This is a genomic window from Thermoplasmata archaeon (genome assembly GCA_038851035.1).
In the GTDB taxonomy this organism is placed as follows: Archaea; Thermoplasmatota; DTKX01; order VGTL01; family VGTL01; genus JAWCLH01.
This window is the reverse complement of record JAWCLH010000013.1, coordinates 1-57671: the sequence shown is the minus strand read 5'-3', so window position 1 is coordinate 57671 and position 57671 is coordinate 1. Positions and strand designations below refer to the sequence as shown.

35 protein-coding genes (1 of these 35 running past the window's edge) are annotated in these 57671 nt (G+C 62.7%); 25 read left to right on the top strand and 10 right to left on the bottom strand.

Going from position 1 to position 57671, the window contains the following annotated elements:
* Positions 1 to 142, bottom strand: partial view of a large conductance mechanosensitive channel protein MscL gene (gene mscL, locus QW379_05655; GenBank protein MEM2869890.1) — the beginning only. 365 nt of this gene lie to the left of the window's left edge; 142 of the gene's 507 nt are visible here — the first part of the coding sequence; the start codon lies at positions 140 to 142; its stop codon lies beyond the left edge, outside the window.
* Positions 143 to 234: 92 nt separating this feature from the next.
* Between mscL and QW379_05650 the strand changes: the two genes are divergently transcribed.
* Complete coding sequence (locus QW379_05650; GenBank protein MEM2869889.1) at positions 235 to 702, top strand: GNAT family N-acetyltransferase; 468 nt, start codon at positions 235 to 237, stop codon at positions 700 to 702.
* On the opposite strand, the gene QW379_05645 is transcribed toward QW379_05650, so the two are convergent.
* From QW379_05645 to QW379_05630, 4 genes are all read right to left on the bottom strand, one after another.
* Positions 674 to 1609, bottom strand: coding sequence for a glycosyltransferase family 2 protein (locus tag QW379_05645; GenBank protein ID MEM2869888.1), 936 nt, complete (start codon positions 1607 to 1609; stop codon positions 674 to 676). The genes QW379_05650 and QW379_05645 overlap by 29 nt on opposite strands.
* Positions 1610 to 1796: 187 nt before the next feature.
* Positions 1797 to 2897: a glycosyltransferase family 4 protein gene (locus QW379_05640; GenBank protein MEM2869887.1), complete on the bottom strand. Its 1101-nt coding sequence runs from the start codon at positions 2895 to 2897 to the stop codon at positions 1797 to 1799.
* A 95-nt stretch (positions 2898 to 2992) separates the two neighbouring features.
* Entirely contained in the window at positions 2993 to 4111 is a 1119-nt protein-coding gene (locus QW379_05635) for a DegT/DnrJ/EryC1/StrS family aminotransferase (protein ID MEM2869886.1), read from the bottom strand.
* Between the two features lie 2 nt (positions 4112 to 4113).
* The gene (locus QW379_05630; protein MEM2869885.1) at positions 4114 to 5124 is read right to left on the bottom strand and encodes a GDP-mannose 4,6-dehydratase; all 1011 of its coding nucleotides are present in this window, start codon (positions 5122 to 5124) and stop codon (positions 4114 to 4116) included.
* A gap of 282 nt (positions 5125 to 5406) precedes the next feature.
* On the opposite strand from QW379_05630, the gene QW379_05625 reads away from it, so the two are divergent.
* On the top strand, positions 5407 to 5982 hold the full coding sequence (locus QW379_05625) for an acyltransferase (protein ID MEM2869884.1): 576 nt from the start codon (positions 5407 to 5409) through the stop codon (positions 5980 to 5982).
* A 291-nt stretch (positions 5983 to 6273) separates the two neighbouring features.
* Here QW379_05625 and QW379_05620 read toward each other — a convergent pair whose 3' ends face one another.
* Positions 6274 to 7962, bottom strand: a complete 1689-nt coding sequence (locus QW379_05620) for a hypothetical protein (GenBank protein ID MEM2869883.1) — start codon at positions 7960 to 7962, stop codon at positions 6274 to 6276.
* Between the two features lie 112 nt (positions 7963 to 8074).
* Here QW379_05620 and QW379_05615 point away from each other — a divergent pair, with 112 nt between their 5' ends.
* Both QW379_05615 and QW379_05610 read left to right on the top strand, forming a co-directional pair.
* Positions 8075 to 9058: a Gfo/Idh/MocA family oxidoreductase gene (locus QW379_05615; GenBank protein ID MEM2869882.1), complete on the top strand. Its 984-nt coding sequence runs from the start codon at positions 8075 to 8077 to the stop codon at positions 9056 to 9058.
* 267 nt (positions 9059 to 9325) lie between these two features.
* Complete coding sequence (locus tag QW379_05610) at positions 9326 to 9814, top strand: hypothetical protein (GenBank protein ID MEM2869881.1); 489 nt, start codon at positions 9326 to 9328, stop codon at positions 9812 to 9814.
* 174 nt (positions 9815 to 9988) lie between these two features.
* Here the strand turns inward: QW379_05610 and QW379_05605 are convergent, their stop codons facing one another.
* Positions 9989 to 11251, bottom strand: a complete 1263-nt coding sequence (locus QW379_05605) for a radical SAM protein (protein MEM2869880.1) — start codon at positions 11249 to 11251, stop codon at positions 9989 to 9991.
* Positions 11252 to 11312: 61 nt separating this feature from the next.
* On the opposite strand from QW379_05605, the gene QW379_05600 reads away from it, so the two are divergent.
* Positions 11313 to 12386 carry a S8 family serine peptidase gene (locus QW379_05600; GenBank protein ID MEM2869879.1) on the top strand — a complete coding sequence of 358 codons (1074 nt, stop codon included), beginning with the start codon at positions 11313 to 11315 and terminating at the stop codon, positions 12384 to 12386.
* A 17-nt stretch (positions 12387 to 12403) separates the two neighbouring features.
* Positions 12404 to 12898 (top strand): secondary thiamine-phosphate synthase enzyme YjbQ, encoded by a 495-nt coding sequence (locus tag QW379_05595; protein ID MEM2869878.1) that lies wholly within the window; start codon positions 12404 to 12406, stop codon positions 12896 to 12898.
* 65 nt (positions 12899 to 12963) lie between these two features.
* Here the strand turns inward: QW379_05595 and QW379_05590 are convergent, their stop codons facing one another.
* A complete protein-coding gene (locus QW379_05590) occupies positions 12964 to 13506 on the bottom strand; it encodes a Rab family GTPase (protein MEM2869877.1) in 543 nt (180 codons plus the stop codon).
* Positions 13475 to 16042 carry an AAA family ATPase gene (locus tag QW379_05585; GenBank protein MEM2869876.1) on the bottom strand — a complete coding sequence of 856 codons (2568 nt, stop codon included), beginning with the start codon at positions 16040 to 16042 and terminating at the stop codon, positions 13475 to 13477. Before QW379_05585 ends, QW379_05590 begins: the two co-directional genes overlap by 32 nt.
* 77 nt (positions 16043 to 16119) lie before the next feature.
* Between QW379_05585 and QW379_05580 the strand changes: the two genes are divergently transcribed.
* From QW379_05580 to QW379_05515, 14 genes are all read left to right on the top strand, one after another.
* Positions 16120 to 22683: a CARDB domain-containing protein gene (locus tag QW379_05580; GenBank protein MEM2869875.1), complete on the top strand. Its 6564-nt coding sequence runs from the start codon at positions 16120 to 16122 to the stop codon at positions 22681 to 22683.
* Complete coding sequence (locus QW379_05575; protein MEM2869874.1) at positions 22680 to 28454, top strand: CARDB domain-containing protein; 5775 nt, start codon at positions 22680 to 22682, stop codon at positions 28452 to 28454. The genes QW379_05580 and QW379_05575 overlap by 4 nt, the downstream gene beginning before the upstream one ends.
* Positions 28451 to 35743 (top strand): CARDB domain-containing protein, encoded by a 7293-nt coding sequence (locus QW379_05570; protein ID MEM2869873.1) that lies wholly within the window; start codon positions 28451 to 28453, stop codon positions 35741 to 35743. Before QW379_05575 ends, QW379_05570 begins: the two co-directional genes overlap by 4 nt.
* Positions 35733 to 36626 (top strand): hypothetical protein, encoded by an 894-nt coding sequence (locus QW379_05565; protein ID MEM2869872.1) that lies wholly within the window; start codon positions 35733 to 35735, stop codon positions 36624 to 36626. Before QW379_05570 ends, QW379_05565 begins: the two co-directional genes overlap by 11 nt.
* Positions 36623 to 37543, top strand: a complete 921-nt coding sequence (locus QW379_05560) for a hypothetical protein (protein MEM2869871.1) — start codon at positions 36623 to 36625, stop codon at positions 37541 to 37543. Before QW379_05565 ends, QW379_05560 begins: the two co-directional genes overlap by 4 nt.
* Positions 37540 to 37716: a hypothetical protein gene (locus QW379_05555; GenBank protein MEM2869870.1), complete on the top strand. Its 177-nt coding sequence runs from the start codon at positions 37540 to 37542 to the stop codon at positions 37714 to 37716. The genes QW379_05560 and QW379_05555 overlap by 4 nt, the downstream gene beginning before the upstream one ends.
* 20 nt (positions 37717 to 37736) lie before the next feature.
* Positions 37737 to 38579, top strand: a complete 843-nt coding sequence (locus tag QW379_05550) for a hypothetical protein (protein MEM2869869.1) — start codon at positions 37737 to 37739, stop codon at positions 38577 to 38579.
* A 413-nt stretch (positions 38580 to 38992) separates the two neighbouring features.
* Entirely contained in the window at positions 38993 to 39505 is a 513-nt protein-coding gene (locus QW379_05545) for an Lrp/AsnC family transcriptional regulator (protein MEM2869868.1), read from the top strand.
* A gap of 4 nt (positions 39506 to 39509) precedes the next feature.
* Complete coding sequence (locus tag QW379_05540) at positions 39510 to 40931, top strand: NAD-binding protein (protein ID MEM2869867.1); 1422 nt, start codon at positions 39510 to 39512, stop codon at positions 40929 to 40931.
* Complete coding sequence (locus QW379_05535) at positions 40928 to 42268, top strand: TraB/GumN family protein (protein ID MEM2869866.1); 1341 nt, start codon at positions 40928 to 40930, stop codon at positions 42266 to 42268. Before QW379_05540 ends, QW379_05535 begins: the two co-directional genes overlap by 4 nt.
* Before the next feature lie 2 nt (positions 42269 to 42270).
* Positions 42271 to 42993 carry a M50 family metallopeptidase gene (locus QW379_05530; protein ID MEM2869865.1) on the top strand — a complete coding sequence of 241 codons (723 nt, stop codon included), beginning with the start codon at positions 42271 to 42273 and terminating at the stop codon, positions 42991 to 42993.
* Between the two features lie 380 nt (positions 42994 to 43373).
* Complete coding sequence (locus QW379_05525; GenBank protein MEM2869864.1) at positions 43374 to 44336, top strand: hypothetical protein; 963 nt, start codon at positions 43374 to 43376, stop codon at positions 44334 to 44336.
* 73 nt (positions 44337 to 44409) lie between these two features.
* A complete protein-coding gene (gene ftcD, locus QW379_05520; protein MEM2869863.1) occupies positions 44410 to 45306 on the top strand; it encodes a glutamate formimidoyltransferase in 897 nt (298 codons plus the stop codon).
* Between the two features lie 149 nt (positions 45307 to 45455).
* Complete coding sequence (locus QW379_05515; GenBank protein MEM2869862.1) at positions 45456 to 46184, top strand: hypothetical protein; 729 nt, start codon at positions 45456 to 45458, stop codon at positions 46182 to 46184.
* A gap of 146 nt (positions 46185 to 46330) precedes the next feature.
* Here the strand turns inward: QW379_05515 and QW379_05510 are convergent, their stop codons facing one another.
* Positions 46331 to 49477, bottom strand: coding sequence for a CARDB domain-containing protein (locus QW379_05510; GenBank protein MEM2869861.1), 3147 nt, complete (start codon positions 49475 to 49477; stop codon positions 46331 to 46333).
* A 319-nt stretch (positions 49478 to 49796) separates the two neighbouring features.
* On the opposite strand from QW379_05510, the gene QW379_05505 reads away from it, so the two are divergent.
* From QW379_05505 to QW379_05485, 5 genes are all read left to right on the top strand, one after another.
* Positions 49797 to 49973, top strand: coding sequence for a hypothetical protein (locus QW379_05505; GenBank protein ID MEM2869860.1), 177 nt, complete (start codon positions 49797 to 49799; stop codon positions 49971 to 49973).
* A 67-nt stretch (positions 49974 to 50040) separates the two neighbouring features.
* Entirely contained in the window at positions 50041 to 53772 is a 3732-nt protein-coding gene (locus QW379_05500) for a PKD domain-containing protein (GenBank protein ID MEM2869859.1), read from the top strand.
* Between the two features lie 153 nt (positions 53773 to 53925).
* Positions 53926 to 54648, top strand: coding sequence for an ABC transporter ATP-binding protein (locus QW379_05495; protein ID MEM2869858.1), 723 nt, complete (start codon positions 53926 to 53928; stop codon positions 54646 to 54648).
* A complete protein-coding gene (locus QW379_05490; GenBank protein ID MEM2869857.1) occupies positions 54645 to 55832 on the top strand; it encodes an ABC-2 transporter permease in 1188 nt (395 codons plus the stop codon). Before QW379_05495 ends, QW379_05490 begins: the two co-directional genes overlap by 4 nt.
* A gap of 431 nt (positions 55833 to 56263) precedes the next feature.
* On the top strand, positions 56264 to 57671 hold a 1408-nt coding region (locus tag QW379_05485), incomplete at its 3' end, for a DUF2341 domain-containing protein (GenBank protein ID MEM2869856.1).

The window sequence follows — 57671 nt, the reverse complement described above, 5'->3', positions numbered from 1 at the left end:
GCACGTCGTTAACCAACGAATTCACGACGGCGCCGAAAGCGATGCCGATTATGATGCCCACGGCCATTCCGAGCACGTTCCCCTTCGCTATGAACTCCTTGAATTCCTTCACAAACCCCTTGGCTTTATCTTGTGCGGTCATGGCTATCCCCAGCGCTGGAGCGAGGCAATATTATTTAAATTAAATCGGGAAGACAGATATATATCATATCCAGGTCCACAGATGCGGTCCCAATGGTGCTCAGGGTCAGGGGGTTGAGGATAAGGGAGCTAGAGCCGGGGGACTACGAGGAGCTCGTGGCGCTCTGGAGAAGAGCGGGCCTTCCTTTCAGGCCGCGGGGCAGGGACAGCAGGAGAGAGATCCTGCGCCAGCTCTCCCTGCCGACGAGCGTCTATCTAAAGGCGGTGGTGGGGCGGGGGGTTGGGAAAAGGGAGGTCATCGCGGGCGTGGTTCTGGGCACCCACGACGGCCGCAAGGGCTGGGTTAACAGGCTTGCGGTCCTGCCTGAGTACCGGAGGCGCGGCGTGGCGCGGGCGCTTGTGCGGGAGCTCGAGAGGCGCTTCAGGAGAATGGGGATAGGAGTCTTTTGCGCTCTAGTGGAGGACTGGAACAGGGTCTCCCTGAAGGCCTTTAGGGCGATGGGCTACGAGCTCCACAGGGACATTTTTTACTTCAGCAAAAGGAGGAGCCGCGGGGCATGAGGCCCCTGCGCAGGGCCTCGCCCTCGTGCCTCTTCCTCCTCATTTCGCGCAGGAGCTCGAGCTTCCGGGGCTGCTTCATGAAGAAGTAGAGCCTCTGGGGCAAGCTCCTGAGGAGCTCGGTGCGGGTGGCGTTTTTTGCGAATGAGAGTAGCGAGTTCCTGTGGTCCAGGAGGTTTATCTCGCGAGGGTCGAAACGCTTCCTCACGGTCGCCCCGCCGATGTGGCGGACGATGGCGCCCGGAACTGCCGCGGGCCGGAGACCCGTGGCGTTGACCATCATCCAGCCAAGGTCTGCGTCCTCCCAGTACCATCCGAAGTCCTCGTCGAATTTTATTAGGTTGAAGACCTCCCTGCGCACGATGCTCCCGCCCCCCCAGATGTACCTCATGTATTGGGGTGGCGAGTTCTTCGACCCGAACCTGACCCGCGTCCCAAGGTCCAGACCGAAGCGGGGCTTGACTATGTAGTCCCTTTCGTAGGGGAACTTGATCTCCTCGCCAATTTCAAAGACGATGAAAACGGCCGCCCCCGCGGTGGGGGTTGCGTCGAGGAACGCCAGTGCGTTCTCGATGCAGTCGGGCTCGAGCACTATGTCGTTGTTTAGGATGCCGATGTACCTCTCCCCGCGGGGCAGAATCGCCCTGTTGTAGGCGGTCCCGAAGTCCAGGTTCTTCTCGTTCTCGAGCAGCTCCACCGCCGGGAACTCTCTCCTCACGAGCTCCCTAGAGCCGTCGGTGCTGGCGTTGTCAATAACAACGACGCGCGGGACGACGGTCTGGCGCAAGAGCGACTCAAGACAGGGCCTCAGGAACTCCTCTCCGTTGTGGTTCAGCACGAGCACGGCGCAGTCTTCCCTTTTTCTCTGCTGGACCACGCCCCCCACCGGGGCCGCCGCCGGACCGCTCATCGGCCCCACCCAACCTCCCCGCGGGCTCCGCGTCCGCCCGTGCCCTCCGGGAGGCGCTGGAGGGGGTTGCGGGTGGTGCGTGCCGCAGGCCCGCTATATCCGCGCTCGCCCTTGGACCGGGCGGGACAACCCATCTCCTCGATGCCTGGCAGTCGACCGCATCGCGGCGCTGGAACCGCAATATCGCTCACCGCCCCCCTCCCCCCTTTGTCACTTGCCCCTCCCCAGAGCCGGGCTCGCCGATCAGCTCCCTGAATGCCTCCCTGAACTCCCCGATGCTCCTCTCCCTACTCCAGCAACTCGCGGCCTCGCGGCACATCAACGACAGCTCCCGGATACGCTTGGAATTCTCCATCAGGGCCACAATTACCCGGGCGGCCGCGGCCGGGTCGGGGGCGACGAGGTGCCGGTCGATGGACTCGAGCAGCTCTTTCGTCCCAGTCATCTCCGAGACCACCGGCACCAGACCCACGGCCATCGCCTCGAGAACGGAGACGGGGTAGGGGTCGAAGCGCGCGAGATGAATATAGAGAGAGCACTTCCTGAGGTGCTCCACCGGCTCCTCAACGAAGCCCGCGAGCTCGACGCCGGGCTCGTCCCTGAACACCTCCGCGAGCGGCCCTTTCCCGATGAGGACAAGCTGGGCCTCAGGGACCCTCGCCCTGACCTCCCTAAAGGCGCGGACCGAAAGGTCGACGCCCTTCCTCTCGTCCATCGCTCCTAGGTATGCTATCTTCTTGGAGGCCGGGTCGGGGGTCGGGCCGGAGTACCTGCTCTCGAAGGAGGGATGGACCACCCGGGCCTTCTCACGGGCCCCTGGGGGCAGGAGCTCAAGCATCATCCTTGAGACCGCGACAATGCCATCGTAGCCCTCCAGAATTCTCTCGAAGGTCCTCCTCCAGCGCGGCGGGAACCCCCGGACCTCCCAGACGAATGGGTCCGCGCATATCAGCAGCGTCCTTCCCCCCCTGAGCTTCTTGAAGACATGGCCCGGAACAACGCCCATCCTGCCCTCGACGATGAGGGCATCGGCCTCGAGCTCGCTCATGTCCGCGACGGCCTGGACAAGTCCCTGAAACAGGGAGGAGGCCGGGAGCCCGAGGGTTCGGAGGGAGATTCCCTTCAGGAGCTCCAGCCCCCTCGCCCTCCCCCGCCCTGCTTCCGAGAGCTCCAGCGCCGCGGCGTCCGTGCGGGTATTGAACCTGTTGGCCACTGGTAGGGCTCCCACGCTCTGCGCCCACGCGAGGTGCATGGGGTGGGGGCCATCGTAGAGGAAAGCGACCCTCATTCCCGTCCAATGCAAATCGTGGACCGGCTCTATAAATTGTTCCATCGGGAGCGCGGCCCTCGGAAAGCCGGCCCGGGGGCCGGGAGAGCAGCTCCCTAGCTCTCCGCCCGGAGCGCCTTCTTCAGCTCGCCGACAACCCGCACAACCCCGTCATCAGTCAGCTCGTGGAACATCGGAAGAGCGAGGGTTGTCCTGAAAGCCCTGCGGCCCTCAGGGCACCTGCCCTTGAAGAGCGGCAGGAGCCCGAGCGAGTAGGTTCCGATTGTGCAGCCGATTCCTGCGGCGAGCAGCCTTCGGAGCACCCGGTCCCTCTTGCCCTTCAGCAGGCGCACGCAGTAGGTCTGGTAGTTGTGCTTGCAGCCCTCGGCCTCGGAGGGCGTGGCGACGGGAAGGCCCGAGTCTCTAATGAGCTCGTTATAGACTGCAGCTAGCGCCCTCCGTTTATTTATGAAGTCCTCTACTCTCGCCAGCTGCGAGAGGCCGAGGGCTGCGGTCACGTCGCTCATCCTCATGTTATAGCCGAGAATTTTGAATGAAGGCAGAGAAAAGCGCTGCTCCCGCCTCCAGGCGCTCTGGAACATTCCGTGGGACCGGAGGGCACCGATATGCTCTGCCACTTTTTTTCTATCTGTGAGAACCATCCCCCCCTCGCCTGTGGAGATAACCTTGCGCGCGTGGAACGAGAATGCTGCCAGGTCTCCCAGCGAGCCCGCCATCCTCCCCTTGTACATGGTTCCATGGGCGCAGGCAGCGTCCTCTAGTACCGCGAGCCCCTTCGCCTCCGCGAGGGAGGAGACCGCGTCCATATCGGCGGGATGGCCGAATATGTGGACCGGGATTATGGCCCTAGTCCTCTCCGTGACCTTCTTGGCGGCATCGCTCACATCGATGCAGTAGGTCGTCGGGTCGATGTCGGCTAGGACCGCCCTCGCTCCCAGTGCGAGCACGACGTTCCCCGTCGCTGGGAATGTGAAGTCGGGCACGATGACCTCGTCGCCCCTTTTAATACCGAGTGCGATCAGGGCGAGATAGAGGGCGGAGGTTGCGGAGTTGACCGCCACGCCATATTTAGTCCCGCAGTAGGCCGCGAATCTCCTCTCGAACTCCTCCACAACCGGGCCCTGCGCCACCCAGCGCGAGTCGAGGACCCTGCGGACGGCCTCTATGTCCAGGCGGTCATAAAAAGGACGGGCGAGCGGTAGCTTGCCTGGCATACTCAGCCGCCCCCCTTCTTCCGGTCCGCGCCCCATGCCGCGTAGTTCTTGATGTACCACTCAACCGTCTTTTCGAGGCCTTCCCTGAGCCCCACACGGGGGCTGAAGCCGATGAGGTTCCGGGCCATGCTGATATCGGCCCAGTGCTGCCGGACGTCGCCCGGCCTCGGCGAGGTATGGACGATTTCCCCGTCGTACTTCAGAATTCTCGCAATCGTGTCCACAAGACGGTTTATCGAGACCTCGACACCGCTTGCGATGTTCAAGACCCTGCCCCGCGTCCGCGCGCACTTGTATATATCTACGGCGGCAGCGGCGGCATCAGTGACGTAGATATAATCGCGCGTCTGCTCGCCATCGCCGAATATCGTCACCGGGCCTCCTGAGAGCATGCTCTTTATCACCACAGGTATCACGCCCGCGTAGGTTCCCTCGTTCTGCCGGGGGCCGTAGTTGTTAAACGGCCTGATGATGGCAGCGTCAATTTTGAAGGTGGAGACGTAGGAGAGCACGAGGTGGTCGCAGGCGGCCTTGCTCGCCGCGTAGGGCGTCCTGGGGAGGAGGGGGTGTGTTTCGGTCATCGGGGTGTCAACTGCGCTGCCGTAGACCTCGGAAGAGGAGCAGTGAATCAGGGTTTTATAGAGCCCAAGGCGCGCGAGCTCGCACATCGCCTCTGTTATCCTCACATTCTCACGCCATGTCCAGAGGGGTTTCTCGAGCGAGGCTGGGAGGGGGACGATGGCCAGATTAAAGACCACCTCGACCTTTTCATAGGCCATTATCTCTCTCATGCGCTGGAGATCGCCGGCGTCCTCTCTGTAGAATTTGAGGTCTGGGAACGCCGCGCGCGCCTCGCTCAGGTTGCTCTCCTTCCCCAAGAATAGATTGTCCACAACGACAAGGCGTCCGACGCCCTCCGCGACCAGTGCGTCCACTAGATGGCTGCCGATGAATCCCGCTCCGCCGGTCACGAGAACGGATTTCCCCCGCAGGCTCAGGTCGCCCGGGGCCATGAGACGAAAATACTGATATGCTGTTATAAGACTTGTGACTGGCACATCGCCGGCAGGGTAGATATCCGATTACCATTAGGGCAAGCAGGTGTGTCGTGCCGATTCAAAAGGTTTTAATAATTCATTATACATCGTTATCGAGTTATCTATGAAGAATTCCCGATTGTCGGGGCACGGGTCTGTGCTTTCATCGCTGACCATCCGCGCTCCGGAAATCGGTCTAGGAGAGCTGGACTTGCAGTTGTCCCGGGGGGCAAAACCCGGGGGCGGGTGGTGAGGCGGATGAATAAAAGGGAGATGGAGCGCCTGCGCCGCAGATTATCTAGGGAGATGCGGCGGAAGTGGGACCGGGTTCTGCCCTGGGACGAGATGCTCCTTGACAGATGGAAGAAAGCGAAGAGCCTCGGTTTTGGAGCAGAGGCAAGCTGCTATGAGCATGTGTTCATTTACGGAAAACCAAAAATAGGACGCGGGGTCTGGATAGGTTTCTTTGTGGTGCTGGACGCAACCGGGGGTCTGGAGATAGGCGACGGCTGCGACATCAGCGCCGGTGTCCAGATATACTCGCACAGCACGCATGCCCGGTGCGTTTCCGCTCGAAAGCTCGAGACCATCAGAAAGCCCACGAGAATCGGAAAGCATGTGCATATCGGCCCCGGTTCCGTCATTCTGCCGGGCGTGACGATAGGCGACCATGTGGTGATAGGGGCCGGCTCGGTCGTGAACAAGAACATCCCGTCCTACTCCATTGCGGCGGGGGTTCCGGTGAGAATAATCAGAAGAATTAAAAAGGACTTTTCAAACGTTCTTAAAGTGGGGAGGAGCAGCCGGGGGAGGCGCTCGAGCAGGGCTCGATAACGGTTCTCATCGATTCGTGGAGAGGGTGAGCAAATGTCGCGGCATGGCAATTTGATGCCGATGGGCGTGGGTCTTACTCTGCATTTTGGGCTGCCGGGCCGCTCCTGCTCTCCATCCCCGCGGCCAAGGGCACTGCCTCGACCCGGTGAACCAGATTCGCTACCAGAATAATTCGTGATTACAATTTAATTGTCTAGGGTTTAAGGGGCACCGGCGAGACGGCAATGGGCTATAATGGAGGCCATTACCGACGAGCTCGCCACTACCTTCTTCGAGTGCGCGAGCGCCGGATTAAGTCAGGGCGCTCCTGAATCGGCTGAGCGCTAGGAACCCTAGCCTGCCTCCGAGCGCAATCCCGAGATAGGCGGCTCTGTCCAGAGCCCCTGCAAATTCTCCTTTTTTCAAAGCCATCGAGTAGAAGCGCGCCCTGTCCCGAAGCGAGAAATCTCCCCTCTTCGTCACCGCCTGTAGAAGGAGGAACCTCCAGGGCCAGAGGTCCCTGTAGCGCCAGTCATGGGCATACTCCACGTCATATGCCGCTTCGCTCCCGTCTTGCAAACGGGCGTCGGGCGATCCGCTGGGGCTCGACACGGCTGATTCTGGCTGCTCTTCCCGGGCGAGGAGAGCGTCCAGAAATGCCCTCAGCCCGGGCAGCAGGACCTCCGGCGCGAATTTCTTCTCGAAATACTCGCGAAGCTGTCTCCCAACCCGCTCCCTCAGCATCGGATCCTGAATGAGCCTTGACGAGAGTTCCTCGACCTCGCTTCCACTGGAGGCGATGAGGGGGTAGTCCGGCGGGAAATTGTCAGTCTCTGAGAGAAGTGGGAACCTCTTGTTCTTGAAGCCCAGAATTGGGAGGCCGACGGCCATCGCCTCCACCCTGACCATCCCCCCGACGCAGGGGAATGTCTCAATGAGGAAGTCGGCCGAGCTGTAGACCTTTAGGGGCTCGGGCTCGGGTCCGTAGACTATCAGGCGCCGCTTGACTTCGGGCCGGAAAGGGAGGGCGGCGACGCGCTTATCTATGTCTGGAGGAGGCGGGCCAGTCAGGAACATGTGGTAGTGGTTCGGGAACCTTTCCAGCACGCGCCCCACCGCCCGGAAGTAGTCGAGCCCCGGGTCACCCATTGTTTTATAGAAGCTGCCTAGGCTCACTGATAGTGTGGCATCCTCCGGGATACCAATGGCGCCCCTGTTCCGGGGCCCCTTTCTGAAGTCGGAGGTAACAGGGAGAATGAAGGAGCTCTCGATTCCCCTGTGGACGCGGGAGTACCTCGCGCCCACGGTCCTCGCGTCTATGAGGCGGTCCGTGACCATCTTCCCCAACCAGAAATCCATGTCGTTATGGTTGAAGTAGAGGGTGGGGGGCCTCTTTTCCAGACCCGCGAGAGCGGAAAATGCGATCACGTCATCTCCAGATACGAATAAAATCGCGAGCTCGTAGCCCTCTTGTTCAATGTGTTCTTGGAGGGCCCCAACTCTCGAGTAGTAGGTCTCGTCGGGAAGCAGCTCGATGATGTCGACCGCGCGGCCGCTGAGGCCTCGCTCGAAGTGGGGATGGGGGACTGGCTCGCTGGATAGATTGGTCACGAATATGGTCTGCCTGACGCCTAGCTCCTCGAGCAGGAGGACCATCTGGCGGATGGTCCTGGAGTGGCCCCCCATGTCGCTCAGGAAGCTCGTGATGTGAGCCACCCTCTTCCTTCCATCAGCGGTCGGGGCCCCTGGGGGCGACCCCGCAGTCGCCCCAACGGCGGCGCTTACCCGGGCGCGGGTCCCGGCGACCCTCCTCCCCACGCTCCGGAGAATCTCTTCAAGCCCTGTGTCGTACCAGATTCCGATGTGCACCCGGGAGGCGAGGGCAGCTGCCGCTCGACAGAGGTCGAGGCACCGCTCATCCTCGCCCGCCTCCAGCGCGGCCAGAGCTAGCTCCTTCAGCTCGTTATAGCTCCTGCGGTCAGCCTCAAGCGACCCTCCCATCACGCCTCGGCAACGGCAAGCGGATAAAAGGTTGTTTCGGAGGGCTCTAGGGACAATGGGGTGGAAGGAGCGAAGCCTAAAATAGCCGGGCAGCGGTTATGTGCCGGAGAAAATGCTTAAGGTTGGTGTCATCGGCTGCGGCGCGATGGGCCAGAACCACGCGCGAGTCCTCTCGGAGCTCGGCGCACTGGGAGGAGTCTGTGACGTGTCCAAAGAGGCGGCCGAGACCGTCGGGAGGCGGTTCGGGGTCCCATCCTTCACCGACCACACGGAGCTGCTCGGGCAGGGGCTGGATGCAGTGGTCGTTGCGACGCCCACTCTCACCCATCATGCGCTTGCGCTCGACGCGATATCGGCTGGGAAACACATTCTCATCGAGAAGCCCATCTGTGCCACAGAGGCTGAGGCGCTGGAGGTCATCCGCGCGGCTCAGGGAGCCGGCCTCACCCTCGCAGTCGGACATATAGAGCGGCACAACCCAGTGGTCGATTTCCTGAAAAGGGCCGTGGAAGCGAGGCAGCTTGGCGATGTGATATCCATGGCGGCGCGGAGAGTCAGCCCGAGCGCGCCGAGAATAGCTGACGTGGGCGTTGTTCTCGACCTCGCAACGCACGACGTCGACGTCATGAGGTATCTCTCGGGGAGCGAGGTGGAGAGCGTCTACGCCCTCGGCGGCAGGTCGGGCAGGACGAGACACGAGGACCACGCGAACATCCTCCTCTACTTCAGGAGCGGGGTGACGGGCTTTGTGGAGGTGAACTGGCTCACGCCCACGAAGGTCAGGAGGCTCTCGCTCACCTGCTCCGGGGGTGTCGTGGAGGCCGATTATATAGGCCAGTCTGTCCAGCTCTCGACCTCCGTCCCCACCGAGGTCGACCTATCCAACCTCTTCCAGATTCCACAGGAGTTCGATATCAAGCACATTTTTCTTAAAAAGCAGGAGCCGCTGAAGAACGAGCTGCGCGATTTTCTCGACGCAATAGCGCGGAGGCGCACCCCGCTTGTCACTGGCGAGGACGGCCTGAGGGCGCTGGAGCTGGCGCGGGCGGCGCTGGCCTCGATGAAGGAGAGGAGAAAAATAGAGCTCGGCTCATGAGGGCATTCGCGGAATCTCGCTGGTGGCCAGCGCGCCCCGACGGCCGCGCGCTTCCGGGGCGGGTGGCGTAAGACATCCCGGACACGCTGGAAACGCGCACGGGCTGTGGGGACATTGGGTAGACCGGAGTTGGTGGGGGAATAGAGGCCGGGCAGATGACCATTCGCCGCAGGGCCCGGGAGGGCGGGCGGGGTATAGTCCGCTCCGGAGGGGGCGGCAATGCTTTAAAGTGCCGATGCCCTTCCAGAGGCGGAGCGGTGAGCGCGCATGACCGTGAAAAAAGCGTTGATGGAGCTGATGTGGAGGCTGCAGCAGAGCCAGTCGATCATCGGCTTGCTGATGTGGAGCCTGATGCTGACGGGCATTTTTTACCCGTACATCAGGGACAAATTCAAAATCGACCCGGCCAACGTGCTCGTTCCGATGCTCCTTCTTTTTCTGGTGATAGTGGTCGTCATTCTGCTCGTGGGAATAGCCTTCGACAAGATGCGCTTCTGGAAGGAGCAGAACATTGTTATCGCTGAGAGGAACCCCTATACAACCTACAAGCTCTACCCGAAGGAGATACATCTGGCCCGGCTGTGGCTCTCGCTGGCGAGGGCCCAGCCCTCCCCCACGCCCGAGCTGAAGAGGGCGATTCAGTTCTTCGAGAGCTGGATGGAGAAGCTCATGGCTGAGGACCCGACCTATAAAAAGGAGGTGGCGGAAATCGAGGCCTTCGTGTGGGGGGAGAAAGGGAGAGGGGAGAGCGGCTGAGTGGGCAGAGCTCCATGGGACCGCGCCGACCGGAGTATAGCGGCTGGTTGATGACACGCCGGGGCTCCCCCGTGCCCGCGGGTCCAGAGACATATATGCGGCGTTGCTCCGGGGGTCTGTGGGGGAAATTTTGGGTCGCCTTCCCGGCGGTGCTCGCGGTTCCGGCTCGGGCGCTCAGAGCGGCGTCCTCTCGACCTCAAGTCCATCGGCGGTCGGATACTCCTCCACGATGAATAGCTTTGGTCCCCCGACCCTGGCCCTCCCCTTCCCGCCCCTCATCAAGAGCGTTTGGCGCAGCCGCGGCGCAAGCTCTTCGAGCAGCCAAGGCGCCGCCTCGACCCTCCGCATTCTCCGGTTATATGCGGAGAGCTCTGTGGGAACGCCGGCCCTCCTGACCCAAGCCAGAATGGATGGCGGGCCCTCGATTATCCCAGTCAGCAAGGTTCCTTCGGAGGTGATGAGCTGGTAGGGCCGGGCGACATTCCTAGCCCTTCGCAGAATTCTCCTCCTGAGCTGGACCCCGTCCTTGAACGATGAGGAGCAATAGTGGAGTGCCATCTCCACATCCGCCCTCTCAACCACCCTCCTCGCGGTCTCCTCGCTCCCGAGCACCGCGCTGGACACGTCGCTCCTGACCGTCCAGCCCCTCCTGTTCAGCTGACGGAAGTTTGTCTCGCTGTACTCGAGTTCGTTAAGGTTGAGGAAGCGAGCCCCGAGCGCGTCGAGGGACCTTGCGAGGGCGAGGAGCTCTTCCTCCATCCCGGGTATTGCCGGCACCTCCGCGCCGGCTTGAATTCCCTCGCGAATTGCTGTCCCGAGCAGGAGGGCCTGATGACTCCTCCCAAACCTCCTCCAGAGGGGGGTAGGAGGGTGGATGCGGAGCTCGTCGAGGCCCGCGAGGGCGAGGGAGCGAATCAGGCGGGGGCTGAAGCGACCGGCGGTGTAGAGGTGGATGTGATGCTCCCTTCCAAAGCGCTTCTTTAAAAGGCGTATGAACGAGAGCGTCCTCCGGGGTGCTAGCATCGGGTCGCCGCCGGTGATGCCAGTTCCCTCTGCATCGATCATACTAGCCTCGCGGAGTACATCAGCGGGGCGCCTGACGCGCATCTCGTCCGCGAATACGACGTCCCTGCCCCTCTTTTCGGCCGAGAGTGGGCAGTACCAGCAGTGCGCCCCACACTTCCCGGTCACAAGGAGCACCATCTTGGCCCCTTTCTGGCAGAGGACGCAGCCCCTCGGCAGTGGACCTCTCCTCAGACTCCCTCGCGGCAGGCCGCGAATTTGAGCGCGCATCCCGGCGACCGGAATTGGACTGGAGCCGCCACCGACAACGAGGGAGCTGGAATGCCCGGGCGAGAATTCTGTCCCGGTACTCCCGTCCCCCACGACATCTCCGCTCCTCTGCCCCACTCCCCGGGATTGCCTCTCACCGGCCACGGCCCGCCATGAGAATTCCCGCAGATAAATTTTAAGAGAAGGGGGATTGATGGGGATTCATATGGTCGCTATGCTCGCCGGCAGAAGGTCAGGAGCGCTCATCCTTTGCCTCATCCTACTCGCGGCCGCGAGCTATCCACCGCTCTCGGGTTGCGTGAAGAAAAGGCCGGCCGAGACACCACCTCCCGGCCCCTCGCTCTGGGCGCTCGAGGCCGTTCAGATTGACGAGCTTCAGGCAATGGGCTACAGCGGCAGGGGCGTCGTCATAGCGCTCGTGGACACAGGCGTGGACCTATCCCACCCGGACCTCCGGAACCTTTCCATATTGGGCTGGCTTGACCTCGTCAACGGCGAGCCCGTGCCCTATGACGACGGCGGCCATGGGACGATGATGGCGGGCATCATCGCCGGTGTCTGGGGGGGCGCGCCGAACGCGAGCCTTTACATTGTGAAAGCCATCCGCTCCGACGGCACGAGCACAGACGCAAGGGTGGCTGAAGCCGTGCGCCGCGCCCTAGACCCGGACGGCGATGGCGACAGGAGGGACGCTGCAGACATAATATCGCTGTCACTGGGCGGGGGAAGAATTCCGCTACTCGGGACCGAAACGGAAAGGGCTGTGAAGGAAGCACTGTCTTGGGGGACGCTGGTCGTCGCCGCGGCCGACAACGATGGGGAGTCAGACGATGGCGAAGTTGCGAGTCCAGCCAGTGTGGCTCTTGTGATCGCAGTCGGGGCCGTGGACAGGCACGGAAAAATCGCGCCCTTCAGCTCTGCGGGAGCGAACAGGGGCTCCCTTTTCCCTCCCATCCTCCCCCGGCAGGATCCGAATAAGAAGCCCGAGGTTGTGGCGCCCGGTGTCGACATCTGGTGCGCGGTCCCGGGCGGGGGCCATCAATTCGCCAGCGGGACTTCGCACGCCACGGCATTCGTGTCTGCCGCCCTCGCGCTGGTTCTGGAGGCCAGACCAGAATACCAGCAGGAGAGGAATGGGGGAGAGACCACAATAATTAAATTCAAGGAGGCACTCATGGAAACCGCGCTGGCGGCGGAGGGCCAGTCCGTTCCCCACGACGACCACTACGGGTACGGGCTCCTGCAGGCGCGTGCGCTCTGCGAGGTCCTCCTGGCCTGAGAGGCTCCGGTGGTCCGATGTCCGGAAAGCGCAAAATGGACGAGGGGGGCGAGGCGATTTCCCGGAATGGTCCCGAGGACCAGAGGGCTTTTCGGGTCCACTCGGGCGAGATACGAATTCAGACAGAGGGCGAGGGTGACATCGTCAACATCACGGAAGAGCTCCACAGGTTGGTGAGGGACTCGGGAATTCACGAAGGAATCGCCACGGTATTCGTTCCGGGTGCCACAGGCGCGTTAACGACGATGGAGTTCGAGCCCGGCGCGTTAGAAGACCTTCGGGAGGCCCTCCAGAGAATCGCCCCGAAGGGCATCGAGTATAGGCACCACTTGAAGTGGGGGGATGGTAACGGGCACTCCCACGTGCGGGCCGCCCTGATAGGCCCAAGCGTCTCGCTCCCCGTGCGCGAGGGGTCTCTTCCCCTCGGGACGTGGCAGAGCGTGGTCTTCATAGAGCTGGACACTAGGCCCCGCAAGAGGAGCATGCTGGTCCAGATCGTGGGCAATGGGTAGGAGGGCGCGGGAAGCCCTTTCACGACCCCGCGATGGTGCCCGAGCGACCGCGGAGTGGACGTCGGTCAAGGGCCTCGGTGTCGCGCGAGGTTCCTCGCGAGCTCCGTGAATGCCTCCTCGACGTTCTCTCCCGTTCTGGCGCTGGTGAAGAGATGGGGGCAGCTCAGCCTTCCGGCGACCGCCTCCGCCTCCTCCCTCGAGACCTCCCACTCCGCACTCAGATCGCTCTTATTGAAAAGAACGAGTACCGCTCGGGGCGAGGCGGTCCGGCGCAACCTGTGGTCCCACTGGAACAGGTTGCGTAGGGTCTCCCTCCGGGTCAGGTCGCAGACCAGCAGCGCGCCCTCGGCGCCCCTGTAAAAGCCGGGTGTGACACTGGTGAACTGGCACTGTCCCGCGATGTCCCAAAGAACCAGCCTCACCACCGGCGTCGCAGGACCATCCCCAACCCTCACACTCTTCTCGCAGACTGAGGCCCCAATCGTCGATACGTACTCCTCGCCGAACTGCCTTGTGACGAATCTGGAGACGAGGCTGGTCTTCCCAACCGCGGGGTCCCCTAGGACGCAGACCTTCTTAACGAGGGCACTCTCCCTTACCGCTCCCATCACATTCACCCTCTCCAGTCACCCGCGCCACTCCCCCGACCCCCGCACCCCGGTTCGCGAGGCCGATAAGTTTTACAGCGCACTCGCGGACTCCTGGGAGGCGGGCGGAGGGGGCGTCCTGTAGCGCCGCCGAGGCCCATTCCCGAGCAACAGCCGTTTCTCCAGCGTCGAGCGCACGTAGAGCGAGCGCTAGCTCCGCATACACAACCCCGTGAGTGTCCCCGATTCCGCGGAACTCGGCCAGCGCCGATTCAAGAAGGCGGCCCGCCTCAGCCCTCTCCCCCCTGAGCAGCCTGAGCCTCCCGAGATGGAGGAGGGTGTAGGCCCTCTCGCGCCGGTGTCCTCCGGCGCCGCAGAGGGCCAGCGCCCTCTCTAGTAGTGCAACAGCTCTCTTGAGCCCCCTCTCATCCCTCGGCTCCGCCAGACAGGCGAGGTGGTTCAGGCAGGCGACCCGCAACCCGGCGTTCTTCCGGCCCGCCATTGCCCTCAGAGCGGCCCTGTAGCTTGCGTCAGCCTCGCTCCTCTTGTGTGTGAGCCACGCGATGTGCCCCAGCCCGATTCTAGCCTTCAGGGCGGCCTCCTTGCAATGGGTCCTTCGGGCCATGCTCAGGACGGTCCTGTAGGCCTCCTCCGCGCGCTCGAGCTCAGCCCTCATCATCCTTATCCATCCGAGGCTTAGCAGGAGCTCGCACTGGCCGTCCTTGTCCCCAGCCCTCCGGAGGACCCCGAGACCGCGCTCGTGGTCCTCGAGCGCCGCAGCCCACTCCCTCTCGCTCCTCACCAGCCTCCCCGGCGCCTGAATTCCACAGCCCGCCGCCCGCGAGAGAATGGACATCTGGAAGAGATACTCGTGGCCCGCGTCCCACTCCCCGTACTCGTCGAGCAGGCTCTCCCTCAGCCGGCTCAGGCCCTCCTGCTGGCCGTGCTCGCCGGCATCAACCATGTCCAAAAGGGCCCGGCACTCCTCCAGCCGGCCCTCGGATATCAGCTCACCTCCAAGCGAGAGAAGGAGGAGGGCGGCGCGCTCGTGGTCGCCCGCTCTGCAATAGTGGTAGACGGCCTCTGGCCCGGCCTCGGCCCCACCGTTTCCGGAGTAGTAAGCCGCCGCCCTCCTATGCAGCTCCTTGCGGGTCTGGAGGGGAATTCTCTCGTATGCCATCTCCCTGACCATCTCGTGGACGGAGTACATGCCGCTGGAGAGCGAGACTAGCCCTCTGGAGACCAAGGAGCTGAGAGCATCGAACGCGAGCGGGTCGTCGCTCAGGGCGAGCACCGTGTCAATACCCTCGGGCCGCCTGAGTATGGAGAGCGTTTGCAGGAGAATTCTCTCACCCGCCGGTAGCCTACCTATCACTTCCTCCTGGATGAAGCGACGGGCGTCGGTTCTCCTGAGGGGGACCGGCCCCGCTCCTCCAAGTAACTTTATCGAGAGCGGGTGGCCCCTCGTCAGCCTGTAGACCCCGTCCAGCTCACTCTCCGGCACTCCCGATGAACTCGCGAGCCTCCTAGAGCTCTCCTCGTCCAGACCGTTGAGCCTGAGCTCCCTCAGGGGCTTCTCGGCGCCGTCCCTCGGCATGAGGGAGAGGCCGGGCGAGATTTGTGAGAGGAGCAGGAGCTTCGACGGCGTGGCCAGGCTGCTGAGTAGGCGGGGGAGCTCCTGCGCGAGGGTCCAGAGCTCCGGCTGCCCCGTCGCCTCCTGAAAATCGTCGAGAATGATTAGGGCGCCCAAGCCCTCCAGGTCCCGTGAGAGCGCCCCGAGGACCTCATCCGGAGAGGGCGAGCGGGAGCGCTGGAGGAGCTGCGCCAGCCTCCTCCTCCCTGAGGAGACGAGGAAGTCCCGGAGGGCTGTTAGGAACTGGCCGTAGGATGGATAGGGACGGACCTGAAAATAAAAGGCCCTTTGGGCGCCGAGCTCGGCGGCGAGCCTCAGGGCCAGTGCGGTCTTTCCCATCCCCGGGATGCCGATAACGGCCATCGCCGTCTCACCCGCGGAGCCGAGCCACTCGCGCAGGGCCCTCAGCTCCTCCTCCCTGCCGAAGAAGTGGGGCTCCGGGGCCGATGGCTGGGATGGGGGCGCGCGAGCGGCCGGGGGACTCAGGATGAGGGTTCCGTCAGGCGAGACCATGTCCGCTAGCCTCAGCAGGGAGTGGCCCGTGCCTAGAAGGGCATTCACTTCCCCCAGCCTGACGGACTTGCCCTCAGCCTCACCGGGCCGTGGGGGAATTCTCACCTCCATTGAGGCCAGCCGCGCGCTCAGTTCCTTCGAGGTGTGCCTTCCCCGCTCGGTGAGGAGATAGGCCTTGAGCCTCTGCTTCCGGCCCCTCCGTGAAGGCCCAACCAGTGCGCTCCTCTCCTCCACCTGTCCATCTTGCTTCATCCTTGCAAGAGCGCGCGAGACGTCGCTCTGCCTGACTGCCAGAGCCTCCGCAATGCCCTGCTGCGTGAGCTCGACGGGCAATTCGTATCCCTCACCACGCGCTTCGTGGGCTGATAGGTGGAGCAGAATTCGCATCCAAAGCGCAAGCCCCGCGCTCACGGGGCTCTAATCGCTTCCTCGCTATTTAACCATTTATTCAGAATAAATTCGGCCAATGTAGTTATACTCCCCCAAAGATGACTGATAGCGCTATGGTTGGAGGGGATGACTTGCGCGCGGTACGTTCGGCAAGACCGGCGCTCAACCGAGAAGCGGCGGGTGTGTCTGAGATAGTGGGCGATATCCTCCTCGTCAGCATCGCAGTGGTCATGATATCCGCCCTCGCCCTCCAGATGGGCACTGTGGAGCAGCCGCCGGAAAAGACGATGGCCTCGCTCGAGGCAACCTACGACGGCGCTGAGATCCTCGTCAAGCACCTCGGAGGCGACCCTCTCGACAACTCCAGCACCCGGTTCAATATTTTCCTCAATGACACCCTCTCGAGCTCCCTGAGCGTCAGCGACGGCCACCCATCCGACGGCAGATTGGAGACGGGCGAGAGCTGGTCCCACCCATTCACCGCAGATCCTGACGACACCCTCCGGCTCCAGATAGTTGATATAAAAGCCCCGGCCATCATATTCGACAGAATTCTCCAAGGAGGGGCCATATCTGCCCTACTGCCAGACGTAGGACTCGGTCCTGGGGACATAGAGATTTTGAGGCACGGGGCCCCAGTGGACGAGAACCTGAACACCCCCCTGACCAACGAGACGCTCGTCATCAACGCCACAATCCACAACTACGGCGGCTCTGGAGTCCCGGGCGTGCGGGTGAGGATGAGCGACTACTCAAGCCTAGACCGCCTCTCTATCGACTTCGCCAACATCACAATCCCCTGGCTCGGAGCCGGGAACTCAACCCGCGTTTCCGCCAGCTACCGAATTCAGAACGGAAGCTGGGGCATGCACTCCCTCACCGTCAAAATCATCCCGTTCCACAACGAGTCCCGTTTCTCGAACAACAACGCCGTCGTTCAATACCGCGTGGGCTACCCGGTCATCGCCACCAGCCCCACCAGGCCCTATCTCGTGGTCAAGTCGATCGAGTTCTCTGACGAGCACCCCGTCCACGGCTCAACGGTTATTATCAGCTCGAAGATTGTGAACCAGGGCGGCGTGCCCGCCTACGCCACGGTGCGCTTCTACGACGGCAGCTACTCCCGCCTGATAGGTGAGCTCACCGGCGTCGGCATTCCCGTCGGCGGCGAGACGATATCAACTGCGTTCTGGAAGACCGGCTCCGGGGGCCTCCACACGATAATCGTCAACGCCACCGAGCCCAACGGGACGGGCGGGGAGGCGTCTAGGGAGCTGGAGGTAATGCCGACGATTCTACTCGTCGACGACGACCGCGCCGCGGAGGGGAGCGTGAGGGACGTGGTGACGCCCATGAGCGCCGCTCTGGAGAGCGTGGGTGCGACCTACACGACCCACGTCGTAGCCGGTGGCGATGGACCGAGATACGATTCCGGGGAGCACCCGATGCGGGATTTCGACCTAGTGATATGGATGACGGGCTTCGAAGACACCACGACCCTCACGCCCAATGACCAGATGGAGCTGATAAAGTATCTCATCAACGGCCACGGGAAGCTCTGGCTAATCGGTCAGGGAATTCTGAGCGACCTCGGCCTATCCAACGCGTTTTTGGTCAGCATCCTGAACGTAGACCCCATCGCAACCCTCCCATCCTACCTAGACGCCGGCACTCCAGACCCGGTGGTTGGGACCGGAATTCTACCAGGCGCCTCCTTCAACATCTCCACCCCCTACCCGCCGGGCCTCCTGAATAAGGGCGACTTCGTCGAGCCAAGGCCGTTCGCAGCCTCTGCTCTAGTTGAAGCGGTGGCGCCCAACCGCCCCGTCGGAATTCTCTTCAACGCAACCACGAACATGACCCCCGGGGTCGAGACCTACACCTCCGCTTTCTTCTCATTCGAGCTGACTCGTATGAAGCGCCCCAGCGAGCGCTCCATCCTGACCTACACGATGCTCGAGTGGTTCAACTGCTCCGCGCGCTGGGGCCGTGACCTCTCGATATCAGAGCAGGAGTTCAACATCACCACGCCCACATTCATGGACCAGGTCAACATCACGGTCCTCGTCCGCAACAACGGCCTGAGCGACGAGCCGCCCTCATTCCTCAACCCCATTCTCCAACTCGGATTCTATATCGACGGAAAGGCCTTCGACCCCGCGCGCGTCACGGTTGAAAATAGCACCCAGCTCTGGGAGTTCGACCTCGCAACTTCGGAGCTCTGGATTCCTCAGAACACACCCCACCCCTCGCTCGTGGTCCCGGGCAGGGGCGGCTACCTGAAGGTGTCGATGGTCTGGGTGGCCGACCAGGTGGGGCTCCACACGGTTACGGTCAAGGTCGACCCCTACGACTATATCGAAGAGATAAACGAGCTCAATAATAAGGTCGCTAGCGCCGTTGCAAATGAGGTGATTTTCGTCAGGTACGGAACGCTCCTAGTGGACGACGATGGTAGCGCCAACAACGGTGGAACGCTATACAACGCCACACAAAATGTCAGCCGTGCGGTCAATGCGCTGGGCTACGATTTCGATGTTTGCGTCGTCCCAACTGGCGCGGACGGCCCAGACCTGAACAAGATGAGCCAGTACAATGCGATTATCTGGTGCGCCGGTGAGAGCCCGGACGCCCTGACGGCGAATGACCGGAGCAATTTGCAGGATTTCCTGAAGAAGGGGGACGGCCGGGGCCTTTGGCTCATCGGCCAGAAGGCGGTTCTGCCCGGGGACTACAGTAGCGGCTCCGACCCGTTCTGTAGGGACTTCTTGAGGGTGGCGTTGGTCTCCGACCCGGCCAGCCACACGCCCTCCACGATTGAGGGGGTCTATATGGACCCAGTGACCCATGGAATCTCCTACCCCGCCCAGCCCACATTCACGGACAAGGGCGGGCTCCTGGTGCCGTACATCGACGGCCACGGAATTCTCTTCCAGTCACCCCTCGCATCGGCATCGAGCGAGAGAAACCTCTGCGACGCGGAGGACGGGTCCACGGCGCGCTGGTTCGCTAGGGTGGTTCCGCCGGGCACGACCGCTAGCATCTATAACGTTCAGGACACCTCGAGGGGCTCTAGGGTCATCCTGCTCAATAGGACCGGTGCGTCTGTCCAAAGCACCGTCTTCATTATCGGCGACTTCAGCGCCACGAACAACCAGAACCCGAACGACCTTTTCTGGGACGAGCGCAGCCGACTAACAGCGCGCTGGAGCTTCTCCTTCCAAGTTGAGGCGAGCTTTGGATGGCACGTGACAGACACCACCAACGCTCATCGGACGCTGTTCTACTCCACCTCGGACGCCAACATCCCCGGCCCCAACCCGGTCTTCGGACTCGGAAGCTGGACGATGGACGGTTCCTGGCACTCCGTCACCAGAGACCTGACGGAGGACCTGAGGCACGGTACCGGCAACATGGGGCTCGGAATCAAGAGCGTGGACGGGTTCGAGGTATGGATTGGCGAGGGCGAGGGGAGGGTGGACGGAATCTCGCTCTGCCGGCCATTCAACTCGGTTAGGCATGACAATGCAACCCACAACTTCAGGAGCGTCTGGACCGCCTGGGACGCCTCATTCATATCGTACGATGGAAACGACAACTATCTCTCAGAGCTGACCTACCTAGTGATGCGCTGGTTCCACTTCTACGAGAGCCGGACGGAGCTCAGGGTCACGTCCATGGACCTCTACTACTCGGGCATGGTCCCGCTGAGGGAGATGAAGCCGATGCTAGGCGAATCCTACGTCCTCAAGGCGATGGTCTGGAACCTAGGGGGAACGAGGGGCGATGCAGTCGTTCGCTTCACCGACGGGACCACAGTCATCGACTCGGTCACGGTGTCGGTCGAGGCCAACGGGAGGGCGATGGCCGAGATCGTCTGGAGGCCTCTCTTCGCAGGCAGCAGGGTCATAGGCGCAACCGTTGACCCAGACAACGCGGTGAGCGAGACGATGAAGTTCAACAATGTGGCGGGAGTCGGCCTCGACTGCTACTTCTTCTACGACGACCTGGAGAGCGGGACGAAGAACTGGAGGCACGAAGCGACGGTTCTGCGGATAAACGGCGAGTCGGCTCTCGAATACCTCGACCCGGGCGTGGCGAACACGAATATAATACAGGGCTGGCAGGAGATGGACGGCTGGTACAATACCACGGACAACGCGAGCCTGCCCAACATAACCTCTGTGTATAGGAGCTGGCCGAGGGCCTTCTACATGCACGAGTCGAGGCAGGACATCAGGAGGCCTGTGGACTGCACCATCATCATCGACCGCTCGGGCTCGATGGGCGGCCAGAAGATTCAGGACGCCAAGAACGCCGCGATGTTCTTCATAACGCAGCTTGAGTCAATAGACAGAATATCGGTATGGTCCTTCTCGAGCGGGGTGACGATGGACCTGGGCTTCACCTTCAACAAGAGCGCCTGCATCAACACCATCAAGGAGCTGTCGGCGGGCGGATGGACCGCGGGCTGGACCGCGATGTCCCAGGGCACCAACTACACCATCCAGAACTCGAGGCCGGGGGCGATGAGGGCCGTGGTATTTCTCACAGACGGGCAGTTCAATTACGACAACCCGCCGTACACTAGGGACTACACCCTTGCGCTCATCGCCACGATGCACGGGCCCCTCTTCACAATCGGCCTTGGCGGGGACGTCAACACCGCCAATCTGCAGGACGCCGCCGATGCGTCAGAGGGCGGGAGCTACTACTACGCCCCAACGAGCGACCAGCTTCTCCAGATATACTCTCAAATAGCACAAGTGATTCAGCAGCTCGCCCAGACCCTCGGCCGCTCCACGCCCGAGGGGGGCGCCTTGGAGAGGGGGCAGGTCACGGTCTTCTACGACAGTTTCGAGAACGCCACTCCGGTATGGACCACGGTCAACGGAGGAGCTGCGGGCTCGCAGTGGGTCCGCCACAGCGGCATCAAGCACAACGGCTCCTTCGCCTACCGCTCATTCAACACCGGCACGGGCAACTACGACAACAACGACAACAACAGCCTCATATCGCCCGTCTTCGACCTCTCGGGCCGCCAGAACCCGCGGCTGGCGTTCTGGTCTTGTCCTGACCTTGGGAACAATGGCGACTGGTGCAGGGTATACGTGAGCAACAACGGAGGGACGAGTTGGACGCAGGTCTGGAGCACGAACAAAGACTCCAACAACTGGCAGTACGAGTGCTACATCGACCTGACCGCGGGCGGCGCGGTGACACCGACGTCGTCGATGGTGCTAAGGTTCCAGTTCACTTCGGACGGCTCCAGCGTGGCCACCGGCTGGGTCGTGGACGAGGTCCTGGTCACCTCCGACGTCCCTCTGGCTGGCGAGGGAATTCGATACTGGATGAACGGGGACGAGACCCCGCGCGACAGGAACCTGACCACCAAGACGTTCAGCCTAGCGGGCGTCTCCTCGGCCAAACTGACCTTCTGGCACAAGTACGATCTGAAAGCTGGGGCGAACGGGGGGGTCCTGATGGTCGGTACCGCTGCCTCGGAGAGCGGCCCATATACCTACCGCTACATCACGCCCACCCAGCCCTACACCGGTAACCTCCAGATTGCGCAGTGGGGCACACCGCACCTAAAAGACGGGTTCGGAAACGACATCCGCTGGTGCTGGAATGGCGTGAGCGGCTCGGGCAGATTCACGTGGGATTACGTCGAGGCTGACCTCACGCCTTTCATAGGAAACCAGTTTGTACGAATTCGCTTCGCTTATTTTTACTGCACTGGAGGGACGGGAATGGGGTGGGCGATAGACGATATCGAGGTCAGGGTGGAGCGCGCCAATGCCGTGCCAGTTTCCGCGTCGGTACCGGACCAGTGGGAGCTGGTGCGCAAGGGCGATGCTCTTGGCGGGGGTGGGGACATCGCCGATGCCTACAGCGGCGAGCGCGCCTGGCTCTGCCACAGCCCTTCACCCGGCATTGACTATCTCGCGGCTGGCATAGACAACAGCCTGACTACAATTCCCATCGACCTGACGAACGCCCTCGACGCCCGGCTAGACGCGAGGCTGAAGTTCAACATCAACTCACTTGACGGCAGGCCACCCGACGGCCTGAGGGTTGAGGTCTCGAGCGACAATGGGATCACCTGGCGCGCCCTGAACCGCGGCGTCCGCTCGGGCTGGAAGGTCTCCGGGACAGAAGCCGCGGGTCCGGACGGGACGAGCGCGACGGGCGTGGACCTCGGCGGTAACTGGGTCGCCAGCGGCACGATGTCGAGGCTGAACTGCGACCTCTCAGGCTGGGCAGGTTCGGTCATACTTCTGCGCTTCAGGGTGGTCACAAGGACCGACATCGCCGACCATTACCATAGCGCGCTCGCGGGCTTCGGAGGAGTCTATATTGACGATATCAAGGTTGTTGGCAACACGACCACGGGCGGGAGGGCCGCCGGACCCGTGGAGAGGTCAGTCACGAGCGCTTGCCATTCCGGCGCGGAGGCTGAGGAGGAGGTTGGGGCGGGGGGGAAGGTCTGTTATGGAGACGAGGGGGCCGATAGCCGCCCGGTCGAGAGCTCCGGCCCTGACCCGGCATCGGGAGAGGAGGGCGCGGGCCTGCGGGGCATGATGCTCGGGCCCTTGGGGCTGGTCGCTGTGCCCGCGACCCCGGCTCTGGTCCGCCCTAGGGGAGGTGAGATGGAATGAGGCAGCGAGATTTTAAAAAGACCCGGGACCGGCCCTTCGCCCGGGACGAGCGGGGCGTCTCGGAGGTGCTCGGGGACATTCTGCTGGTTATCATGAGCGTCGTGATGCTCTCGGCAATGGCGGTCGAGCTCCTCTCGGTCACTCCACCCTCGGGCGCCCTGAGCGTCGAAATTGCGTCGAGCTTCGACGGCACCAATCTCACCATAGAGCATATCGGCGGCAGCGAACTCAGGGATCCGGGCATAGAGATTCAAGTGGGCCCCGTGGGGGCGCTTCCTGCGATCTACGACATCGCCTCGGGCCACCCGGACGGTATACTCAGAGTTGGCGAGGTGTGGAGAAGAGACATCAGCGGCGTGGCGGCGCCAGAGGACAGGGTGCGCGTGGCTCTCGTGGACCGCGTGAATAGTAGACTGCTCTGCGAGCAGGAGGTCGAGAGGGCGCAGGACTACACCCTCCTCCCAGACATCGGCCTTACCTCCGCGGACATATCCTTCTATCGCTCGGGAGCGCCGATAGATGAGGGCGCCAACGCTCCCATGCAGGGCGATATCATAAGAATCGACGTTCTCGTGCACAATTACGGCAAGGTCCCCGTGAATGGCGTGCAGGTGGTCGCTTCGGTCCACATGTACAGCGCCACAGCCCTCCCCCAGCAGACCGTTCCATTCCTTAACTCTACCGGCCAGCCGGGCGACGTAGCGGTGGCGAGCTTCAACTGGACGGTGAGGGACTGGGGCCCGCACACGATTTATGTGAGGGTGATTCCGCTGCGCAACGAGAGTCTCTTCACCAATAACTACGCTAGCAAGCAAATAAGAATCGGCCCCGGTATCATCACTCCGGACGCCCCGGACCTGAACATCACCGCCATCTATCTCTCTAACAACCACCCGCAGCACGGCGACGCCGTCAGGTTTTTCGTCAGAATCGCCAACCAGGGCGGGGTGCCTTGCGGCGTGAGTCTGACCTACTGGGACGGCGCGAGAAAGCTGTTCACCGACCACAACATCTCCGTATCCGCGGGACAGCTACTGGAGGTTTACACCATCTGGATTCCGGACGTGGGCGGGATGCACCAGCTCAGAGCGAATGTTTCCGTGACCACCGCCCCGCCCGACGACGCAAACCCCTGGAACAACGAGAGGACGGAGACGGTCGAGGTCCTGCCCACCATCATGCTCGTGGACGACGACAGGGCTGGGGACGGGAGCCTGAAGGACGTCACATCGCCTTTCAGGGCCGCCCTGAGCGCAGTAGGGGCCCAGTATACCTACTACAGCGTCGCCGGCGGAGACGGTCCGAAGTACGACGCAGGGCCCGTGAAGAGAAGGCTGATCGACTTCGACCTAGTCATTTGGCTCACCGGTTTCGAAACCGCCTCGACCCTGACGCCGGGCGACATCGAGAGCCTGACCAAATTCCTGGACGCTGGCGGCAAGCTCTGGCTCATCGGCCAGGACATCGTGGACGAGCTCAGAATTCTGAACGGCAGCTTCCTCTCGAACTATCTCCATGTTCAGGGCTACAACCTGAACACGGGCACCGCCGGGACCCTCGAGGGGGTTCCCGGGAACAGCGCGACAGAGAATATGTCCCTGCCGATGAACCCGTGGCCCTGGACTGGCGGCCTCATGGATAGGGCGGACACGCTGGCGCCGGACGCGTTCTCAATAGGGGCGCTCTGGAACTCGAGCCTCATGAAGAGATACGGCCTGATGTTCAACGCCACCACCAACGGCTCGGGCCCGACCTACACACTGGCCTTCTTCTCCTTCGAGCTCACCCAGCTCAGGAGCGCCAACGACAGAGCCATCCTCACCTATGAGATGCTAAGGTGGTTCGACGTTCTCGCGAGGTGGGGAAGGGACCTCGCCATATCGGAGCAGGGAATCAGCAAGCTCAACCCCGACTTCATGGACGAGGTCAATCTCACGGTGTTCGTCCGCAACAATGGACCCAGCAACGAGCCCGTCGGCTCCGACAGGGTGATTGTGATATTCCTCATGAACAATGTGCCCGTGGTACCCGTTGAGCTCTACATCGATGACGCCCTCCAGAATTCAAGCGCCACAACCAATCCGGTCGAGGTGCCTCTGGTCCCGGCCTCTGGAGGGGTGGTGAAGGTGACGATGAAGTGGGTGGCGAACAGGGTCGGCACACACACCCTCAGGGTCACTGTGGACCCCTTCAACTTTATCCCCGAGGTCGACGAGAACAACAACGAGGCCTGGGGTGCCTCCTCCTCGCAGCTCATGGTCAGGTTCAGCGTTCTTCTCGTTGACGATGACGACAGCCCCAACAACCGCGCAACCGGCACTGGTTACAATTCCTCATTCGAGGTCTCGAGAGCGATGGAGAGGCTGGGCTACACCTTCCAGACGCACGTCGTCCCCGGGCCGTCCGATGATGGGCCCTCCGAGGCCGTTCTGAGGAAGTACAACACCGTGATATGGGTGACGGGCCAGTGCGCGCCCGGTGCGAGCGAACCGCTGACGGCGGCCGACTTGGGCGCGCTCAGGGGATACCTTTCCTCCGGCGACGGCAGGAGCCTCTGGCTCATAGGGCAGGATGCCTTCGAGACGGGTAGCTACGGAGCGGGCACCTTTGTGCACGATTTCCTGCACATCAGCGGAGTGGAGCGCGGTCGGGGCGTTCCTGAAATTCTATACGGTGTAAAGGGGAACCCTGTTGGTCACGGAATCAACTACACGATATCCCGGACTTTCATGCCCGCCTCGGGCGGGTCGACCATGGTCCCGAGGCCCGATGCCTACGGCGTCACCTACCACAACCGCTCCGCAGGCACATTCAACGCTGTCAGCTACGAATCCCCGTCAATGGGTTACAAGACCATCTGGTGCGGCTGGGACCTGTCATTCATAGCCGGGAGGGTTGGGGTGGGCGAGGAGGAGTACGAGGCCGAGTTCACCTACCTCGCGCTGCACTGGCTCGGGATGCCCGACATCCGCATAGAGCTCAGGGTGACCGAAGTGGACCTGTACTTCGGGAACATGACCCCCCTCTCCTGGATGAGCCCTTCCATGGGGAGCTCTTACGTTGTGAAGGCGTCCCTACGCAACGAGGGCGGCTCTAGGGGCGACTGCTCAGTGCGCTTCCTGGACGGGAGTACGGTCATAGGAACGGCCTTCGCCTCGATAGCGCCCGGCGGAACGACCATGACCGAGATCATCTGGACCCCGCTCTTCGCCGGTGAGAGAGTGATATCGGTCGTGATGGACCCCGACGGAGTGGTCAAAGAGATATTCAGGTTCAACGACCGCGCCTCCGTGGGGCTCCGGACCTATTTCTTCTTCGACGACATGGAGAACGGGACGGGGCACTGGAGGCACGAGTCGACGATCGTGCGCATTAACGGAGAGTCGGCCCTCGAGTACATGGACATAGGGAACGTGTCCACGAACGTGGCGTCGTCATGGCAGGAGCTCCGCGGCTTCCGCCAGACCTTCGACGACTTCCACTCGATGAACTCCTCCTTCAAGCTCAGGGAGCCGGGGCCGCCGGTGGACCTGACCCTCGTTTTCGACACCTCCAACTCGATGGCGGGCCAGCCCCTGCAGGACGAGAAGAACGCCGCGCTCGCCCTGATACAGGGCCTCGGAAACGACTCGAGGGTGGCGATATTCAAGCTCGCGCAGAACCCGGGACAGAGGTTCGTCCTCGGCTTCACGCAGCTCAACGCCGCCGGGAGGACCACGGTCGTAAACACAATCAATACCCTCTCGTGCCAGGCCTGGACGCCGATATGGCAGACATTCGGCGAGGCGATGAACTACACCTGGGACTACCGCTCCGCGGACAGGGTTCCCGTGGTGGTTGCGCTGTGCGACGGTCAGGACTACCAGGGCGACGACTCCAACATCAAGGACCCTCCGAAAAACCCAGATGATTACAACAACATCGAGAAGGGCAGCAACGGGAATCTGGCCAACCCGGGATTCTGCCCTTGGATAAACTGGGGGACGAGGGGCTATTTCACCTATCACATAGGGAAATACTTCGGCAAGGCGGGCGTCGCGGGCTACTGGTACAACCAAACCTACACCGGCGGCTGCAACACCGCCGACGGCCTCCTGAACGCCCCGATGACCGTCTTCACCATCGGCATAAACCTCGAGCACGACCCGAACCTGCCATATTTCAGCACAATATCGTCCGTCAGCAACTTCGACCGCGCGGGCTCGGTCTACACCGGCCCCGGCTCGCTCGAGTCGGGCACGCCCGAGTACAACCTCTATCGCATCGCTACGACATCGCCAAAGGGGAAGTACTTTTACGCCCCCAGCAGCGCTGACCTGATGGGCGTCTTCGACGAGCTTGCGGAAGAGCTGGCCTCGCTCTCCCTCGCGAGGAGCGCGGGCGGCTCGTTCGACGGCGGCGGGGCCGGCGGAGGCGGAGGAGCTCCAGAGGATGGAGGCTCGGAGAGCGCGCCCACGACCCCCGGGAAGAGCCAGGCCCCGTCAGACTCTTCAGGACCGGAGGGCCCGGCCTCAGGCCGCTCCCCCAACATTCCGGGCGCCGAGGACCTCTACGCCCTAACTCAGTCCTTCAGCCTCCAGGGCGTGACATCAGCCAGGCTCTGCTTCTGGCACAAATACCACCTCTCGATGGGCTGGAGCGGCGCGGTCGTGCTCGTGGGGACGTCAGTGAACAACGTGACCTTTACCTACGAATACGTGACACCGTCCCAGTCCTACACCGGCAACATAAGGACGAGCGTGACGCGCCTGGACGACCTCGGGAACGAGATTCGCTGGTGCTGGAACGGCATCAGCGGCAGGGGAACATTTGACTGGGAGTATGCGGAGGTCAGCCTGAACAAGTTCTGCGGCCAGCAGTACGTCAGGGTGATGTTCGCCTACATTCGCGCTGGAGGGGGGGGCGGGAAGGGCTGGCTCATTGACGATGTGGAGGTCAAGGTGACCCGTAGCAACTCCGCGGCCGTTCAGACGACCTCGACCGACCAGTGGGAGCTCGTCAAGAAGGGCGATGTTCTGGGTGGCGGAGGCGACTTCGCCGATGCCTACAGCGGGCAGTACGCCTGGCTCTGCCACAACCCGAGCGCGAGCGTGGACTATCTGAAGGGCGGGCTGGACAACTACCTGATAACCCCGCCCATCGACCTCACCAACGCGAGAGACGCCACCCTGATATGCAAATTCAAATTCAACATCAACTATACGGAGGGCAGGCCCCCCGATGGCTTCAGGGTCGAGGTCTCGGACGATGGAGGAGTAACGTGGAGGCCGATTCACTTCGGCGTCCGCGCGGCCTGGAAGGTGTCGGGGACGGAGCCCGCGGGCCCGGACGGGAAGAGCTTCACGGGCGTTAACATCGGAGGGAACTGGGTCCTCTCCACATCGCTCGCCCGGCTCAACTGCGACCTAACGGGCTGGGCGGGCTCGGTGATTCACCTGAGGTTCAGGGTCGTGACCCGCGCGGACACGATCAACCACTACGAGTCGGTGACGGGCTGGGGCGGTTTATACATAGACGACGTCACTGTTTTCGGGAACTCCACCACTGGAGGGAGGGGCCTCCCGGGGACGGCGGGCGATGACGCTGCTCCCGGAGCTGGCGCCACAGGAGTCATGGACGACTGGGCTGGCGCGCCCTCCCACGGGGAGGGTTCGGGGGACCGTATCCTCGGCCCGAGACCGGCAGGGACGAGCGTGCCTAGAATTCAGGTTCCTGCGAGCGCCGCACCCGCGAGATTTGAAAGGGAACTGACTGGAGGTGATTCAGAATGAGCTCGTGGAGGAGCGTAAGGACACTCGGACCAGTCGCTGGAGGAACCGCGGAATTCCGGAGGATCTCCGGGGACCGCAGAGGCGCGGCCGAGGTCATCGGCGACCTCCTGCTCGTCGCGATGTCCGTGGTGATGGTGACTGCGCTGGCGCTCCAGCTCAGCACAGTGCAAGGACCGTCTGACAGCGTCACGGTGGACCTCGAGGCGGCCTATGACGGCCAGATAATCACAATCACGCACATGGGCGGTGACACCCTCCACAACCACACGACACGTTTTGCTCTCTTCGTAAACGAGACGTTCGTGTCGGGCTACAACCTCACCGATGGGACCGGTGGGGACGCGTCCCTCGGGATGGGGGAGCGCTGGACCATGCCCTTCAACACAAGCCCATCCGACAGGCTGAAGATACAGGTCATAGACACGGCGCACAGCGTGATTCTCCTGGACCAGGTTCTTCAGAAGGGACCGGAGACGGGGGGGCTCCCAGACCTCGGCCTGACGCCCGCGGATATAGTCGTTCTATTTAATAACGCCACATTCAACGACACGAACGCTCCGATGGCCGGGGACAATGTGACGGTCAATGTGACGGTGCACAACTACGGCTCCGCCTACTCGGGCGACTTCGTGGTCAGAATCAGCGACTACTCGACCATAGACCGGAAGAGCTTCCCAGTGATGAATGCCACCCTGGCGCTCAACGGGAGCTCCAGTGCCAACCTGTCCACGGTTTACAAAATCCCCGCGGGGAGCTGGGGCATCCACACCATCACTGTGAGGGTTGTTCCCCTCCTGAACGAGTCTCGCTACGGGAATAACTACGCCACGAAGAGTTATCGCGTGGGCTACACCGTCATCGCCATGCACCCTGGCAACCCGGTCCTCAGAATTCGCTCGATTGACGTATATCCAAGGCACCCCGTACATGGAGCCTATGTTAACATCACCGCCCGCATCGCAAATCAGGGCGGCGTCCCGGCGCTCGCCAACGTCACCTACTACCTCGACGGCACCTCGCCCGGAGACATGGTCGGGGTGGAGCACAACCTGAGCATTCCCGTTGGAGGAGAGTCCTACTCGATCATTGTCTGGAGGGCCCCGCGGGGCGGCATCCACACTCTGATTGTCAACGCCTCCGACCCATACGGGCTCCCCGACGAGCAGTCGATTCAGCTCGAGGTCCTGCCGACGATTCTGCTCGTGGACGACGACCGGGCCATCGAGGGCTCGGTGAGGGACGTGGGAATGTATATGAAGGAGTCGCTGGACGCTGTTGCGGCCTCCTACACGACCCATGTAGTCCCAACGGGTGATGGGCCTCTCTACGACGGCGGGACCCACCCCCTCAGGGACTACGACCTCGTGATATGGCTCACGGGCTACGAGAGCGTGGGGACCCTAACCTCAAACGACAAGAGCAACCTGGCCACATTTTTAAACAACGGGGGCAAGCTGTGGCTGATAGGTCAGGACGTCCTGAGCAGTCTGGGGCGCGGCGACCCGTTCCTCAATAATTATATGAAGGTCTCGCCACTGACGCCGACCACATTCTACGACCGCTACACGCCCCAACAGATTCTCGGCAATGGAATTCTGAGCGGCAGGAGCTTCGTCGTGGCCAAGCCTTTTCCCTCCGGACTTCCAGACAGGGCGGACTTCATGGAGCCCCTCTCGGGCAAAGCGGTTCCCGCCTTCACGGAGGCCGGGGACCCCTACAGGGCTCTCGGGCTCCTATTCAATGCAACGACTAATGGCACACCCGGAGCCAACACGTTCCAGACCGCCTTCTTCGGCTTCGAGCTCTCTCGGGTCGCCGAGGCCAACGAAAGGGCGATGATTACATACGAGATGCTCAACTGGTTCGGCTGTCTAGCGAGCTGGGGCAGGGACCTGGCGGTCTCCGACCAGCAGTTCGACAAGAGCGCGCCGGCGTTCATGGAGGATGTGAACATAACCATCTACCTCCGCAACAACGGCCTGAGCGACGAGCCCCTCGACGTCAGCCGGCCCCAGCTGCAGGTCGCGTTCTACATCGACGGCGCGACCTTCGCTCCGAAGTCGGTCATGATAGAGCTGAACGGCTCCCTGACCACATTCAACCCCCCGACCTCGGAAATATGGATTCCCCAGGACACGACCAACGCCAGCCTCAGGGTCCCGGGCGGGGGCGGCTTCATAAAAATTTCGATGGTCTGGACCGCGGATAGAATCGGGGCCCATACGATAACAGGAAAGGTGGACCCCTACGACTACATATCAGAGATAAACGAGAACAACAACAAAGTCTCGGCCAGCATGAACCGTGAGTTCCTATACGTGAGATACGGCACGCTCGTTATAGACGACGACGGGAGCGCCAACAACGGGGGGAGCTCCTACAACTCCACCGCCAATGTGACCCGCGCCCTTGACGAGCTGGGGTATCAGTACGACCTGCACGTGGTGAATGTAGGCGAAGACGGCCCGGACCCGGCAAAGATGTCGCTTTACAACGCCTTAATATGGGTCGCCGGGGAGCAGGCGAACGCTCTCACCGCCACGGACAGGACGAGCCTCGCCTCCTTCCTTGGAAGAGGGGACGGCAGGTATCTCTGGCTCCTTGGCCCGCGCGCGATTCCTGACGGGAACTACGCCGGCGGCGCGGAACCGTTCTACAGGGATTACTTGCGCATCGGGAGCGTCGTGGACCCGGGCAGCGCGAGGACGCCGGGCATGATAGAGGGCGCGTACCTCGACCCAATAGCCCACGGAGTCCGCTACCCAGCCCAGCCGACCTCCGCCGACAAGGGGAGACTGCTGCTGCCCTATATCGACGGCCGGGGAGTGACCTACCAGTCCCCGATGCCCTCCCCGGACTCTCCGAACGAGGTCTTTCTTGAGGACGCAGAGGACGGCGACACGGAGGGGTGGGCGGCGAGGGTGGTGCCGCCACTAACCTCAGCCTCTATAAACAATGTTTTTGATTTTCAGCGGGGCTCGAGCGTGATTCGCCTCGCCAGGACAGGGGCGAGCGCGCAGGACACATACTTCATTATCGGCGACTTCGCCTTCGGCAGCGACCAGAACCCGAACGACCTGCCTTGGAACGAGAGGGAGAGGCTGACTGCGAGCTGGAGCTTCAGGTTCGACATCAACTACACATTCGTCTGGCACGTGACCGACACGCTGGGCACCCACATCGCCCTGACCTACACAAACAGCGACACGGACCTCTTGGGCGCAGGGCCCGTGCACCACGGGCTTGGCGCCGGCACCGCCGATGGAAGGTGGCACACCGTGACCCGCGACCTGCAGAGGGACCTCAGGGAGGGGAGCGGGCTGGGCGGCAGGACAATCAGGCAGGTCGACGGGTTCGAGGTTGTGATGAATGAGGGCGAGGGCGCCGTGGACGACATCATCCTCTCTAGACCGTTCAACGGAATTCGGTACGAGAACACCACCTTCAGCTTCAGGACGGTCTTCACCGCCTGGGACCCGTCCTTCATCTCCTACGAAGGAAACAACCAGTACCTCTCCGAGCTCGCCTACATGGTGCTTCGATGGTTCAACATGTACGACGCAAGGACCGAGCTCAGGGTGACCCACCTCGACCTATTCCACACAACCCTCCAGCCTCTCAGGGAGATGAAGCCCATGATGGGCGAGTCCTACATGCTGAAGGCGCGCATCTGGAACCCCGGCGGGACCCGGGGCGACGCCGTCGTGCGGTTCTCGGACGGGAGCACGGTCATCAACTCCGTCAGCGTGAGCGTCGAGAGGAGCTCGATGATAGTGGCTGAGATCATCTGGACACCGATATTCGCGGGCAGCCGCACAATATCGGTCTCGGTCGACCCCGACGGCATCCTGAGCGAGGTCTTCAAGTTCAACAACGTCGCCTCCCTTACTATCCAGTGCTACTTCTTCTACGACGACATGGAGGAGGGGGCGGACAAGTGGACGCACGAGTCGACCATTGTGCGCCTTAATGGAGAAACGGCGCTCGAGTACATAGACGCCGGCGACGTCTACACCGACATAGTGGCCGAGTGGTCCGAATTCAATGGGTGGCGCAACACTACAGACAATATGAGCCTGCCCAATATAACATCCCAGTTCCATAGCCGCGACAGCGCCTACTACATGCACGAGCCAAAGGCCCAGAGGAGGACACCGGTTGACGTCATACTGACCTGCGATGTCACCGGCTCGATGGCCTGGGACGCGGTCGCGAGGATTGAGGGGGCTAAGACCGCGATGATGCAGTTCGTGAACAAGCTCTGGCCGCAGGACAGGGGCGCGGTGGCGGAGTTCTCGACCTACAGACCGTACAACAGCTATCCAAATCCCCCGTTGATTCCCTACTACACCCAATTAGATCAGCCCTTGACCAGTAATAAGTCCGCGCTCCATGATGCCATTGCAAAGATGAGAATCGGGGGTGGCACTCCGTTCTGGAACGCTGTTACAACTAGTTTCACTTATATCAGGGACTATGGTGCGGCTAACAGGATAAGATGTATGGTGATTCTCACAGACGGACAGAGCAACTCAGATTCCCCAAGTGTACCGGCGGGCAGAGCAACGGCCTTCGCCACCGTCACGACCGCGCCGGTCCCGATATTCGTCATCGGCTACGGTGCGGACGTCGTCGGAACCTCGCAGCCGGACATGATAGCCCTCGCGGCGCAGGCCAATCTGACCGGCGGGGGCGGGGGATGGTACTACTTCGCGCCCAACGCGGAGCAGCTGGAGTGGGTATTCGCAAACATATCCAAGCAAATCGAAGAGATGGCCCAGACACTGGGTAGGGGCGGAGCTGGGGCGTCGGAGAACCCCGGTGGGGCGGGGGAACGGGTGGTGCTCTTCTACGACAATATGGAGATGGGCGCGGGAGGCTGGAGCGTCGTCAACAACGGCCCCGCGGGGAGCACGTGGAGGTACGTGACCGGCGACTTCCGGAACAGTGGCCTATCCGCGTGGCGCTGCTACGACACCGCCACCGGCAGGTACGGGAACAACGACGACGACTGGCTCGTGTCGCCCACCATTGACGCCTCGGGCTACGTGAACCTCAGGCTGAGCTTCTGGCACAGGCCCGCGGTATTCCGGGGCACCTATTACTGGGGCGGGGAATCATCCTGGAACGCTGACCTTGGCTACGTCTTCATTAGCAACGACAATGGCCTCACATGGTATGGTGTCAGAAGCTGGGCAAATAATTTATGGTTGGGATATTATGGAAATCCAAGGAATGCCATTGGTACAATGGTCTCAAACCTGGATGTTAACGTCATCCAGCCAACATCCCAGATGAAAATCGCTTTTAGGATGTGGGCAGACGTGGCTGAGACAGCGGAGGGCTGGTCAATAGACGACGTCCTACTGACTGGCGAGCCAAGCTGGCTCTCGAGGGGCGCCGGAGGCGAGGGGGGCGGAGGGGATGAGGGGAGGGGCCTCGTGGTGCTCCTGCAGGAGGGCTTCGAGGGAGCGCTGTCCGGGTGGACGAAGACGAACCTCGGCGGGGACGGCGTCTGGCAGAACGATACCTTCTTCAAGTACGCCGGGAGCAACTCCTACAGGTGCTACAAATCGGGCGGCTCGAACTACTACGACAAGCAGGAGGACGACAGTCTGATCACACCGGCCCTGAACCTGACCGGCCACAGCGCCCCGACGCTCTTCCTCTGGCTCAGGCACGACGTCGACGACAACGACGACAGATCCTACATAGAGGTGAGCAACGACAACGGCGCCACCTGGACGCAGTTGTGGACGAACAACTCCCACATCACGAGCTGGGTCAATATAACGCTCGATATTTCGAAGGGAGGGGCAGTCACCCTCACGGACCAGATGAAAATAAGGTTCAGGTTCAAGTCGGACAACGACAACGACCTCGACGACGGCTGGTCAATAGACGAGATTCTGATCACGGCCCTCACCCCGGTCCCGCCCCCGCAGAAGCCGGGCGACCAGCCCTTCTGGAACGACGGCGACGAAACGCCCTCCGACAAATGGCTCACCACCGCCACCTTCAGCCTGAAGGGCGCGTCGAGCGCGCGGCTGACCTTCTGGCACAAGTACAACCTGAAGGTCGGGAGCAATGGCGGCGTGATAATGGTCGGGACGGCCCCCACCGCCAACGGCCCCTTCTCCTACAGATACGTCGCCCCCACCCAGCCCTACCCGAGCAACCTGAAGCTCTCCGAGTGGGGCACGCCGCATCTGAAGGACGACTTTGGGAACGACATGAGGTGGTGCTGGAATGGCGTCAGCGGGGCCGGCAGGTTCAGCTGGGATTACGTGGAAGCGGACCTGACGCCTTTCGTCGGCAATGAATTCGTCAGGGTGAGATTCCTCTACATATTCTGCGACGGCGGCACGGGATACGGTTGGGTCATAGACGACGTCGAGGTGAAGGTCCGGCGCTCTGACTCGGTTTCGGTCACTGGCCAGACGACGGACCAGTGGGAGCTCGTCGAAGTCGGTCGGACCTACGGCGATGACTATGCTGACGGCACTTTCGCCTTCAGCGGGACGCATGCCTGGTGGAACCACAACCCCCAGCCTGGGATGGACGCGCTGAAGGGGGGAATAGACAACTCTCTGGTCACGATACCAATTGACCTCACCCGTGCGCGCGATGCGCGGCTTGCGGCAAAGCTCCGTTTCAACATCCCGTTCGCCGAGGGCAGGCCACCAGACGGCTTCAGGGTCGAGGTCTCGAGCGATAACGGGGTGAGCTGGAGGCAGCTAAACATGGGCGCGCGCTCCGCTTGGAACGTCTCGGGCACCGAGGCCGCGGGGCCCGACGGGACGAGCTACACCGGCGTGGGCATCCGCGACAACTGGGTCGACAGCCGCACCCTGACCAGACTCAACTGTGACCTCTCAGGCTGGGCGGGCTCCGTGATACTGCTGAAGTTCAGGGTGGTCACGCGCAACGACCTAGCCCTCCACTACCACGACCTCGGCGCGGGCTTCGGCGGCATATTCATTGACGACGTCACTGTAATCGGAAACACCACGACCGGGCAGGGACGCGGCGCTGGGGGGGCACCGGAGAGCGGTGGGGACGGCCTCGCCCCCGCGGCCACCGGTATGCCCGAGGACGGTGGCTCCATTCGCGGTTCTGGAGAGAGCGCGGCGCCTGCCGAAGAGGGAGGGGACGGGCGCACCGGACCCAACGGAGGGGGCGCTGGCCCTAGCGCGAGGCCCACCAGCGCATCACCCATTGCGGGCGCGACCGAGTTGAATAGGTTTAAGAACCCCACGGTTAATCGAGATGGTAAGGATGAGGACTAAGAGGCGCAGGTCGACTGGCACGTGGAGACGGTGGCAGGGGCGGCGGAGCGGCGTCGCGGGCGCGGTGACGGCGGTACTCTTCGTCATCATTATCACAACCATCCTGACGGCCGTGGCTCTGTACTACGTTCCCGTCTGGTCGAAGGACGCGGAGGCGGCCCATATGAGCCGCGTTGCGAACCAGTTTTTCGCCCTACGCGACGGCGTCGAGGACCAGCTCGCGCAGGGAGAGACCGCGGGCAGCCTATACTTCCATATCGCACTCAGCTCTGGCACCACCACGTCCTTCCTCGGAATTCAGGGCGAGCCTTCTAGCGGGACGCTATCCTTTGACGCCAACGCGAGCCTGTTCGAGGTCTGCGACACCGACAGCCCAGACGAGCTCTTCGCGCTCTCGCGCGGGTCCTTGATTTTCCGCTCTCGGAACATGTACCACCCGCAGCAAGAGTATGTCTACGAGGGAGGAGCTGTGCTGGTGCATCAGGAGGGCCACTCCACAGTCAGGGAGGGCCCGGCGCCAGAGTTCAAGAGGGACCGCTGGGGCAGCCTGACGCTCACCATACCCCTATACGCCCTTTTCGGCGAGGGGGTCTCCGTGACGGGGGCCGGGAGCGCGGGCGTGGAGACGCGCGTTCTGCATTATGAAGAGACCCTGATTCCCTTCCCCGGAGAAAGGAACGTGACCTTAAACGCCACAACCAGGCACGCGGACGGATGGCTCAGGTGGCTCAACGCATCGATTCAGGAGCAGGCCGCGGCCGCCAACCTGACCGGCTCTGAGGTGTCTCTCAGCCAGACCCCGGAGGGTTTCAGAATGGATGCAAGGGGCATTGTCTCCCTGACCATCAGGTTCGCGGTCGTGGAGGTGAAGGTGAGCAGATGAGGCACCCCCGTCCATCTCGGAGAGGCGAGGGCGCCGGGCGCGTCGAATCGCCAAAGAGGCCCTTCAGATACCGCTGGAGGCGCGAGAGGCGGGGCGCCTCGGGCGTCGTGGTGACCCTACTGATACTCCTCGTGGCCGCAGGAGCGCTCTCGATGTTCATGGCAATATACGTTCCGATATGGACCAAGGACGCCGAGGCGCGCCAGATGAAGAGAATTCAGTCCCAGATGATTCAGCTCAAGGAGAATATAGATCTCCAGATTCTCGCGGGCAGGAGCTCGACACTGACCAACAGGGTCACGCTCGGGGACGAGGGCGGTCCGGTCTTCGGCCTCGCCCGGACCGTGGGGAGCCTCTCCCTAAGCCCAGAAGACGGGGAGTACAGGCTGGGAAGCGCCACAGACCCGAACGAGACGTTCGGTCTGACGAGAGGGAGGATGGGCTTTCAGCCCCAGAACATGTACTATCCAGATCAGAGCTACCACTACGAGAACGGAGCGATAATCGTCGAGCAGGGCGGGAGAGCGGTGATGAAGGCCTCGCCGCACTTCGACCTGCGCAGGGAGCCCGACGGGAACCTGAGCGCGAGCGTCACCCTGATATCCCTGACCGGTGTACCCGCCACCCGCTCGGGCTCTGGAGACATGAGGGTGAAGAGCACCTTAAGCATATTTGACAAGACCTCCTACGCCGGCGGCGACTGGGAGGCAGGGAGGAATCTGGGGCTGAACATCACTACCGCCTTCCCTTCCGTGTGGGCGGACTTCTTCAACACAACCCTTGGCAGGCCCGAGACGGGCCTCACCGGGGCGGACTATCAGGTTTACGTCAGGCCCAACGGCGTGGACGTTACGCTCTTCAAGGTGAGGGAACTGGAGCTCGGGATAGCGGTCGTGGAGATTCAGCTGGAGATGTGAGGGGGCGGGAGGGGAAGAGGGAATGGAAGGGAGGTGGCAGAGGGCGGGAAGAGGAGAGGACGACGGGAGCGGGGGCCAAGGGATGCGAGGAGGAGCACGTGGAAAGGAGAAGGGTGGGCGGGCTCGAGGGGGGACAGGTGTGGCGGGGAGGGGAGGAGGGGGTGGAGGCATAGCACGGAGCGGGGAGGGCCGGGTGCGCTGGAACGGGCGTGCGGTCTCGGGCGCGGTGACCGCGGTGATGCTGCTCCTGATCATCAGCAGCGTCCTATCTCTCGTTATAATGTACTACGTCCCGGTGTGGGGCGAAATAGATGAGAACCAGCACATGAGGGAGACGCTGGAGCAGTTCTACGCGCTCAGGGAAAACATAGATGCCCAGATTCTCAGGGAGACTCCCGTGAGTGTCAGCACGAGGGTAACCCTCGGGAGGGAGCCAAGCGCGCTCCTCGGCTTCTCCAAGACCGCGGGGAGACTCGTCACCAACCCTTTCAACGGCTCGCTGGCGGTTTACAACACCGACGACCCCGGGGACGTTTATGTAAGGAGCCGGGGGAGCGTCTCATTCTTCTCCCAGAACGCATACGTATCACAGCAGACCTTCATATACGAGCAGGGGGCCGTCCTCGTGTCGGGCGGGAGCGATGCGGCGATGAGGGCTCCGCCCCACTTCAGCGCGAGCCGGGGCGCGGCCGGGAACCTCTCCGCCTCGATGCTCTTCGTGTCTCTGACCGGCGACTACACCAGCCTCGCGGGGACGGAGAATGTCGTGGTCGAGACCAGGGTGGTCTCGAAAGATTGGAACGTCTACGAGGGCGCGGAATGGTCTCTGGGAAAGAATATAAGCGTTAACCTGACCACAACTTCCCCAGGCGCGTGGGCCCGGTACTTCAATGAGACCCTCTCCCGCCCCGTGACGAACCTCACGATGGGTGCCGATTACTCCATCGAGACGGGCGACGGCTGGGTGAGACTGGAGCTCAAGGCGGTGACGAGGCTGGAGCTCTGCGTGGCGGTCGTGGAGGCGAGGGTGAGGTAACATCCGAGAACTCATGTACCGGTTTCGACGCGAATCTGTCGAAAATTGTCAGAAAGATATTTATAGTCTCCAAGAGAATTAATTGATTCGAACGCGGAGCAGGGACCGCGAAATAATACATAAATATGATAGGCCAGTGGCCGCCGAAATGAATAGGAACACCCACCTCTTCCACGATGTTTCTACCCCCCTTCGGCGGCCCCTGGCCATTAACTACTCGATTCGGGGCCCGTATAGCTCCCTTACCCCCATTGAGACCCCGCATTGACCCCACAGGAAGATTTCGGTTGGACTGCCGGCCAGCCGCCGAAAAATGGCCTCCGGGCGCCCGCGCAATCAATAAATACGCCAGGAGCCAATGCCTGATTTCGGCGCATACTGGGGGAAAGGCGCCGAAAATCGAAAAGAGGGGGGTGGGACGCCTGAGGGGCGTCGAGCTTGACCTCGCGGAGAGATGGAGGGCACTGGACCGGAGGCTCCTGCCGGTTGACAAGAGGGACATCCAGATACTCTCGATTCTGGTCCGCAACGCTCGGGAGACCAACAGCAGAATCGCGGCCCAGCTCCACGTGACCGAGGCCACCGTGAGGCGGAGGGTGAAGGCGCTCAAGGAGAAGGGGCTCATCCTGGCCTTCACGACGGTAATCAACTTCTCCGCCGTGGAGAACACAGTGAAGTCCTTCATCCACCTGCAGGTCAGTTCGGACAGGCTGAGAGAGGTCGTGCAGAAGCTCAGACAGCACCCTAGGGTAACGGCGATTCATCGCGTGACCGGTCCTCACAACATCCTTCTGGTGGCGCTCTTTGTCTCGACATCGGAGCTGCAGGACTTCGTGGACAATTTTCTGAGGATGGAGGGCGTGAGGGACACAGTAGTTCAGATCGTCATGAGCTCCCACAAGGAGCAGCACTGGGGCGGTATCTGACTTGATGGTGATTATCGGCGGGGGAGGGCTCGCGCGGGAGCTGGCGCGCGAGGTCTGCCGGAGGGGCGAGAGGCCGCTCTGCCTCGTCCCCGATTCTGCATCCGCGCGCGCAATGAGGGGCACGGGCGCACGCGTGGTTAGGACCCCCGAGGAGAGGATGGCCCGGCGTGTTCCCGCGGCCGCCGACGCCGCCTTCGTGGTCACGGGGCGCGGAGAGCTGAACGCGTCGATATCTCGAGAGCTGAGGCGCCTGAGACCCGACATACTGATCCTCGCCGAGGCTTCCGGACGGGGCGCTGCGAGCGGGCTCAGGCTTGCCGGGGCCGACCTCGCCGTCGAGCCCGCGAGGCTAGCGGCCTCCGGGATGCTCGAGAAGATGGGCTCGCTCGAGGGCCAGAGGGCGGCCCGGCGGCTCGTCTCGGTCATCGACGACTGCGGTGGTAGGGGGCTGGCGGTCTTCCTCCACGACGACCCCGACCCGGACACGATAGCCTCGGGCCTCGCCTTGAAGAGAATCTGCGCGGCCCGCGGTGTGAGGTGCGGCATCTACCACGGCGGGAGCGTCTCGGGCGAGAGCAGCAAACTGCTGGTCTCGATGCTGGGGGCGAGGCTGCGCAGGGTCGAGAGCCCGGAGGAGGCGGCGCGCATCGCCGGCAGGTACGGCGCGGTCGCGCTCGTCGAGTCCTCCGTTCCCGGAAGAAACAACATCCTCCCGCCGGGGGCGAGGGTGGATATCGTGATAGACCACCACCCCCTCTCCCCCTCCCTCTGGCCCGAGGGAGGACTTGTTGACATCAGGCCGGAGCTGGGCGCGGCGTCGACAATGCTCACGGGCTATTTAAGGCGCCTCTGGATAAGGCCGGACCCGGCACTCGCCTCCGCGCTGATTTTTGGAATAAAGGTCGACACCGCGGACTTCACCCGGAGCGTCCACCCGGAGGACCTCGAGGCCCTCGGCTTTCTCGCGGAGCAAGCTGACCTAAGGTTGGTCCGCAGGCTCGAGGCCCCGCCGCTCAGCGCCTCCGCGGCCGCGGCGCTGGCGAGGGCAATAATGGACAGGGAGCTCATATCCGGCCACCTGCTCGCGTTCGCCGGTAGGGTGAGGGACAGGGAGACTCTCGCGCGGGCCGCTGACTTCCTCCTCCGCCTCGACGGCGTCTGCGCCTCGCTTGTCTGGGGCATCATTGGGGGCATGGTGCACATATCCGCGCGGACCGACCAGCACTCCCTCGACGTCGGCGGGGTTCTCCAGCGTGCCTTCGGGAGGCTGGGCTCGGCGGGCGGCCACGCAAACTCTGCAGGCGCCTCCGTGCCGCTCCCGTCCCTCGCGCCCGGGGTTGATGGAGATAGGGCCCTGGCTTTGGCGAGGCAGAGAATCAGGGAGCGCTACCTCAGGGCCGCGGGACTCTCCGGGGGGTCGGCTTGATAGAGCGCGTCGGGGAGAACATTTTGCTCGTCGGGACTGCCCACGTCTCTCCCGAGAGCGCGGCGGAGGTCAGGGGTGCGATTCAGGAGTTCCGGCCCGACGTCGTTGCGGTGGAGCTCTGTGAGCGACGGTACAGGGTCCTGAAGGATAAAGAGGCGTGGGAGAGCTTGCCGATGACACGGCTCCTCAAGGACAGGAACGCCTACGCCTTCATCGCCCAGTCCTTCCTCTCCGCCTACCAGAGGAGGCTGGGAGAGAGGCTCGGGGCGGAGCCGGGGGCGGAGATGCTCGAGGCGATAAGGGCGGCGGAGGAGAGGGGCGTGAAGGTTGTTCTGGCGGACAGAGACATCACCATCACGCTGAAGCGGGCGTGGAAGAGGATGGGGCTGCGGGAGAAGTGGAGGGTTGTCAGGACGCTCTTCCAGCTCCCATTCGTCGAGTACGAGGAGGGGGAGCTGGACTTGAAGGAGCTGATGAAGGAGGACGCTCTAACTGCGATGATGAGGGAGCTCAGGGAGCTCGCGCCCACAGTCGCCGAGGTGCTGATAGAGGAGAGGGACATCTACATCGCCCGGAGAATCGTCGAGGCGGCCTCGGGCGGGGGGAAGGTGCTGGCCGTCGTTGGAGCGGGGCACCTGCAGGGAGTAAAGGCGAGAATCGCGGAGGCGCTGGGCGGGGGCCCCGGGGGCGAGTCCGGCTCGGGAGAGATGGGGGGCACCGCGGGGCCCTTGCGGGCCGGGGTCGGGGGTGGGGGGGAGGCCGCGCGCGCGCCGGGCACACGGGTCAGGGGAGTGGGGGCTGGGGGAGCCACAGAGGCGGGGAGGGGAGGGAGCGGTTTGGCCCGGGGGAGGGGGGCATTGCCCTCCATTGCAGAACTCGAGGCGCTCCCGCCGCCCGGCTTCCCATGGGGGAGGGCTCTGGGCTGGGGAATCACCATCCTCCTCTGCGGCATCCTCGTGTGGATGGCCTTGACGAGGGGCGTGGGGATGGCTCTCGAGGCCTTCGGCTGGTGGTTTTTGATTCACGCGCTCCTCTCCGCGGGCTTCTGCGCTGTCGCGCGCGGGCACCCGCTTTCAATAGGAACCGCCTTCATCGCCTCCCCCTTCACAGCCATTCACCCCGGTGTGGCGGCGGGCTGGTTCTCGGGTCTCGTCGAGGCAAAGGTCAGGACTCCGACCGTTAAGGACTGGCAGGAGCTCGGCAGGGTGGCGACGACCAAAGAGTTTTTCAACAACAGGGTCATCAGGGTCCTGATGGTGGCGGCGCTGACCAATGTGGGGAGCATGATCGGGACTTTTGTTGCGATGCCCTATCTGATAAGAATGGGGCTGGGGTAGCGATGTGGGACGACGATGATTATTACTGGCGGAGGGGCTACGCGGCGCCCCCCCGCATCGTCTACCTTACCGGTCCCTACGCGGCGCGCACTGGGCCATACCCGGGCCCCTTCACGAGCCCCGAGGAGCTCCGGGACCTGACGGTGGCCGTTCTGGTTCTCTCACTGATATTCTCGATGTCGGACATAAAGTTCGTTCTTCTCGCAGGCCTGCCGGCCTGGCTCGCTGGCGTCTTCTTCCTGATATCAATGGCGGCGGTGGTGCTCTGCTTCATCAGCCACGAGATGGGCCACAAGCTCATGGCGCGCAGATACGGCTGCTGGGCCGAGTTCCGGAAGAGCGACACGGGCCTGCTCATCGGGCTCTTTCTATCGCTCCTTGGGGTCTACTTTGCCGCGCCGGGTGCGGTCTATCACCGCGGATACCTGAGCGTCGAGCAGACCGGGAAAGTCTCGGCCTCCGGGCCCGCAATGAACGCCCTGGTCGGTTTCATATTCCTGCCCCTGGGTGTCCTATCTAAAGGGATGCTCGTCCTCGGCTACCTCACGGTATATGTCGTGATAGTGAGCGGCATCCTCGGGATATTCAACATGCTCCCCGTGTTCATATTCGACGGCCGCAAGGTCTGGGCCTGGAGCCCGGCGGCCTACATCGGCCTCCTCTCTGCCCTCATCGCCCTACTCATCCTCGCGGAGTACAATTTTCACTTTCTGGGAATTCTATGAAGCCACACACCCGCCCCGGGCCGTTTTCTCACCTCAGGCCCGATAATTCCCCGCCCGCTCCCAAGGCTCCCTATTCCCCGGGCTCTTCCGCAGCTCCTTTCCCCCATCCCTCCGGCCCCCTCCATGAGCGCGGCCATCCCCGCACACGCTCGTATTCTCTGTCCGGCCGCTCTCCACCTCGCTCCATTCCCCTCTCACATCCTCCCTCCATCCATCCATTACTCGACACTCATTTCCTTGTCCGGAGGGCGCTGAGGCCCGCGCTCTCGCTGGGCGCGCTCGCCGCTTTAGCCCTCCTCTTCTCGCATGTGCTCCAGCCTGCGCTTGCGGGGCCGGCTGAGCTTCCGGAGAGGCTCGAGTGCCCATCGCAGAGGGACCTGTTGGATGTCGCATGGCGTCCGGCGCCCTCGGGGAGCTATGCCCTCATAGTGGGCGCGTCCGGAACGGTGCTTCAATACACTGGGAAATTCTTCATCACCCTTTCCCCGGGAGTCGCGTCCGACCTGCACGGCGTCGGCTGGCACCCCTCCGGCGACACTGCGCTTCTCGTGGGCGACGGTGGCGCGGTCCTCGAGTGGGACGGCCATTCCTTCAGGGAGCTCAATGGAACGAGTTCCGTGCGTCTTGAGGCCGTCGCGTGGAGGCCGCAGGGGGACATGGCGCTCCTCTGCGGCCACAATGGGACCCTTCTCGCCTACGCCCACGGGGCCTTCTCGAGAATTACGACGAACGCAAGCTGGCCCCTGACCTCCGTCGCCTGGAGGCCCGATGGGAGAATCGCCCTCGTCGCCGGTGATTCCGGAACGCTCCTGCGCTACGACCCTGAGACAGGCTCCGTGCTACATCTGGACACGGGCACGAGCGAGTTCGTCAGGACCGCCGCTTGGAGGCCCGACGGCGGCTGCGCCCTCCTTGCCGGAACTCTGGGCACCCTCCTGCGCTACGATGGAACCCGCTTCACGCCCGTTGCCGCCTCCACTGCAAGCCAGTTCCTCGCGATTGCGTGGTCCACGGACAACAGGACCGCTCTTGTTTCGGCGCGCGGAGGCCTACTCTACAGATACACCGACGGCGCCGGCCTCGAGGCAATCGAGACGGACACGGGCTTCTCCGTGCTCTCGATATCGTTCCGCCCCGACGGTAGATACGCCCTCTGCACGGGCGAGGGTGGGCTGGTGCTGAGATACCCGGCGGCGCCCGCGCCCGACGGGGGCGACGGGAGCGCGCGGGACGGAGATGGCGGGCCGCTCCTCCTCTCCGCGGTCGCGCTGATGGCGAGCGCTATAGTCTCTCTCCTCCTCGCCCTCCTGATGGTCAGGCGAGCTCGAAGGAGCTCTCGATAGCAAGCTGGTGTAGGCCGGGGGGCCCGTCGCAATCTTATTTAACAGCGGCTTCATTACCGGGCCCGATGAGAACATGAGGAAGCTCGTCGAGTGCGTCCCCAACTTCAGCGAGGGGCGGAGGAGGGAGGTCATCGAGGCCATCGCGCAGGCAATCCGCGCGACGAAGGGCGTCAGGCTTCTCGATGTGGAGTCCGACCCGGACCACAACCGCTCGGTGATGACCTTCATCGGGGAGCCGGAGCCCGTGAGGAGGGCTGCCTTCAGCGCGGCCGCGAAGGCGGTCGAGCTCATCGACATGGAGAAGCACAGGGGCGAGCACCCGCGCCTCGGCGCGGTGGACGTGATTCCCTTCGTCCCCGTCTCGGGCGTCGAGATGGCGGAGTGCGTCGAGCTCGCCCGCTCTCTCGGGAGGGAGCTCTGGGAGAGGCTCCGCCTCCCGGTCTATTTCTACGAGGAGGCCGCGACATGCCCCGAGAGGCGCTCCCTCGCGGACGTGAGGAGGGGGGAATATGAGGGGAGGAAGAGGGACATAACGGACCCGAAATGGAGGCCCGACGTGGGCGAGCCGGTAATGCATCCGACGGCGGGCGCGGTCGTGGTCGGCGCGAGGCCTTTCCTGATCGCATACAACGTCAACCTCAACACCTCCGACATCAACGTGGCCAAGAAGATAGCGAAGAAGGTCAGGGAGAGGGACGGTGGCCTCCCGGCGGTAAGGGCGCTGGGCTTTGAAATCAAAGAGAGGGGCATTGTGCAGGTCTCGATGAATCTGGTCGACTACCATAGGACGCCGATATGGGCCGCGTTCGAGGCCGTGAGCTCGGAGGCGCGCGCGATGGGCGTGGAGGTCCTAGGGAGCGAGATCGTGGGTCTTGTTCCCCTCGAGGCTCTGGCCCAGTGCGCCGAGCACTTCCTGAGGCTCGAGAAATTCGGGCAGGGCCAAATACTCGAGACGCGAATCTGGGAATGAATGAAAAGCGACCGGTGGGAGCGGGGTGGGGCGTTGGAGAAGGGAGGAGGGGTGATAGGGAGACGGGGGGCGGGAGACGGATAGAACGGAATGGAGCTGCAGACGGGCGAAGGGGGAGGGGAAGAGACAGGAACGGAGGGGTGGAAAAGATGGGAAAGGAGAGGGGCTTAGGGAGGGGGGGCCGCCGCGCTGGGGTCGCTACAGGCGGAGCCCGGGGGGTCGGAAAGGAGGCTAAAAAGGACGAGCTGACCAAGCAGGACGTCTCTGGGTTTCTGACGGTTCTGGGCGACTTCGAGAAAAGGCTCGATTCATCCCGGAGGACGCTGGACGAGCTGTCTGCGCAGCTCGGAGCTCTCGCGCGCCTCTCGATGACCTCCTCACCCGGCCCGGAGGTCGTGGTTCCGCACCTCGTCGAGATGCACAATACCCTCAGCAGCATCCACGCCTCACTCCAGGACTCTTTTGAAGGAATAAGGGCGCGCTACACCGAGCTAAGGGAGCGCGCCGCCGCAATCACAGGCGAGTGTACAAGGGAGCTCGAGAGCAGAAGGCGCGCGTTAGAGGAGCTCTGGAAGAGGATGGAGGGCGAGGGTTTGGGCAGTGGCGGGATGGCCGAGTGCATGAGGGAGGAGAGGATGCTCATTGCAATGTCTCTCGACAGCTACAACCGCGTGCTGGGCACGATGAGCGCGATGAAAGAGGTCGAGAACAGGTTCATCGAGGTCTTCAGCGACTTTTCAGAGGCTGTCGGCAGAATCGACGGCCTCGCGCGCGCCATGGGAGAGCTTATCAGCACGGACGACGCGAAAGCCCTCAGGGAAGAGCTCGAGGCCCTCGGCAGGTCTCGCAGGGAAAGGGTGAGCAGGTACATCTGGTGAGACGGGAGCGCCCCCGGCCACTCAAGGGAGGAGGCGGCGGCTGGCAGGGCCTTTCGAGGCGTGCAGTAGGGCGGGGCTCGCGGTGGGCTATCGCATTCAAGCGGCGCGTGGCCGGCGCGCGCGGGCCGGAGAGCATCGGGGTTTTTTCACCGAATTCTCGCCTCGCACTCGGGGCAGACTATCCAGCCGGGCTCCATCCTCGCGCCGCACTTCGGACAGGCCTCCCCCTTAGGCTTCTCCGCCCCCACCTCCGCCGTGTGGCTCTCCTCGAGCTCCGCGAGCTTCTCCTCGGCCCTCTGGAGGTACTGGTCCGCCTTCTTCGGGTTCCCGCCCTTCCAGAAAGACTTGGCGAGACTCAGGAGCCGCCGGGGCTGGGTCACGTCGACGCCTTTCCTCTCGAGCGCGTGGATGCGGTCCTCTATTGCGCTCATCCTCCGCTTCGGCTTCCTCGGTATGGGCGTGATTGATGGAGCCTCGGAGCCGGGGACGCGAATTCTCAGCCTTCTCGCCGGCGGGGCCTCGCCGGATGGAGCGGGCCCGCCAGCGGGCGCCTCACCTTTGGCAGCGTTGGCCCCAGCCGGCGCCGGAGCGACCACCGCCATCTCTGTCCCCTCGGGAGCTCCTCCGCCCGACTCTGGCGCAGGCCCCTCGGCCGTGGGCGCTGTTACTGGGGTCGCGGGCCGGGCCGCTGGGGCCGGGCGCAGGTTCAGGGGCCTGAGGACCCTCCTCCTGCGGAGCGTGAGCTCTTCCTCAATTCTCTCCCCGGGGGAGGGCTCTTCAGGGATGGTTGTCTCGATTTTGAGCTCCCTGCCCTTGTAGGGCGTGTGGTCGAGGCGAATCTCGTCGAGCGAGAGCCGGGCCTTCCTCTTCTCCTCCTCCCTCCTCTCCTCCTCATCCTTCTCCTCCTCCATCGCCTTCCACCACGGAATGACACCGGAGGCCCATATCTTGATGGCTTTCCGATAGACGTAGAAGGCCGTGGCACCGACGACGACCGCCATGGCGAAGAGGGTGAGAGAGACCGGCAGGAACCAGCCGGGAATTCCCCTCGCCACGGAAACGTAGGTGATCATGGTTTCATTGCCTGCGGTCACGAGGAGCTCATGCTTCCCCGGCTCGGCTCTCCAGCCGAACACCTCGCGGTACCTATGGCCGGGTTGGACCACGGGGATGGTCCGGCCCGCCAGCGGCTCACCGTCGACGAAGAAGGCGAGGAAGATATTCTCCGCGGCGGCGTCCCCGGCCCCAGTGACGGTGACGACGACCTTTATGCGGTCGCCCTCGACGGGGTGCTTCGAGGAGAGGGAGACGGCCACCTCCAGACGCGAGCTGCGCACGGTCAGGTTGACTCGGGCCTCGTCGCTCCCGCCTCTACCGTCGTCGACAACGAGGCGGATGGTTTGGTTCCCGCGGGGCAGGGTCGTGTTGAGCCATGGACCCGAGCCTGCAGAGCGGTCTCCTATGAACCAGCTAAAGCCGAGCCTGTCGAGGTCGGGGTCGAAAGAACGGAGGGCGCTTAGTGAGACGGTGTCGGTCTCGAGGAACTCGGCCCCCTCATGCGCCCCATCGATGACTGCCCTCGGGGCCCGGTTCACGTCCCTGACGGTCACAGACCAGCGAGTGACCGTGGTGAACTCGCCGTCCGAGACGAGAGCCCTCAGCTCCCTCGCGCCTGCCGAGAAGTAGTCGGGCGTGTAGTTGAACCAGCTCTCGCTCCCGGCCAGCACGCCGTCCAAAAACCATGAATAGCTCAGCGCGTCCCCGTTCACCTCCTCGGCCTGTATAGTGAAGTTCAGGCTCCCGCCCTCGTCAACCTCCGGATCCTCTGCCGGCGACCTGCTCAGAATCACCGGCGGCACATTCGTCCTCGTCACCCTTACGCGCCACGCGACGGTTGCACAGAGGCCACCGACATCGATAACCCTCGCCTCAATCGACCACTCCCCAGCGGTCCTGAAGCCGGGCGCAAAGATGAATGAGTCGGTTTCCTCGGCTTTCAGCTCGCCCGCAACCAGCCACTCATACGAGAGCTCGCCCCCGTCGGGGTCGCTCGCGCTCACGCTGAACTCCTGCGTTGAGTTCTCGGGCACGAGGACCTCTCCGAAGGGCGAGAAGCTCTGGATAACAGGGGCCCGGTTCACGTCCCTGACCGTGACCTGCCATGTCCGGGAGGCCTGCGAAAGGCCGTTGTCGGCGACCACAGTGACGACGTGCCTCCCGCTTGAGTTGAAGTCGGCGAAGTAGATAAACTCCGGGGCCGTGGCGCCCGGCACTGGAGAGGCGTCGAGGTACCACTGGAGCGCGATGGGGTTGCCGTAAATGTCCCGCGGCGACACACTGAATCGCACGCTGGAGTTCTCGGGGAGCTCCGGGTCCTGCGCGGGTTCGGCGTCGAGGAGCTCCGGCGCGTGGTGGGGTGGCTGGGCCAATATCCTGACCCCTGAGAGCCTGACCCTTCCGGCGCTGGACACGCCGACCCGGAGGGAAACGCTCGAATTCCACGCCCCCTGTTCGTCCGGCAGAAGGAGGTCGAGGGCGCCGCCCATGTCGCAGCTCTCGATGACGCAGTCGTATGGGATGCTCAGGTTCGTGAATGTCAGAGTGCAAGCACCACCACACACTACCCTGAGAGGCACGGCCACGCTCCTCACACCAAAGGCATCGACCGATGGAGTCGCTAACGCCATATATGACGCCGCCGCGCTTTCGAGATCCGCTATCGTCTGCCTGCCCGAGAGGGACTGGGACCATTCGGCAACCCCGTCCGCGCCGACGTCGAGCGAGACGCTGATGGAGGGGCCGGAGAAGCCCGAGGGCTCGACGTCCATCCTGAAGCTCCTCAGAGAGGCTCCCGCGGGGAGGCGGACCGCCATTGAGGAGTTGCTCCCGGCCGAGGGAAAGGGAATTCTGAAGACGGCGCTCCCGTTCGAGAAGAGGCTCTGGTGGCCCAGAGAGCCGTAGCCGGTGCCCTCGAACCTCCACTCTGCACTCCCATCGGCACCGAGGTCGATGTAGGGCGAAAGGGGACAGTCCGTGCCCCCATCCGTAAAGGGCAGGCCGGAGACGTTGAGACGGGCGCTGAGCACCCTGAGCCCCGTCTGGAGGGAGAGGTTGAGAGCCTGGCTCGAGCCCGCCGCGGGGAAGGCGAGCGTCGCTTCTGATTGGCCGCCACCGAAGGCTGTCACGGGGATGGTAATATTGGTGCCCCCCGCCGGAGGGGTTACATTGAGAAGAGCCGGGAGCAGCAGGGCCGAGACAATCCAGAGGCTCCTGCGGGCGCTTCCCTCGTCCATCACCACTCCCTCAGGTATCGTCTTATTAAGTATTTAAATACATTTTAATTAAAGATATTGTGGTTCGGTTTCTAATTATTCGCTCTGTCCTCCCCTTCACGCCGGTGCTCTCCCTTTTATAGCGCCCCCGTGAGCCTTACCTCCGCCCGGCTCTTCGGGGTGGGCTGGCCTGGGTCCTTCTGTCCGGAATCGTCTTTCTCGCGGACTCCCGTAATGGCCTACCCGAACCGGACATCCTGCCGCCGGCAGCACGCAAAAGGGAGGCTTACTGACAAAATCTTTATTATGGCCCCGGCCGCTACACCCACCGGGTGAGCCCGTGGGAATTCGTGACACGATAAAGAAGGTCGGCGATAAGGTTGACATAACCTGCGACAAGTGCGGAAAGCTGATGAAGCCCGGCGGCGTGGTGAAAAGGAATATCGCAGGCGTCGACCACCAGTTCTGCAGTGAGGTCTGTGCCAAGGCCTTCAGGCCTGGTGAGAAGGCCCGCTGAGTAGATTTAATTTTTATCAGAATCATTAAATAAGCCAGGGGCGGATAGCTTTAGCGGTGAGGCGCCAATGCGCTGGTCCGCCCTGGCTATAGCCCTCTTGTTCATCCCTATTCCTCCACCGCTCAGTGCCCAGCCCCCGGCGGGGCAGGACTGGGTCGTCGAGAAGGACACCATCGTCTCGGACGAGAGCATCGTTCTCGAGTGGAATCTGACCGTTAAATCGGGCGCTACACTCGAGCTGCGCAACCTGACCCTGCTCTTCAACAGCACCAGCGCTGACAGGGGCGTGAGGGTCGAGAGGGGTTCGGAGCTCAGGATGGAGAACTGCTCAGCGGGCCGAAGTCCGAGCGGGAACTATTTCTACATTCTCGTCGAAGGCCGGGCGGTGCTGAGGAACTGCAGCCTCAGGGGGCTTTGCTGGCAGGGCAACTCGGCCGGACTTCGCATCGCGTCGGGAGAGGCGGAACTGACCGGGTGTAGGCTCAAGGACTGCCTCTACGGCGCCATCCACGCCTCATCGTCGAGAGTCTCCCTGCACGGCTGCACAATCGAGAATAACACGATGTATGGTTACTATAGCGACTACGAGATACGCTCCGTCTACAGCGAGCTCACGCTCAAAGACTCGTCCATTCTCACATACCGGAGCTGCGTCTACGCATACGATAGCTCCGTCCGCATCGAGGGCTGTAGCCTCGTATCTTCCCTAACCGGAAATGTCGCTGAGCTAGAGCGTTCTGAGGCCGTTTTCATCAACTCCACCCTCGGCCCCCCCAAGGAAGGCGGCTGGCTCTGGAGCCCCCCAGAGGGGGCGGGGCTGAACAGGGAGGCCGAATTCTGCCTTCGGGGCTGCTTCATCGAGGGTGAGGAGATAGCCGCGGAGATATCCACGACATACCTCTCCTATGGCTTTTCCTGTGTGCTGGGGTTCAGTTCTCAGTATCGGACCCTGATTCAGAACTGCACCGTCAGGGGCGCCCTCTGCGGAATCAGCGCTCGATATATTCCTATCATGGGCTCGCTGGTGGTGGCCATCGAGTCCTGCGAGCTCGAGGCCGGAGGAAGATATCCGGGCCTTCTCATCTATAACGACCGCTCGCTCAACTACTCACTGGTGTGCAACTCCCTCCCCGGGGAGGGCGGGGTCTGGCTCTACGGTGGCGGCGGCCGCGTGGAGGGGAACAGGATCCGGGGCGGAGGCGGTCAGAACGCACTCACGATTCAATGTACCTCGAACCTCACTGTAGCAGGAAACGAGCTCAATGGCGATTCCGGGCCCCCCAATGGAATCTCCCTCGAGGCCTCGGACGGCGCCTGCTGGGAGATTTCGGGGAACCGGCTCATGGGCTTCAGCACCGCCGTCGCAGTCTCGTGCTATGGAGGGCGCTGCGAAATTCTGAACAACACCATCGAGCGGTGCAAAAACGGCCTCTCAGTCAATGGAATCGCCGGTTTTCATATCACAGGGAACACGATAGATGTTGACACTGCTGCCGTCTCCGCGCTCACATCACAGCCGATGGATATCTTCATCGAGGCCAACAGAATTCGCGCCGGTCTCCAGGGAATCAATGTCCAATCGGATATTTACCGCGGCTCCATACTCGAGAATGAAATATACGCACAGGAGGGCGTGGTGCTCGAGCCCTCATGGGGCGAGGTTCATTATGGTCTCAGGATTTCCGGAAACACCGTATCCGCCCCCGGCGCCGGTCTGAGAATCACTCACTGCTTCGACCCCACGGGCAGCGGCTCCATAGAGAACAACACCATTCAGAATTCTTTTAAGGGAATCGATATCAATGGCTCAAATCTCCCTATCATGAACAATCGCTTCCTGAACATCACGGGGTATGGAATTCATGCCGTAGACCTCAACGCAACGATAGGCCGGAACGAGTTCAAATTCGCCGACAACGCCGTCAACGCCTGCAGGGAGGCGCGATTCTGGACTGTAGGTATCCGCGCCATGTACAATGTGAAAGGACCCGGCGAGCCCGAGGAGTGGAGGGAGGGCTACCCCGCGGAGCTTCGAATTCAGGACGCTGGGGGCTGGATTGTAATCAACGAGACGCTGGCCGGGCCCGGGCGTTTTGTCCTGAGGGAGAGAATCGTCAGAGCCGACGGGACGGAGCTCAGCAGCAATCCCTACAAATTCACTGGACTCGCCGGGAGCAGGGGCGCGGGGCTGGAGAGGGCGTGCGTGACCTCCACATGCGATATCGTCCTCCGGCTTCGGAAGGGGCCGGACCTGAGGGCCACCTTCGCGGGCGTGGAGCGCGGGGGGCCCTATCTCGAGGGCCAACTCCTGCCCCTCGCAGGCGAGATTCTGAACGACCCCGCTTTCAACCCGGCCAGCGCTCCCGTTGGCCGGGCCACGATTCTCCTGCTAGTTGACGGGGAGCCGATTCAGGAGCGGGTGATTGAGCGGATGGACCCCGGTGCTTGCGTGAGGCTCGGGGCCTTCTGGGCCGCGAGGCCCGGCTGGCACGAGGTCTCCGTTGTCGCCGACTCCATGAATGAGGTCGAAGAGGTCTTCGAGGAAAACAACGCCCTCGCGGCGCGCTTCTATGTGACCGATGTCCCTCAGGCGGTGCTGAAGGCCGACAGGAGCACCGTCGTGGCATGGGAGACTGTCGAGCTCTGGATAGAGCTGACGGGCATTGAAGTCGAGCCCGTGGGCTACAGATTCGACTTCGGCGACGGGAGCTCGACGGACTGGATTCCGGAGAACAGGAGCTCGCACACCTACGCGAACCCGGGCGTCTACGCCGCGCGCGGCTGGGCCGCGACCGTGGAAGGGGCTGTGGTCGAGTGCGCGGAGCCGGTCCGAATCAATGTGTCCTCCCCCCCTCCCTCCTTCACAATCGAGGCCGCCCCGGCGTCCCCCCTCTCGGGCAGCGCGGTGGTCTTCGTCTGCAGCTTCGCCTCCGGCCGCTCGAACGTCTCGCGCTTCCTGTGGAGCTTCGGCGACGGTGGCTGCGCATATGGCGAGGGTCTGGAGGTGGTGGAGCACGTCTATGAGAGGCCCGGGAGCTACACGGCGGAGGTGAGGCTGATTCTGACCGACGGGAGCTCGCTCAACCGGAGCATCGCCATCATGGTTGGAAACAGGCTGCCTGTGGCGGAGGCCCGGGTCGAGCCCGACGTGGGAACGACCGCCACGCCCTTCACCTTCACATCCAAGTCCTCCGACCCCGACGGGCAGGTCGTCGCGTGGCTTTGGGACTTCGGCGACGGGACTACATTCTCGGGGCCCTCGACCATCCACAGCTTCCTTCGGTACGGCGTCTACGACGTCGCCCTCAGGGTCGAGGACGACGCGGGCGAGTGGAGCGGACCCTGCATCCTAACAGTCGTGGTCGGGGACAGCGCTCCCCGGCCTGTCATCCTCGCCAGCAGGCTCTCGGCCGCTGTCGGGGAGGAGATAAGTTTCGACGCTTCCGGCACGCGGGACATTGACGATCCGCTGGAGAATCTGCGCTTCCTCTGGGATTTCGGCGACGGGGCACGGGCCGAGGGCGTGTGCGCGACCCACCGCTACTCCAGACCGGGCAGGTACGAGGTCGTCCTGACGGTCGAAGGCGGGGGAGGGGCGTGCGCCTCGCGCAGCGCGACGGTAACCGTCGTCGAGAAGGCGGTCCCAGCGCCCGACCTCGGAGGCCCTGCCGCGGTCGCCGCGGCGCTGGTGTCGGCCTCGATAATAATCTATATTCTGTTCTGCCTCCTGACCCACAGGCACGGGGAGCGGGGGGGTCCGGGGCGCTCGGCCGCGCGCGGGAGAAAGAACCGGACTTGATTCCTCCACCCACGGAATGGGCGAAATGTGATGCGCCGGGAGGGAGGCTGAACGTCGAAAAAAGCGAATTCCACGGACTGACCTGACCGAGATATTGAGAAAAGGTATATACGCGGGCACGTGCTTGCTTGCACCGCTCGTGGAGGGAATTCAGTGCTGGCTGTCGAGGTCAGGGGCCTGAAGAAGAGCTTTGGGGCGCTGAGGGCCGTGGACGGCGTCGACCTGAGCATAGACGAAGGCGAGGTCTACGGCCTGCTGGGCCCCAACGGCTCGGGGAAGACGACGATAATAAAAATCCTTCTGGGGCTCCTCAGGCCCACCGCGGGCTCGGCGAGGGTTCTTGGCGAGGGAATTCCGCCCAAGAGGGTCCGGCCCCTGATCGGCTACATGCCGCAGGACATCGCGGTCTACATGGACAACACTGTCCATGAGAACCTGAGCCTCTTCGGGCGTCTCTATGGCCTGAGTGAGGGGAGGCTGAGGGAGAGGGAGAAGGAGCTGCTCTCGTTCGTGGAACTCGGAGGATGGGAGAACGCTCTCGCATCAACACTGAGTGGCGGGATGAGGCACAGGCTCAGCCTCGCATGCGCCATGATTCACGAACCGCGCCTCCTCTTCCTTGACGAGCCCACGGTCGGCGTGGACCCGCAGCTCAGGTCCAGCTTCTGGAGGTACTTCAGGGGAGCGGCGGAGAGGGGGACAACGGTGGTCATCACCACCCACTACATGGACGAGGCAAGCCGTTGCAGCCGGGTCGGACTGCTCAGGCAGGGCAGGCTGATCGCGCAGGGTCCCCCGCGGGAGCTGATGGAGGCGCACGGGAAGGAGTCGCTCGAGGAGGTCTTTCTCGAGCTCGCCGGGAGGGGTGCCCCATGAACTGGCGCAGGACGCTCGCGTTCAGCAGGAGGGCTCTGCTGCACTTCCGCCACGACAGGAGGACCCTCGGATTTATACTCGCGATGCCCCTGCTCCTCGTGCTCGTTTTCGGATACACCTTCGAGGGCGATGTGAGGGATCTAGAGGTCGACGTCGTCAATCTGGACGCGGGCGTGCCGGCCGGCGCCAGCTCCCTACTGCCCGGGGGCCTCAGGCTCGGCGAGAGGGTCGAGGCCGGACTGGACAGGGAGGTCCTGATTCCCCACGGGACCAAGGACGTCGCTTCGGCGAGGCAGAGGGTCAGGGACGGGGAGCGCTGGGCTGTCCTGATAATCCCGGAGAACTTCTCATCGAACTTCCTCCTGAGCGCCGCCGCGAGGATGAACGGCTCGCCGGGCGCGCCGCGCGCCGAGCTCGAGGTCTATCTCGACGGCTCCAACCCGAACATCGCCTCGGCGGTGCTGAAGGCGGTCAGCGGAGCCGTCGCCTCCGCCATCAACGCGCTTGCGAGGGAGATGAACCAGAGCACCGTGGAGCAGCCCGTCAGAATTTCGACGGGCTACGCCTACGGCGGCCCCGAGCTGAGCTTCATAGACTACTTCGCGCCCGGCGTGATATCCTTCGCCATCATGATGGTCACGACGATGATAACCATCATCCTCTTCGTGTTCGAGAGGAGGGCCGGAACGCTCCAGCGGCTCCTCGTGTCCCCCGCGACGGAGGGCGAGATTGTGACGGGCTACGCGCTCGCGTTCGCCGTCATCGGGGTCCTCCAGTGCACCGTCATCCTGACCGCGGCGATTCTCCTCTTCGGAATAACGATTCACGGCAACCTGCTCCTCGCCTACGGCGTGCTGATTCTCCTCGGCTTCGGCCATCAGGGGCTCGGCATCCTGCTCTCCTCCGGGGCCAGGAACGAGCTTCAGGCGATTCAGTTCATACCGCTGATAATATTCCCTTCGGTCCTGCTCGCGGGCCTCTTCTGGCCCGTGGAGGCGATTCCCGACTTCCTGCGGCCCGTGTCCTACTTCGTGCCCCTGAAGTACGGCATAGACGCGGTGCGCTCGATAATGCTCAGGGGCTGGGGACTGGCGGAGGTCTGGCCGCAGATTCTCGCGCTCCTCATATTCGCGTGCCTCACACTCGGGGGGAGCGTGGCGCTGCTGAAAAGGAAGAGGGGCTGAGGGCCCCGGCTCCACGGTCAAATGTGTGGGTGATGGCGCGCCCAGAACCTCTTCCAGAGCAATTGGTGGAAATCTTTCGGTATCGGTTCAGGATGTTTAACCACCTGAGAAGGATGCGAGCCCGGCCGTCTGGGGGACATTCCCCTTCTCCTCCATAATGACTGAATTCTCCGTGATGGGCTTTGATGGGCTTCGAGGAGGCTGGGTGCCTCGCCCTCGCCACCATCACCCACCCCTTCTCTCGACAGTGACCGCATGCCGGCCTGCCCTCTAGAGTCTTCCGTGACCTTCTGAAATGATGCGGGTGGTTCTCAGGCTTCCCCACCCCCTGAGTGGTTCGGCAGGTTCCCTACACCAATCGTTTTTTATACAATTAAAAATATCATCGTTCACCAGCGGGACAAAATAATAAGTGTGTGGAGGGACCCGATATGATTTCAACGCCTATAAGAGCCTCTCTCGCGACGATTACCGCCACCCTGTTGCTCCTCACCATCCCGGCGGGCTGCGCATTCGTACCGGCTCCTCCAATCAGTGGTGGAGTCGAGGCGCGGGACTACATACCCTGGTGGAATATCGGCTGGCCCTACCGCAGGTCCGTTGCGATAAGCACGGGTGCGGGAGCGCAGGAGCTGACCGGCTATCAGGTTCTGGTCAAGGTCACGCGGGACAGCGAGATGAAGCCCGACTTCTCTGACCTGCGCTTCGTCCAGTACAACTCCTCCTCGGGCCAGAGCGTCGAACTCCCCTACTTCATCGAGGAGAAAGTGGACGGCTCGAGAGCTAGCGTCTGGGTGAGGGTGAATAGAATTCCCGCCAGTGGCGCGACCATCCACATGTACTATGGAAACCCCTCAGCAGCATCCGCGAGCAGCGCCGCTGAGACCTTCGAATTCTACGACGACTTCGAGGACGGCACGCTCAATAAGTGGAGCGTAATATCCGGGAGCAGCTTTAGCATCGACACGAGCACTTTCTATCCCAACAAAGTCCTGAAAATCACTGCCTATACCTCCAGCGAGCCGAAGGACCTCATCAGGGTGAAAGGGCTCACATTCCAAAACTTCGCGCTGGATTTCAGGGCGAGGGACGACGGGACAGACCTCGGAGCATTTGCGTGGTATGACGCGTCATCTTACTTCTACCTCTTCTATTGCCACGCCCACATCCTGAGATGGGAGGGGAAGTGGGTCGATATAGTGAAGGGTTCCGACTATACTACCACAAACGCTTGGATGGACGTCCGGCTGACCGCCTTCAAAGGAAAGCTCACGGGATATGTTGGAGGCAATCAGGCGGTCACTGCCTCTTCGCTCAATTTCTGCAACGGCCCAATCGGGTTCAGGAAGGGCTCGAGCGGGACGGACTACATCGACAACTTCCGCGTCCGGAAGTACTCAGAGCCGGAGCCGAAGGCCACTGTCGGGGATGTGGAGAGGCCCTACAGGTTCATTTCCTTCACGGCCAGCCCCACCGTCATTAACGAGGGGGAAAACATATCGATGAGCGCGGTTTTCGAGAATCCGATGCCCGAACGCCTTCCGGTCCGCATCTCCTTCCATGACGGGAGCGATTTCGAGACCTCGGAGCTGATATACTCCACAAGCGTGGAGCTGGTTCAATCTGGAAGGACGGAGGTCTTACACAATTGGAGTCCTTCTGGCGGCCCCCACACGCTCTGGGTTGCCCTCGAGGGCAATCCTCTCGCTTCATGCAGTATTTACGTCAACCGCTACCCAGTCCTGAGCCCGATAATGGACCAGGTCGCGAGCCAGGGGAAGAACTTCAAGCTACTCATCTTCGCAGAGGATGCCGACGGCGACAGGCTCAACTGGAGCG

Coding starts and splice junctions, on each gene's coding strand:
- QW379_05610 (MEM2869881.1), top strand. CDS start 9,326: ATGACCGTGAAAAAAGCGTTGATGGAGCTGATGTGGAGGCTGCAGCAG.
- QW379_05540 (MEM2869867.1), top strand. CDS start 39,510: ATGGTGATTATCGGCGGGGGAGGGCTCGCGCGGGAGCTGGCGCGCGAG.
- QW379_05590 (MEM2869877.1), bottom strand. CDS start 13,506: ATGGGAGCGGTAAGGGAGAGTGCCCTCGTTAAGAAGGTCTGCGTCCTA.
- QW379_05500 (MEM2869859.1), top strand. CDS start 50,041: ATGCGCTGGTCCGCCCTGGCTATAGCCCTCTTGTTCATCCCTATTCCT.
- QW379_05615 (MEM2869882.1), top strand. CDS start 8,075: ATGCTTAAGGTTGGTGTCATCGGCTGCGGCGCGATGGGCCAGAACCAC.
- QW379_05515 (MEM2869862.1), top strand. CDS start 45,456: ATGGGAAAGGAGAGGGGCTTAGGGAGGGGGGGCCGCCGCGCTGGGGTC.
- ftcD (MEM2869863.1), top strand. CDS start 44,410: ATGAGGAAGCTCGTCGAGTGCGTCCCCAACTTCAGCGAGGGGCGGAGG.
- QW379_05620 (MEM2869883.1), bottom strand. CDS start 7,962: ATGGGAGGGTCGCTTGAGGCTGACCGCAGGAGCTATAACGAGCTGAAG.
- QW379_05625 (MEM2869884.1), top strand. CDS start 5,407: ATGAATAAAAGGGAGATGGAGCGCCTGCGCCGCAGATTATCTAGGGAG.
- QW379_05640 (MEM2869887.1), bottom strand. CDS start 2,897: ATGAGGGTCGCTTTCCTCTACGATGGCCCCCACCCCATGCACCTCGCG.
- QW379_05560 (MEM2869871.1), top strand. CDS start 36,623: ATGAGGCACCCCCGTCCATCTCGGAGAGGCGAGGGCGCCGGGCGCGTC.
- QW379_05580 (MEM2869875.1), top strand. CDS start 16,120: ATGACTGATAGCGCTATGGTTGGAGGGGATGACTTGCGCGCGGTACGT.
- QW379_05635 (MEM2869886.1), bottom strand. CDS start 4,111: ATGCCAGGCAAGCTACCGCTCGCCCGTCCTTTTTATGACCGCCTGGAC.
- QW379_05565 (MEM2869872.1), top strand. CDS start 35,733: ATGAGGACTAAGAGGCGCAGGTCGACTGGCACGTGGAGACGGTGGCAG.
- QW379_05650 (MEM2869889.1), top strand. CDS start 235: ATGGTGCTCAGGGTCAGGGGGTTGAGGATAAGGGAGCTAGAGCCGGGG.
- QW379_05530 (MEM2869865.1), top strand. CDS start 42,271: ATGTGGGACGACGATGATTATTACTGGCGGAGGGGCTACGCGGCGCCC.
- QW379_05570 (MEM2869873.1), top strand. CDS start 28,451: ATGAGCTCGTGGAGGAGCGTAAGGACACTCGGACCAGTCGCTGGAGGA.
- QW379_05575 (MEM2869874.1), top strand. CDS start 22,680: ATGAGGCAGCGAGATTTTAAAAAGACCCGGGACCGGCCCTTCGCCCGG.
- QW379_05595 (MEM2869878.1), top strand. CDS start 12,404: ATGTCCGGAAAGCGCAAAATGGACGAGGGGGGCGAGGCGATTTCCCGG.
- QW379_05510 (MEM2869861.1), bottom strand. CDS start 49,477: ATGGACGAGGGAAGCGCCCGCAGGAGCCTCTGGATTGTCTCGGCCCTG.
- QW379_05490 (MEM2869857.1), top strand. CDS start 54,645: ATGAACTGGCGCAGGACGCTCGCGTTCAGCAGGAGGGCTCTGCTGCAC.
- QW379_05600 (MEM2869879.1), top strand. CDS start 11,313: ATGGTCGCTATGCTCGCCGGCAGAAGGTCAGGAGCGCTCATCCTTTGC.
- QW379_05645 (MEM2869888.1), bottom strand. CDS start 1,609: ATGAGCGGTCCGGCGGCGGCCCCGGTGGGGGGCGTGGTCCAGCAGAGA.
- QW379_05630 (MEM2869885.1), bottom strand. CDS start 5,124: ATGGCCCCGGGCGACCTGAGCCTGCGGGGGAAATCCGTTCTCGTGACC.